Source organism: Pseudomonas sp. NPDC089408 (assembly GCF_044749445.1).
Lineage (GTDB): Bacteria > Pseudomonadota > Gammaproteobacteria > Pseudomonadales > Pseudomonadaceae > Aquipseudomonas.
Map to the genome: position 1 here is coordinate 505,650 of NZ_JBIVHY010000001.1, position 56,330 is coordinate 561,979.

The window sequence follows — 56,330 nt, forward strand, 5'->3', positions numbered from 1 at the left end:
CCCAGTTGCGAGGCGATGCGGGCACGCGGTTGAGACATGAGGAAGCTCCAGGCAAGAGGCCGGGATCGTCCTGATCACGCTGACCACCCGATTATTTTTTGACGGGAAGCGCGCCCTCTTTCGGGACGCTGGTGCCAATGGATCGGCGCCGCGGGCGAATACTTGAGTGCCGGGCCGGGGTATACGCAAACGTTTTCTATCGCCCGCGAAGAGGCCAGTACCGGCGATCAAAGGGGCGCCAGGATTTCCACATCGGGCAGATCCATCGCCGCCACTTCCTGCTCAAGAAACGCACTCAACCGCCGCAACCGCTCCCCGCCACGCCGGGTGCGCGGCCACACCAGGTAGTAATCCATGCCGCTGGGCACCGCCGTCGGCCAGGGCAGGCTCAGGCGCTTCTGCGCCACATCTTCGGCCACCATCAGCAAATCACCCATGGAAATCCCGTAACCACGCGCCGCCGCAATCATGCCCAGCTCCAGGGTGTCGAACACCTGCCCGCCCTTGAGCGACACCTTGTCGTCGAGGCCCATGCGCTCCAGCCATTCGCGCCAGTCGCGCTTGTCCACGGTGGGGTGCAGCAGCTCGATGCCGGCCAACCGGCAAACATCCCAGGGTTGTTCGTCGAGCAGGTCCGGCGCGCCGACCGGGATCAGCAGCTCCGGGAACAGCTTGCGCACCTCCCAGTCTGCCGGGAACACCCCATCGCTGAGCAACACTGCACAGTCGAACGGTTCCTGGTTGAAGTCCACATGGTCGACGTCCATCCAGGCGCTGGTCAGTTGCACCTCGTTGCCCGGCTGCAGGTGGCGAAAGCGGCTCAGGCACGCCAGCAACCAGCGCATCGTCAGCGTCGAAGGTGCCTTCATGCGCAGGATGTCATCTTCGCCGCACAAGGTTTCGCAGGCCCGCGCGAACGCGGCGAAGCCCTCTCGCACCCCCGGCAGCAACACCCGCCCCGCTTCGGTCAGCTGCAGGCTGCGCCCGCTGCGCACGAACAAGCGGCAGGCGAAGTGCTCTTCCAGGGTGCGGATATGCCGGCTGACGGCGCTTTGGGTGATCGACAGCTCTTCGCCGGCACGGGTGAAGGAGCTGAGTCGTGCAGCCGCTTCGAATGCGCGCAAGGCATACAGCGGCGGTAGCTGGCGTGGCATGAGGCACCTGCAATATGGGCGTGAAAGGCGAATCACCAAAGAGCCTATATACATGAGTTCAACTCATGCCAACTATCGCTTTTATCCTTTTGTGCAAAGCTGACCGAAGCCTCAGAATCGCCCTTCGTTCATCACCTCAGGAAGAAGGACCGCCCATGCACGTCGCGCCCACCACTGAACTCAAGGCTTTGCTGCGCCTGGCCGGGCCGCTGATTGCCTCGCAGTTGGCGCACATGCTGATGGTGCTGACCGACACCCTGATGATGGCCCGCATCAGCCCGCAGGCCCTGGCCGGTGGCGGCCTGGGGGCAGCGAGCTACTCGTTCGTGTCGATCTTCTGCCTGGGCGTGATCGCCGCAGTCGGCACCCTGGTGGCAATCCGCAAGGGCGCCAACGACATCGAAGGCGCCACGCGCCTGGCCCAGAGCGGCCTGTGGCTGGCCTGGGGCCTGGCGCTGGTTGCCGCGCTGGCGTTGTGGAACCTTGAGCCTGTCTTGCTGATGTTTGGCCAGAAACCGGAGAACGTTGCCTCGGCCACTGAGTTTCTTACCCTGCTGCCATTGGCATTGCCCAGCTACCTGACCTTCATGGCCTTGCGTGGTTTTACCAGCGCCCTTGGCCGCTCGACCCCGGTCATGGTGATCAGTGTGGTCGGCACCGTGCTCAACTACCTGTTCAACGTGGCGCTGATCGAGGGCATGTTCGGCTTGCCCAAGCTCGGCCTGATGGGCATTGGCCTGGTCACTGCGGTGGTGTCGATGGGCATGGCCATTGCCCTGGCGCTGTACATCCGCTGGCACCCGGCCTATGTCGCCTACCCGCTGCGCAAGGGCCTGTCGCGCCCGTCGCTGCCGGCCCTGCGCGAACTGTGGCGGCTGGGCTTGCCGATTGGCGGCACCTACATGGTCGAAGTGGGCCTGTTCGCCTTTGCCGCGCTGTGCATGGGCGTGCTCGGCAGCACCGAGCTGGCGGCGCACCAGATTGCCCTGCAAATCGTGTCTACGGCGTTCATGGTGCCGACGGGCCTGTCGTATGCGGTCACCATGCGCGTGGGGCTGTATTACGGCGCCGGCAACCTGCTGGCAGCACGCAGCGCCGGGCGCGTGGGTATCGGCTTTGGGGCGACGATCATGTTTGCCTTTGCGGCGCTGTTCTTGCTGTTGCCGGAAGCACTGGTGAGTCTGTTTATCGACCGTAACGACCCGGGTTTTGCAGCCATCTACCAACTGGCGGTGCAATTGCTGATGGTGGCGGCCTGGTTCGAGTTGTTCGATGGCATGCAGACCATTGCCATGGGCTCTATTCGCGGGCTGAAGGATGCCAAGACCACCTTCCTGATCGGGCTGTGCTGCTACTGGCTGGTGGGGGCGCCGAGTGCCTGGCTGTTCGCGTTCAACCTGGGCGGTGGAGCGGTCGGGATCTGGTGGGGGTTGGCGCTGGGGCTGGCGTGTGCGGCGGTGGCACTGACCTTTGGTTTTGAGTGGCGGATGAAGCGGCTGATGAGGAAAGCGGGTTTACCTGACAGGTCTGCGGTGTCTGTGTAATTGTCGGGGGCTGCTTTGCAGCCCATTCGCGGCACAAGGCCGCTCCCACAGCGGCCTGCATACGTCGATCAATGTGGGAGCGGCCTTGTGTCGCGATGGAGGGCGAAGCCCTCCCCTACGATGTCACAGGCTAACCAGCTTCGGCGCGCTGCAATTCAGCAAAAACGCCATCAACTCCCCCACCGGCAACGGCTTGCTGACCAGAAACCCCTGCACCTGGTCGCAACCAAACCCGCGCAGCAGTTGCAGTTGCTCTTCACTCTCCACCCCTTCGGCCACCACCTCGAGGTTGAGGTTGTGCGCCAGGTTGATCATGGCGTGCACCAGCTTGCGGTTTTCTTCGCGCATTTCCATTTCGGCAACAAAGCTGCGGTCGACCTTGAGCAAGGTGATCGGCAAGCTGTTGAGGTGCACGAACGAAGAAAAGCCAGTGCCAAAGTCATCCAGTGAGAAGCGCACGCCCAACCGGCCCAGCGCGTCCATGGTCTGGCGCACCAGCTCGTTGCGGCGCATTACGGCCGTTTCGGTGAGTTCGAACTCGAGCCAGCGGGCATCCACGCCGTGCTCAAGGATCAGCCGGCTCAAGGTGGCCAGCAACTGGCTGTCCTGGAACTGGCGAAAGCTCAGGTTGACCGCCATGTGCAGCGGCTCCAGGCCACGCTCGCACAGCGCCTGCATGTCCCGCAGGGCACGGGAAATCACCCAGTAGCCCAACGGCACGATCAGGCCGCTCTGCTCGGCCAGCGGCACGAACTCGCTAGGCGGCAGCAGGCCACGTTCGGCATGCCGCCAGCGCACCAGCGCCTCGAGGCCGACGATGCGCCCGTCCGCCAGGTTCAGCCGTGGCTGGTAGTGCAGCTCCAGCTCGTCACGGCGCAGGGCGCGGCGCAGTTCGCTTTCCAGGTCGGCGAGGCTGCGGGCGTTGCGGTTGATGCGCTCGTTGAACACATGGAAGGTGCAGCCCTGGCTGCCCTTGGCCTGGCGCATGGCAATGTGCGCGTGCCACATCAGTGGGTCGGCGCCGCTGTGGGCACGGGCGTGAGCCAGGCCCAGGCTGCAGCCCAACAGTAGGCTTTCGCCATCGATCCAGTAGGGTTCGGCCAGCGCCTCGACAATGCGCTCGGCAATCCACTCGGCGCGGTTGGCGTCGCGGCGGGTGTCGATCAGCAGGGCGAACTCGTCGCTGCCCAGGCGCGCCAGCTGGTCGCCCGCTTCCAGCTGGTGCTTCAGGCGTGCCACCACCTGCAGGATCAGGCGGTCGCCACTCTGGTGGCCAAGCGCGTCGTTGACGTGACGGAAGTTGTCCAGGTCCAGGTGGCCAAGGGCAACACCACGGCCTTCGTTCTCGGCCAGGCGTGCGGTAAGCAAGGCCTGAAAGCCCTGGCGGTTGGCGATGCCGGTCAGCGAGTCTTGTTCGGCCAGGCGCTGCAAGGTGGCGACCAGCACGCCGCGTTCACGCACATGGCGCAACGAGCGGCGCAGGGTGTCGGCGTTGAGCTGGTCACGTACCAGCCAGTCGCTGACGCCGCTGGGCGCCGTCTCTGGCTCGTGGTCCAGCAGCAGCATGGTCGGCAGCTCGCAACGCCCGGGCGCCGGCTGCAATGCCGCGGTCGCCAGGATCACCGCCTGGCGGTCCTGGCTGAACAGGCTGTCTACCGCCTCCCAGTTCGGCGCGGTCAACAGCACTGCGCTGCCGCCCAGTGCCTGCACGCATTCGCGTAGCAGCACGGTCCATTCCGGCTCATCGGCCAACAGCAGCAAACGCAAAGGTTCGACAGGCGTGGACAAGCGGGCTCCTTAGGGCTTCACGGTGTAACGGGAGAGGTCGGGTATGCTACTGCATTAATGAAAATGATTTTCACTTTTACACATGCAGGCGCAGTGCAGCGCCCCGACGCATTTTGTCGTGCATCCTGCGCGAAACCAGACCCGCCGGCAAATACGATTTTTCCAGTACATGGCATTAGCCTGGCTAATACACCGCCTGCACAAAAGTCTGACTCAGACGTCAGACGGTCGCGCCACAACCGCCCCATGCCTGTTAGAATGCGCGGCTATTTTCTGGCGACCCCCGGTTTCTAGCATGTCCCGACTCAATCCCCGGCAGCAGGAAGCCCGTGACTACGTCGGCGGCCCTCTTTTGGTGCTCGCCGGTGCAGGCTCGGGCAAGACCAGCGTGATCACACGCAAGATTGCCCACCTGATCCAGAACTGCGGCATCCGTGCCCAGTACATCGTGGCGATGACCTTTACCAACAAGGCCGCACGCGAGATGAAGGAGCGGGTCGCCACCTTGTTGCGCCCGGGGGAAGGCCGCGGCCTGACGGTGTGCACGTTCCACAACCTGGGCCTGAACATTATCCGCAAGGAACACGAGCGCCTGGGCTACAAGCCGGGCTTCTCGATCTTCGATGAGTCCGACATCAAGGCGTTGCTGTCGGACATCATGCAGAAGGAATACTCCGGCGACGACGGCATCGACGAGATCAAGAACATGATCGGTGCCTGGAAAAACGACCTGATCCTGCCGCCCGAAGCCCTGGAAAAGGCACGCAACCCGCGCGAACAGACCGCAGCCATCGTCTACACCCACTACCAGCGCACGCTCAAGGCGTTCAACGCGGTGGACTTCGACGACCTGATCCTGCAGCCGGTCAAGCTGTTCCAGGAGCACCCCGAGGTGCTGGAGCGCTGGCAGAACCGCGTGCGTTACCTGCTGGTGGACGAATACCAGGACACCAACGCCAGCCAGTACCTGCTGGTGAAGATGCTGATCGGCATGCGCAACCAGTTCACCGTGGTAGGCGACGACGACCAGTCGATCTACGCCTGGCGCGGTGCCCGCCCCGAGAACCTGATGCTGCTCAAGGAGGACTACCCCTCCCTGAAGATCGTCATGCTAGAGCAGAACTACCGCTCCACCAGCCGCATCCTGCGCTGCGCCAACGTGCTGATCGCCAACAACCCGCATGCTTTCGAAAAGCAGCTGTGGAGCGAGATGGGCGTGGGCGACGAGATCCGCGTAATCCGCTGCAAGAACGAGGAAGCCGAGGCCGAACGCGTGGCCATGGAAATCCTCACCTTGCACCTGCGCACCAACCGCCCGTACAGCGACTTCGCCATCCTCTACCGCGGTAACTACCAGGCCAAGCTGATCGAACTGAAGCTGCAGCACCACCAGGTGCCGTATCGCCTGTCGGGCGGCAACAGCTTCTTCGGCCGCCAGGAGGTCAAGGACCTGATGGCCTACCTGCGCTTGCTGGTGAACCCGGACGATGACAACGCCTACCTGCGGGTGATCAACGTGCCGCGCCGCGAAATCGGCTCCACCACCCTTGAAAAGCTCGGTAACTACTCCACCGAGCGCGGCATTTCGATGTACGCCGCCAGCGAAGAGCTGGGCTTGGGCGAGCACCTGGACGCGCGCTACACCGAGCGCTTGCAGCGCTTCAAGCACTGGCTGGACGGGGTGCGCCACAAGGTTGCCCTGGAAGACCCGATTGCCGCGTTGCAAGAGATGATCCGTGACATCGACTACGAGAACTGGATCCGCCAGCAGACCGCCAGCGACAAGGCGGCTGAGTTCCGCATCAGCAACGTCTGGTTCCTGGTCGAAGCGCTGAAGAACACCCTCGAGAAGGATGAAGAGGGTGAAATGACCATCGAGGACGCCATCGGCAAGCTGGTACTGCGTGACATGCTCGAGCGCCAGCAGGAAGAAGAAGAGAATGCCGAAGGTGTGCAGATGATGACCCTGCACGCCTCCAAGGGCCTGGAATTCCCTTACGTGTTCATCATGGGCATGGAAGAGGAAATCCTCCCGCACCGCTCCAGCATCGAGGCCGACACCATCGAAGAGGAACGCCGCCTGGCCTACGTGGGCATCACCCGTGCGCGCCAGACCCTGGCCTTCACCTTCGCTGCCAAGCGCAAGCAGTACGGTGAAATCATCGACTGCACGCCTAGCCGGTTCCTCGACGAACTGCCACCGGACGACCTGGCCTGGGAGGGCCTGGACGATGCGCCGGTCGAGGTGAAGGCCGCACGCGGCAACAACGCCTTGGCCGATATCCGGGCAATGCTCAAACGCTGATCAACCATTATTCTTAAACTCTGCCGCTTTTAGCGGCCACCTTTGTTACATCGAGGAATACCACAGTGGAAGCACTGCATCAGAAGATTCGCGAAGAAGGCATCGTGCTTTCCGACCAGGTTCTCAAAGTCGACGCGTTTCTCAACCACCAGATCGATCCGGCGCTGATGCAGTTGATCGGTGACGAGTTCGCCCGCCTGTTCGCCGATGCCGGCGTGACCAAGATCGTCACCATTGAAGCCTCGGGCATTGCCCCGGCGGTGATGACGGGCCTGAAGCTGGGCGTGCCGGTAATCTTCGCGCGCAAGCACCAGTCGCTGACCCTGACCGAGAACCTGCTGACTGCGACGGTATACTCCTTCACCAAGCAGACCGAGAACACCGTGGCCATCTCGCCGCGCCACCTCAACAGCAGCGACCGCGTGCTGGTGATCGACGACTTCCTGGCCAACGGCAAGGCCTCGCAGGCACTGATTTCCATCATCAAGCAAGCCGGCGCCACCGTAGCCGGCCTGGGCATTGTTATCGAGAAGTCGTTCCAGGGCGGCCGTGCCGAGCTGGACAGCCAGGGCTACCGCGTTGAGTCGCTGGCCCGGGTGAAATCGCTGGAAGGTGGTGTGGTCAGCTTTATCGAGTAAGCCTGCACCGCGCCCTGTGTAGGAGCGGGTTTACCCGCGAATGCGATGGCAGATTCAATATCGCATTCGCGGGTTAATCCGCTCCTACATCGGGCCAATGCACCCTGGGGTTTATTGAGTTGCCGCAAGCCCCGCCAGCAACAACCGCTGATACAGCTCCTCCTTTAGCCCCTGCGGCTGGTCCAGCCCCATCCGCCCCAGATGCCGCTCATACCCCTCAGGCCCCGGCGCATCCAACGCAGCCTTGCCCAGCTCCAATACCTCGCTCAGCTTGAACTTGCTCTTCAACCAGTTCAGCGCCCTCAACAAATCCCGCTCTTCAGCGGTAAAGTCCGTGCCCAGCGGATACTCCGGGAACAACCGCGCATGCCCCGCCCTGACAGCCTCCAGCCGCTGCGGCGTGTTGTCGGCAAAGCGTGTATCCAGCTGAAAATCCCTGGCCAGCTTACCAGCGCGCTTGGCCTGTTCGATCAGCCCCTGCTGGAACCGCGAATCACACACCGCCAGCAACCGCGCAATCACCTCGCTGTCGGTCTGCCCACGCAGGTCGGCAATGCCGTACTCGGTCACTACGATATCGCGCAGGTGCCGGGGGATGGTGCAGTGGCCATAAGCCCAGAAAATGTTTGACGTCACCTCCCCGCCCGCCTCGCGCCAGCTGCGCAACAGCAGGATCGAGCGCCCGCCCTCCAGCGCATGGCCTTGGGCAACGAAGTTGTACTGCCCGCCCACGCCGCTGAGCACTCGGCCGTCTTCCAGCTGGTCGGCCACCCCGGCGCCAAGCAGGGTCATGCCGAACGCGGTGTTGATAAAGCGTGCATCGCGGCGCTGGCGGCGCTTGAGTTCCTCCTCCCCATACAGTTCGTTGATGAAGCTGATACGGGTCATGACGAACTGCGCACGCTGCTCCAGCGGCATCTCGCGCAAGCGCTGATAGAACGCCTGCGGGCCAAGGAAGAAGCCACCGTGCAATAACGCACCGTGCTCATCCGCCGGGCGTCGCAACAGGCCTGCCTCGGCCAGCACCAGCAGGCCGTTGACGAACATCTCGCTGCAGCCGTACAGGCCCTGGGCGAAGGTATCTAGCCCCCCTTCCCGTGCGATCAGCGCCTGCCACGGGCCGACATCCAGCGCGTCGAGCACTGCACGGTAGCCGGCGTTATCACCCTGGCGCGCCAGCAATGCCGCGGCCACCGCATCGCCCATGGCACCAATACCGATCTGCAGCGTACCGCCGTCACGCACCAAGCTGCTGGCGTGCAGGCCGATGCAGTGGTCCTGGATGCCGACCGGCATGTTCGGCGTGGAGAACAGCCGACGCTGTTCGGCTTCATCGAGCAACAGGTCGAAAGCATCGATGGGCAGCTCGGCATCGCCTGGCATGTAGGGCAGCTCGGCATGCACCTGGCCGAGCATGAGGATCGTTTCGCCAGCAGCGCGGCGCTTGGCGATCATCGGCAACAGGTCGAGGGTGATATCGGGGTTGCAGGCCAGGCTCAGGTGGATCGGCTTTTCCGGGGTGGCGGCCACCAGCTGAGCGACCAGGTTCAGGCCCTTGGCGTTGATATCACGTGCGGCGTGGCTGTAGTTGCTGCTGACGTAACCCTGCTGAGCCGATTCGCTGTGCAGCAGGCTGCCCGGCTGCATGAAAAACTGCTCGACGCGAATGTTGGGTGGCAACGTGTCATTGCGCAGGTCGGCGAGGTAGGCGAGTTCTTCGTAGTCGGCGAAGACGCGTTCGACAAAGGGTTCGAGAAAGCGCCGTTGCAAACCATCACCCAGTGGCGGGCGGCCGAGGGACAGGGCCGTGTAGATAGTCAGTTGCCGCTCTGGTAGCTCGCGGATGCGGGCGTACAGCGCGTTGACGAAGGCGTTGGGCTTGCCCAGGCCCAACGGCAGGCCCATGTGAATGTGGGCTGGCAGGCGCGCCAGGACTTGCTCGACAGCCTGGTCGATGGAGCAGAGGTGCATCGGGGCCTCCTGAGACATCCATGGGTTCAGGGGTTGGACATGGGTTCAAGCAGGTTGGTTGCCTGGGCGGGCCTCTTCGCGGGTAAACCCGCTCCTACAACAATCCGTGTGGTGCCTGGATCTTTGTAGGAGCGGCTTTAGCCGCGAAAGGGCCGGCACTGGCCCCACAAAAACAAAGCCCGCCATCAAAGGCGGGCCTCATGCCATTCAGCTGCTGCTCACAGCCCGGACATCTTCTTGATCGCCCCTTTCAGGTCGTCATCCGAGCAGTCCGCGCAGGTGCCTTTCGGCGGCATGGCGTTGATGCCGGTAATGGCCTTGGCCAGGATGCCGTCCAGGCCGCCCTGGTGGTCCGCGCGTTCTTTCCACGCTGCGGTATCACCAACTTTCGGCGCACCGAGCAGGCCGCTGCCATGGCAGGCGTTGCAGTGTTTGGCGATGATCTCGTCCGGCGTTTTCGCCCCCCCGCCACCGGCAGCTACAGCCACTTCCATGCCTTTGCATTCCTGGCCCTGGACGCACACCTGGCCAACCGGCTCCAGGCGTTTGGCGATGTCGTCATTGGTCGCAGCGGTTGCGCTCATTGCCCAGAGGGCGAATACGGCTGCTGGTACGGCCAGCATCTTCTTGATTTGGTTCACGCGAACACCCTCATGGTGGCTAATCACGCTCGCGGCCACGGAACGGCGAGCGTTGAAAAGTATAGCGGGAACCCAGAGGCCGTGAAACGACCCTACACAGGAAAGGGGTATTGCCGAGTCAATGCACTGCGCTGGATCAAAAGTTTGAAGGCGTCGCCGCACTGATCAGCCGCGCAGGCTGGTCGAACGGGTTGCGAAAACGGTGCGGACGGGTGCTTTCGAAGTAGTAGCTGTCACCTTCTTCGAGGATGAAGATCTCGTTGCCGACCACCAACTCCAGACGCCCTTCCAGCAAGATGCCGGTTTCTTCGCCGTCGTGGGTGAGCATTTCAGCACCGGTGTCAGCACCTGGCGGGTACACCTCGGTGAGAAAGGCGATGGCACGGTTAGGGTGCGACTTGCCGACCAGCTTCATGGTCACCGCACCGTCCGAAATATCGATCAGCTCATGGGCCTTGTAGACGATTTGCGCCGGGCCTTCTGCCTCCAGCTCCACCGAAAAAAACTCGACCATGGACATGGGAATGCCGCTCAGCACCTTGCGCAGCGAGCTGATAGACGGGCTAACGCTGTTTTTCTCGATCATCGAGATAGTGCTGTTGGTCACCCCGGCTCGCTTGGCGAGTTCGCGCTGGGACAGGCCCTTGAGCTTGCGGATGGCTTGCAGTCGTTCGCCGACGTCCAAAGCTGGAGCCTCCTGAAACGGTGGAAAGGGGGGTGGATGTGAACGATATCATGGCAATGCCGTTCAGTATTTACAACACACCGCCCCTCAACCTGTCCGCTTCAGCGTGTCATTCGCCGACGTAGTCCCGTGGTACCCGCTTCAGGTTGCAGAAGATCTGGTACGGAATGGTGCCGGCATGTGCGGCCACTTCGCTGGCCAGCACCTGCTTGCCCCACAGCTCGACCGGGCTGCCGACGGAGGCTTGCGGCACGTCGGTCAGGTCGATGCACAGCATATCCATCGACACCCGGCCGATCAGCTGGGTGCGCGTGCCGGCCACCAGCACCGGGGTGCCGTTAGGCGCCTGGCGCGGGTAGCCATCGGCGTAGCCCATGGCGACCACGCCAACGCGGGTTGGCCGTGGGCTGACGAACTTGGCGCCGTAGCCCACCGGCTCGCCGGCAGGCAGCTCGCGCACGCTGATGACGCGCGATTGCAGGGTCATCACCGGTTGCAGACGCGCGGCCTCGGCCTGTGCCACTTCGAACGGCGTAGCGCCGTATAGCATCAGGCCCGGGCGTACCCAGTCGCTGGGCGCCTGTGGCCAGCCCAGTACGCCAGGCGAGTTGCGCAGGCTGCACTCGGCGGCCAGACCCTGGCGGGCGGCTTCGAACACGGCGATCTGCTGCGCGGTGGCATCGGCGTCCAGCTCGTCGGCGCGGGCGAAGTGGCTCATCAGCACGATGCGCGAAACTTTGCCGGTGGCCAGCAGGCGCTGATAGGCGTCGTGGTAATCCTTGGGGTGCAGGCCGACGCGGTGCATGCCGCTGTCGAGCTTCAGCCACACGGTGAGCGGCTTGTGTACCTGGGTCTTCTCGATGGCTTCCAGCTGCCACAGCGAGTGCACCACGCACCACAGGTCATGCTCGGCGATCAGTGCCAGTTCGCTGGCTTCAAAGAAGCCCTCCAGCAGCAGCACTGGGGCCTTGATACCGGCGGCGCGCAGCTCCAGCGCCTCTTCGATGCAGGCCACGGCAAAGCCGTCGGCTTCGTTTTCCAGGGCCAGGGCACAGCGTACGGCGCCGTGGCCGTAGGCATCAGCCTTGATCACGGCAAGGGCTTTGGCACCGGTCAGTTCACGGGCCAGACGGTAGTTGTGGCGCAGGGCCTGGAGGTCGATCAGGGCGCGGGCGGGACGCATGGCGGCTGCCTTATGGTGGTTCGGGTTGAAATCGGTGTTGGGTTCTTCGCGGCTAAAGCCGCTCCCACAGGAGATCGCACAATGCCCAGGCACATGCTATTCCTGTGGGAGCGGCTTTAGCCGCGAAAGGGCCGGTGCAGGCTATTACTGCTGGTGAGCCGGCGCAGTCTGCCCGTGCTTGGCCACTTCGGGGCTGTTGCCATAACGGGAAATGTCCAGGCCTTCGGCGCTGATTTGCGGCTTCTTGCGCGCAATCAGGTCGGCCAGCAGGCGACCGGAGCCGCACGCCATGGTCCAGCCCAAGGTACCGTGGCCGGTGTTCAGGAACAGGTTGCGGAACGCCGTGGCACCGACAATCGGGGTACCGTCCGGGGTCGCCGGGCGCAAGCCGGTCCAGAAGCTGGCCTGGCTCAGGTCACCGCCCTGAGGATAAAGGTCGTTGACGATCATCTCCAGCGTTTCGCGCCGACGTGGGTTCAGCGACAGGTCAAAACCGGCGATTTCCGCCATGCCGCCAACACGGATGCGGTTGTCGAAACGGGTGATCGCGACTTTGTAGGTCTCGTCGAGAATGGTCGAGGTCGGGGCCATGTCGCCGTTGGTGATCGGCACGGTCAGCGAGTAGCCTTTCAACGGATATACCGGGGCCTTGATGCCCAGCGGCTTGAGCATCTGCGGCGAGTAGCTGCCCAGCGCCAGCACGTAGCGGTCGGCAGTTTCCAGCTTGCCGTCGATCCACACGCCATTGATGCGGTCGCCGGCAAAGTCCAGGCGCTGGATGTCCTGGCCGAAGCGGAATTCCACACCCAGCTTCAGCGCCATGTCGGCCAGCTTGGTGGTGAACAGCTGGCAGTCGCCGGTCTGGTCGTTAGGCAGGCGCAGGGCACCGGCCAGGATGTCTTTCACGCCGGCCAGGGCCGGTTCGACGCGGGCAATGCCGTCGCGGTCGAGCAGCTCGTAAGGCACGCCGGACTGTTCGAGCACGGCAATGTCCTTGGCCGCAGCATCCACCTGGGCCTGGGTGCGGAACAGCTGGGTGGTGCCCAGGCTGCGGTTTTCGTAGTTGATGCCGGTTTCGGCGCGCAGCTCGTCAAGGCAGTCACGGCTGTACTCGGACAGGCGCACCATGCGCTCCTTGTTCACCGCATAACGGCTGGCGGTGCAGTTGCGCAGCATCTGCGCCATCCACAGGTACTGGTCGACGTCGCCGGTGAGCTTGATGGCAAGGGGGGCGTGGCGCTCCAGCAGCCACTTCACGGCCTTGAGCGGCACACCTGGGGCGGCCCAGGGCGAGGCATAGCCGGGCGAGATTTGGCCGGCGTTGGCAAAGCTGGTTTCCATGGCCACTGCCGGCTGGCGGTCGACCACCGTGACTTCGAAGCCTTGCCGGGCCAGGTAATAGGCACTGGCGGTTCCGATTACGCCGCTACCAAGTACCAGAACTCGCATCGTTATATCCCTCACACGCGGCACGCCGCAGACTTTTATTGAAATGGCATGAATGGGCGCAGTATAGGAATTCGAGACCAGTGCAATTCACTATATAAAAGCCTAGTATTGGCGAGAATTCTCGGCAAAATCGCCTTTCACGGAGGGGCATCCCCTATGAGAACCCAGCACCAGAGCAAGCGTGAACTGGACAAGATCGACCGCAATATCCTGCGTATCCTGCAGAATGACGGGCGTATTTCCTTCACCGAACTGGGCGAGAAAGTTGGGCTGTCCACCACCCCTTGCACCGAGCGGGTTCGCCGCCTGGAGCGCGAGGGCATCATCATGGGCTACAACGCCCGCCTGAACCCGCAGCACCTCAAGGGCAGCCTGCTGGTGTTCGTGGAAATCAGCCTGGACTACAAGTCGGGCGACACCTTCGAGGAGTTCCGCCGCGCGGTGCTGAAGCTGCCGCACGTGCTGGAGTGCCACCTGGTTTCCGGTGACTTCGACTACCTGGTGAAAGCACGCATTTCGGAAATGGCCTCGTACCGCAAGCTGCTCGGCGACATCCTGCTGAAGCTGCCGCATGTGCGCGAGTCGAAGAGCTACATCGTGATGGAGGAGGTAAAGGAGAGCCTCTGCCTGCCGATCCCGGACTGAGGCTAGACCAGTACCTGCCGGGTGGTGGCAATGAACTGGTGCACCAGCTGCTCGGCAGCGGGATCGATCATCGGTTCAGGGCCACGGCCACGCGGGCATGCCAACTGCGGGGTGGTGCCGAACAGGCGGCAGATCATTGGCCGCTCTTCATACACCGTGCAGCCGTTGGGGCCCAGGTGCACGCAGTCCAGGCGCTCCAGCGCGGCGTCCTGCTCGGCCTGGGTCTTGCGCGGCAGGCGGGCCATTTCTTCCGCCGAGGTGGTGACTGGGCCGCAACAGTCGTGGCAGCCGGGTACGCACTCGAAGGAAGGAATGAGTTCGCGCAGGAAGTGGATTTTGTGGCGGTTGCAGGACATGGCTGAGATGACTGTTTTATCTAGATAACGCTTGTGCTCGGTGAAAGCGGTGGACCTGGTAACTCTGACAGTTGTGGGTAAGCCTACTTGCTACACACACTGACGGGACAGCGACCCATTCCAGCTAATCGAGCCTAGCGAATGAAGAACCACATTCTACTCTTTTACAACCGAAAGAACCTTGCTGTGCTGAAAGGTACCCAGGATACGCTTCGCATCGCTCAGGCGCTGGACCTCCCCCTCGCCGAAAGGAAAGCCGCGGGTGTTGCCTTGGTCGCTCTAGATCAAAGACAAACGCCCGTAATGATCGGATCGAGTAAAACTCACCACTCTTTTGCATTTACTCCTTTTGGCCATATGCCCACTGCAATCTCAGTGAGCATTGGATTCGTCGGGGAGCGGCTGGATTTTGCCAGTGGTTGCTACCTACTCGGGGCGGGTCATCGCAGCTACAGTCCTGGATTGATGCGCTTCCATAGCCCCGACTCACAAAGCCCGTTCCTCAGAGGCGGGATCAATACTCATGCTTACTGCTCGAACGATCCGGTCAACTACTCGGACCCGTCGGGGCGATTCAGGTGGAGTGACCTCTGGAAAGGTCCGCAAAGCCTTATTCATTCAACCTTCCGGGGTAACCGTAACCAGCATCCGGCACAGCCTACGCTGCCTCCCTATTCACCAGCCGCCCCCGGAGCAGTAGTCACAGGCGACAGCCCAGCCCCACCAACGTACTTTGGTTGGGGCGAGCCACCGCCACAGTACGATCCAGATGCGCCGCTGATATCCAACGGCAATCAGACAAGGGCGTATCGCGTAACCCCAATGAATGGGGAGCAAGTTCTGGAAATGCACAATGGCAATACAAGGGTGGTCAACTCACTGGTTGAGCTTACGCAGGCAAAGGATCAAGCCAGGAACAGGTCACTCCCGAAGACTGCGTCTATGAGGGCAGGCGAAACGCTGGTACAGATGAGTAGAAACAAGCTACCCATACAAACCGACAACGGGATTCTTGCTGCGGTAGCCACAGCTCGCCAGCTTTACGACATTCGGGGCGCCGGCACCATGGATGCGCCCGACCCAACGCAATCTCTACCATTGGCGGTTGGGGTAACAAGACAAACCTGAATAGCTACTTGGTTGCCCCCCTCCAGGCCCCGAGCTTATCCTCCATGCTTTGTCGACAACCTCGGGACCTGCACAATGATCCACAGCGCGCAGCACGCCGCCTCCTACTACGCCGCCAGCAGCGCGCCACACCCCGATCACTCTTTCCTGCAAGGTGAACACAGCGCCGACGTGTGCATCGTCGGCGGAGGCTACTCAGGCCTGAACACCGCCATCGAACTGGCCGAACGTGGCTTCTCGGTGATCCTGCTGGAAGCGCGCAAGCTCGGCTGGGGCGCCAGCGGGCGCAATGGCGGGCAATTGATTCGCGGGGTAGGCCATGGCCTGGAACAGTTCCTGCCGGTGATCGGCGAGGACGGCGTGCGCAGCCTGAAGCTGATGGGCCTGGAGGCCGTGCAGATCGTGCGCGAGCGGGTCGAAAAGCACGCCATCGCCTGCGACCTGACCTGGGGCTATTGCGACCTGGCCAATAAACCCGCCGAGCTGCTGGGCTTTGCCGAAGACGCCGAAGCACTGCGCAGCCTGGGCTACCAGCACGAGTTGCGCCTGGTCGGCAAGGACGATATCCACAGCGTGGTCGGCGCCGACTGCTATGTGGGCGGGCTGGTCGACATGGGCTCGGGGCACCTGCACCCGCTCAACCTGGCCTTGGGTGAAGCGGCCGTGGCCGCGCGCCTGGGCGTTAAGCTGTTCGAGCAGTCCGAGGTTTCCCGTATCGACTATGGCCCCGAGGTGCAGGTGCATACTGCCCAGGGCCGGGTACGCGCCAAGACCCTGGTACTGTGCTGCAACGCCTACCACAACAACCTCAACCGCGAACTGGGCGGCAAGGTGCTGCCAGCCGGCAGCTACATTATCGCCACTGAACCGCTGGGTGAGGCGCGCGCCCGCAGGTTGCTGCCGCAGAACATGGCGGTGTGCGACCAGCGCGTGGCACTGGACTACTACCGCCTGTCTGCCGACAACCGCCTGCTGTTCGGCGGTGCCTGCCATTACTCGGGTCGCGACCCGAAAGACATCGCCGCCTACATGCAGCCGAAGATGCTCAAGGTGTTCCCGGAGCTGGCCGATGTACGCATTGACTACCAGTGGGGCGGCATGATCGGCATAGGCGCCAACCGCCTGCCACAGGTTGGCCGCCTGGCTGACCAGCCGAATGTGTATTACGCCCAGGCCTATTCGGGCCACGGGCTCAACGCCACCCACCTGGCTGCGCGCTTGCTGGGCGAGGCCATCAGCGGCCAGGAGAGCGGGCGTTTCGACCTGTTCGCCAAGGTGCCGCACATCACCTTCCCTGGCGGCCAGCATTTGCGCTCGCCGCTGCTGGCGTTGGGGATGCTGTGGCACAGGCTCAAAGAGCTGGTCTGAAAGCAACGCGGTCAGTGTAGGAGCGGCCTTGCGTCGCGAAAGGGGTGCGAAGCGCCCCCAGGGTTTCAGCTTCGCCGCAGGAATCGCCGGGGCCGCTTTGCGGCCCTTTCGCGACACAAGGCCGCTCCTACATAGACCGCGCAGCACTTGCCTGATTAGTCTTTCCAGAAGGGCTTACTCCCCTCGATCCGCGCCTGCTCCCAGCTCAGCCCGACATCGCGCAGCTCATCGTCAGTCAACTGCAGCAGTGCCCTGCGGGTATGCCAGCGGTGCAGCATCAGCCCCCAACGCCCAAGCCCTTGCGGCGCGTTGAATACCTTGGCCTGCTGCCCGGCTTCCAGTTCCCTGGCCAACAGTTGCAAGCGCACATCGCTCATGCCACCCATCACCGCACCCTCCCGTTCCGTCGATATCGTAGGGAAAGCATGCGCGTCGGCAGCAGCGCCAATACAGATCCAATACAGCCTTATTATTCCCATACAGAATTGGCCGTAGCCCGACTGAATGCTGTATTTTCCCCCAAACTGTACCGGTCGCTGCACCAGGCAGCGCAGGAGTATGCCGTGACGCTCTACCTGAACCTCGCCGAACTGCTCGGCGCCCGCATTGAACAGGGCTTGTACCGCCCCGGTCAGCGCCTGCCGTCGGTACGCGCCCTGAGTGTGGAGCACGGGGTCAGCCTGAGCACCGTGCAGCAGGCCTACCGCATGCTCGAAGACAGCGGCATGGTCTCGCCACGTCCCAAGTCCGGTTACTTCGTCAGCGACCACCGCCAGCTGCCGGCGCTACCCGCCGTCAGTCGCCCGGCCCAGCGGCCGGTGGACATCTCGCAGTGGGAGCAGGTGCTGGAGCTGGTGCGCAGCACCCCACGCAAGGATGTGGTGCAGCTTGGCCGCGGCATGCCCGACATCGATAGCCCTACCCTCAAGCCGCTGCTACGTAGCCTCGCCCAGTTGAGCCGGCGCCAGGACATGCCTGGCCTGTACTACGACAACATCCACGGCAACCTGGCCCTGCGCGAGCAGGTGGCGCGGCTGATGCTCGATTCCGGCTGCCGCCTGGGCCCGGCCGATCTGGTGATCACCACTGGCTGCCACGAAGCGCTGTCATGCAGCATCCGCGCGGTCTGTGCGCCAGGCGACATTGTCGCGGTCGACTCGCCCAGCTTCCATGGCGCCATGCAAACCCTCAAGGGCCTGGGCATGAAAGCGCTGGAAATCCCCACCGACCCGGTCACCGGCATCAGCCTTGAGGCGCTGGAGCTGGCCCTGGAGCAGTGGCCGATCAAGCTCATCCAGATCACCCCCAGCTGCAACAACCCACTCGGCTACATCATGCCCGAGGCGCGCAAGAAGGCCCTGCTGAGCCTGGCCCAGCGCTACGACGTGGCGATTCTGGAAGACGATGTGTACGGCGACCTGGCCTACACCTACCCGCGCCCGCGCACCCTCAAGTCGTTCGACGACGACGGCCGCGTGCTGCTCTGCAGTTCGTTCTCCAAGACGCTGGCCCCCGGCCTGCGGGTAGGCTGGGTGGCGCCCGGGCGCTACCTGGAGCGGGTACTGCACATGAAGTACATCAGCACCGGCAGCACGGCCTGCCAGCCACAACTGGCCATCGCCGACTTCATCGCCGGCGGGCACTACCAGCCCCACGTGCGGCGCATGCGCAGCCAGTACCAGCGTGGCCGCGACCTGATGAGCGACTGGGTAACCCGCTACTTCCCGGCAGGCACCCGGGTCAGCCGGCCGCAAGGCGGCTTCATGCTCTGGGTAGAATTACCCGAACATTTCGACACGCTGCGGCTGAACCGCGCTTTACTGGAGCAAGGTGTACAGGTTGCCGTAGGCAGCATCTTCTCTGCCTCGGGCAAGTTCCGTCATTGCCTGCGCATGAACTTCGCCGCGCGGCCGACGCCGCAGATCGAAGCTGCCGTGCGCAAGGTCGGTGAAGCCGCCCTTCGTCTACTGGATGAAGAAAGCGCCGACGCGTAACTTTGCGCCGCCCGCCACGGTCCAACCCCCTATAGCCCTTGCTGCACAGGACGATCCACCCTTGAGACGCCAGCGAGCCTTGCCTCTGCTGCTGGTGCTGCTGCTCGCCCTTGCCGGCTGCGCCAGTGTCAGTACGCCCCGCGAAACCAGCCAGGCGCTGCCTGCCAACGACTCGGCCTTCGGCCGCTCGGTGCAGCGCCAAGCCGCGCCCTACGGCGGCCGTTCGGGCTTTCGCCTGCTGCCTAACAGCAACGAGGCCTTTCGCGCCCGTGCCGAGCTGATTCGCAACGCCCAGGCCAGCATCGACTTGCAGTACTACATCGTCCACGACGGCCTCAGCACCCGCGCCCTGGTGCACGAACTGCTGCGCGCCGCCGACCGTGGCGTACGCGTGCGCATCCTGCTCGACGACACCACCAGCGATGGCCTGGATACCATCATGGGCACCCTCGATGCCCACCCGAACATCCAGATTCGCGTGTTCAACCCGCTGCACCTGGGCCGCAGCACCGGGGTGACGCGCGCTGTCGGTCGGCTGTTCAACCTGTCGCGCCAGCACCGGCGCATGCACAACAAGCTGTTCCTGGTGGACAACAGCATGGCCATCGTCGGCGGGCGCAACCTCGGTGATGAGTATTTCGATGCCGAGCCCAACCTCAACTTCACCGACATCGATCTGCTGGGCGTCGGGCCGGTGGCCGAGCAACTCGGGCACAGCTTCGACCAGTACTGGAACAGCGCACTCAGCCGCCCAATCACCGATTTCCTCTGGAGTGACCCGGACGCCGACGACCTGCGCGCCAGCCGCCACCGCCTGGAGGTGTCGCTGGCTGAAGCCAGAACCCAGCGCAAGGCCCTGTATGACCGCCTGATGGCCTACCAGTCGCAGCCGCGCCTGGACGTGTGGCGCAACGAGCTGATCTGGGCACACGCCCAGGCGCTGTGGGATGCACCCAGCAAGGTACTGGCCGACGACGAGCCGGACCCGCAATTGCTGCTGAGCCAGCAACTGGCGCCAGACCTGGCCAACGTGCACAGCGAGCTGATGCTGACATCGGCGTACTTTGTGCCGGGTGAACCGGGGTTGCTGTACCTGACCGGCCGCGCCGACGCTGGCGTTTCGGTGAAGCTGCTGACCAACTCGCTGGAAGCCACCGATGTACCGGCAGTGCACGGCGGCTATGCGCCCTATCGCCGGGCCTTGCTTGAGCACGGGGTGCAACTGTACGAGCTGCGCCGCCAGCCCGGCGACCCCAGCGCGGGGCGCCTGAGTTTCCGTGGCAGTTCGGATTCCAGCCTGCACACCAAGGCGATCGTGTTCGACCGGCGCAAGACCTTTATCGGTTCGTTCAACTTCGACCCGCGTTCAGTGCTGTGGAACACCGAGGTCGGGGTGCTGGTGGACAGCCCGGAGCTGGCTGAATACACCCGCGAGCTGACCCAGCAAGGTATGGCGCCGGCGTTGAGCTACCAGGTGAAGCTGGTGGGCGACAGGCTGGTGTGGGCGACCGAGGACAATGGGCAGCGGCATATGCTGACGTCTGAACCGGGCGGGATGTGGCGGCGGTTCAATGCCTGGATCAGCAAGGCGGTTGGCTTGGAGAAGATGTTGTAGCGGCAATTTTGGGGCTGCTTTGCAGCCCATCGCGACGCAAGGCCGCTCCTACAGGGGATCGCGTAACTCCTGTAGGAGCGGCCTTGCGTCGCGATGGACCGCAAAGCGGTCCCAAAATGGGTCAGGCAGACACAGCCTCGAAAGCCCCGCGCCTCTGGGTCAACACCACCAACCCGGCAGCCCCGACCGCCATCAGCAACAACAACGCATGCCCACTGATCCACTGGCTCCCCGCCCCCGCCAACAATGGCCCAAGCAGGCAACCAATACCCCACAGTTGTGCCACATGAGCATTGGCCCGCACCAGCTCATCATCGCGGTAGCGTTCGCCGATCAACACCAGTGACAAGGTGAACAAGCCACCAGCACTGGCCCCGAACAGCACCCACAACGGCCACACGGCCGGGGTATGCAGCAGCAGCGGAATTGCCAGGCTGGACACCAGCAAGGTCACCGCACAACCGGTGAACAACACACGGCGCGACATATGGTCGGCCAGCGCACCAATGGGCAGCTGCAGCACCGCATCGCCGACCACCACGGTACTGACCATGAACAGGGCGATTTCGGTGGTAAAGCCTTGCTGCAGGCAATACACCGGCAGCAAGGTCAGGATCATCGCCTCGAACGAGGCAAACAGGGCAATGGCCCAGGCGATCACCGGCAGGCGCCGGCAGAAGGCGAACAGATCGCGGAAGGTGACGCTGCAGGCTTCGGTGCTCGGTGCCCCGCCACGCCCCATCAGCACCAACGGTGCGAGCAGCAGCAGGCCAGTCGCGGCCCAGAAGCCGAAGTCGTCATCGGAACCAAGAACGCCCAGCACCAGTGGCCCGGCCAACTGGCTCAGGGCGTAGCTGCTGCCATACAGTGCCACCAGGCGGCCGCGCCATTGTTCGACCACCAGTTGGTTGATCCAGCTTTCGCCGAGGATGAACACCACGGTCAGGGACATGCCGATCATCAGCCGCAGCAGCAGCCACAAAGGGTAACTGGGCAGCAGTGCGACCAGTCCGATCGACAGCGCCCCGCCCCACAGGCAGATGCGCATGGCCGAGGGCACGCCGACCCAACCGGCCAGGCGGCTGGCCAGGCTGGCACCGGCCAGAACGCCCAGCGCCGGCATCGCCGCCATTACGCCAATGGCAAAGCTGCCGTAGCCCCAGGCCTCCAGGCGCAGGGACACCAACGGCATGCTCACGCCGAGCGCCAGGCCGACACTGAGCACCGATGCCAGCACGGCGAAGTAGGTACCCCAACGCATCCTTGACCTCTTGAATTGTTGGGGGCTGCTTTGCAGCCCGATAGCGACACAAGGCCGCTCCTACAGGAAATCGCGAATCCCTGTAGGAGCGGCCTTGTGTCGCTATCGGGCCGCAAAGCGGCCCCCTGGGATTACAGCTTGATCCAGGTCGCTTTCAGCTCGGTGTACTTCTCCAGCGCATGCAGCGACTTGTCACGGCCGTTGCCCGACTGCTTGAAGCCACCGAACGGCGCGGTCATGTCGCCGCCGTCGTACTGGTTGACCCAGACGCTGCCGGCGCGCACGGCACGGGCGGTCTTGTGGGCCTTGGAAATGTCCGAAGTCCAGATACCCGCCGCCAGGCCATACGGCGTGTCGTTGGCAATGGCCACGGCCTCTTCGGCGGTGTCGAAGGCGATTACCGACAGCACTGGGCCGAAGATTTCTTCTTGGGCAATGCGCATGGCGTTGGTCACGCCGTCGAAAATGGTCGGCTCGACGTAGGTGCCGCCAGTCTCTTCCAGCGTGCGCTTGCCACCGGCCAGCAGCTTGGCGCCGTCCTTGTGGCCAGCTTCGATGTACGACAGCACGGTGTTCATCTGCTGGGTATCGACCAGGGCACCGACAGTGGTCTGTGGGTCCAGTGGGTTGCCTGGCTTCCAGCCTTTCAGGGCCTCGACCACCATAGGCAGGAACTTGTCCTTGATCGAGCGCTCGACCAGCAGGCGCGAGCCGGCGGTGCACACTTCGCCCTGGTTGAAGGCGATGGCACTGGCAGCCGCTTCAGCGGCAGCTTGCAGGTCCGGGGCGTCGGCGAAGACGATGTTCGGGCTCTTGCCACCGGCTTCCAGCCAGATGCGTTTCATGTTCGATTCGCCGGCGTAGACCATCAGCTGCTTGGCGATCTTGGTCGAACCGGTGAACACCAGGGTGTCGACATCCATGTGCAGGGCCAGGGCCTTGCCCACGGTATGGCCATAGCCTGGCAGCACGTTCAGCACGCCAGCCGGGATGCCGGCTTCGATCGCCAGTTGGGCGATGCGAATGGCGGTCAGCGGCGACTTTTCGGACGGTTTGAGCACTACCGAGTTACCGGTGGCCAGCGCCGGGCCGAGCTTCCAGCAGGCCATCAGCAGCGGGAAGTTCCACGGAACGATGGCACCGACCACACCCACCGGCTCACGGGTAACCAGGCCAAGCTGGTCGTGCGGGGTCGGGGCGACTTCGTCGTAGACCTTGTCGATGGCTTCGGCGGTCCAGTGAATGGCCTGGGCCGCGCCTGGGATGTCGATGCTGGAGGAGTCGCCAATCGGCTTGCCCATGTCCAGGGTTTCCAGCAGCGCCAACTCTTCGACATTCTTGCGCAGCAGATCGGCGAAACGGATCAGCTTGGCCTTGCGCTTGGCCGGGGCCAGCTGCGACCACACGCCGGAGTTGAAGGTGGCACGGGCGTTTTCCACAGCGCGGTTGGCATCGGCCAGGTCGCAACTGGCAACCTTGGCCAGGAAGCGTCCGTCGACCGGGCTCAGGCACTCGAAGGTTTCACCGGATGCGGCATCGGTGTATTCGCCGTTGATGAAGGCACGGCCTTCGATCTTCAGTTGCTGGGCACGTTGTTCCCAGTCCGCACGGGTCAGGGTGGTCATACGAAACTCCTCCTCTTGTTTAGGTGCAACGCCGCACTGAGGACTCACAGGCGTTGTCAGAATTCTGGCCGGGCGACGAGCGCACACTGGCAAGCGATACCCTAAACCAGCCGGTGTAAACTATCAATATATTTGACACGGAAGGCTCAAAAGCCTACTGATGTTCATTTTATTAAACAACAACAGGAGCCGCACCATGCGCATCGACAGCATCATCGACTTCGCCCAGGTCATCACCGAGGCCGAACGCTACCGCCCTGCGGCGGAAAAAATCCTCAAGGGCGAGCCCGACCAGGCGGTCTACAACCACTATTCCAGCCCATGCGGGCAATTTGCTGCTGGCGTGTGGGAAGGTGAGGTGGGCCAATGGAAGGTGAACTACACCGAGCACGAATACTGCGAGATCGTCCAGGGCGTTTCGGTGCTGCGCGACCAGGACGGCGGGGCGAAAACCTTGCGGGCCGGCGATCGGTTTGTCATCCCGGCCGGGTTCAAGGGCACCTGGGAGGTGCTGGAGCCATGCCGCAAGATTTATGTGATGTTCGAGCAGAAATAAGCGGCGGCAGTGCCGGCCTCTTCGCGGGCTTGCCCGCGAAGAGGCCCGAGCAGGCATAAAAAAACCCGCGTCCTTTCGGATGCGGGTTTTTTTCAGGTCGCCGATCAATTACTTGATCTTGGCTTCCTTGTACACCACGTGCTTGCGAACAACCGGATCATATTTCTTGATCTCGATTTTGTCCGGGGTGGTGCGCTTGTTCTTGTCGGTGGTGTAGAAGTGGCCGGTACCGGCACTCGAAACCAGACGGATCAATTCACGCATGATGCTCTCCCTTAAACCTTGGCGCCAGCTTTACGGATGTCAACCAGAACGGCGTCGATGCCGCGCTTGTCGATGATACGCATGCCTTTGGCGGAAACGCGCAGACGCACGAAACGCTTCTCGGATTCAACCCAGAAACGGTGGTGCTGCAGGTTCGGCAGGAAACGACGACGGGTTTTGTTGTTTGCGTGGGAAATGTTGTTCCCGGTTACTGGACCCTTACCAGTAACTTGACAGACTCTCGACATGACTCAGCCCTCTAAAACCACATGCCCAACCCGGCATGGGTTGGCCGCTTAATCTCTCAGTCTTTGGCGCCTGGGCGCCGTGATTCTGGAGGTCTTATCGACCGGATCCGCTGATGCGACAGGCCGAGCCCCTAGAAAAGAGCGCTGCTTTATACCAGAAAGACTTGGCTGCAACAACAGTAGATACACATTGCCGCACGCCAGAACGCGCCGGGGCAGCATAGCGGCAGGCCCCGCCAGCCGTCGACCGCTCGTCGCCAGTTTTGTAAAAAAGGGTGTGGTCATTTACGGGCAGGCACACTAGGGTAGGCCTTTTCCAGACTGCACTGGCAGATGGGCCACTGACAGCCAAGGAGCCACCATGCGTGCCGCCGCCCTTTCCTTACTCCTCAACTCTTTGTTCGCCGCAGGCACCGTGTTCGCTGCCAGCACTGCCCAGGCCGCACCGCTGAGCGTTTGCAGCGAGGCCAGCCCCGAAGGCTTCGACGTGGTGCAGTACAACTCGCTGACCACCACCAACGCCACCGCCGACGTGCTGATGAACCGCCTGGTGGAGTTCGACGCGGCGCAGGGCAAGGTGGTACCGAGCCTGGCGGCCAGCTGGACGGTATCGGCCGACGGCCTGGTGTACGACTTCACCTTGCGCGATGGCGTGAAGTTCCACAGCACCCCGTATTTCAAGCCTGGCCGGGAACTGAATGCCGACGACGTGCTGTTCAGCTTCCAGCGCATGCTCTACCCGGCACATGCCTGGCACAAGACCGCACCCGGCGGCTACCCGCACGCGCAGTCGCTGCAACTGGGCAGCTTGATCAAGGCCATCGAGGCGCCGGCGCCGAACACCGTGCGCTTTACCCTCAGCCACCCGGACGCCACCTTCCTGGCCACCCTGAGCATGGGCTTCGCTTCGATCTACTCCGCCGAATATGCCGACAAGCTGCTCAAGGCCGGCACCCCGGAGAAGCTCAACAGCCAGCCGGTTGGCACTGGCCCGTTCGTGTTCCAGCGGTTCCAGAAAGACGCCGTGGTGCGCTACCGCGCCAACCCGGACTATTTCGCCGGCAAACCAGCGGTCGACCCGCTGATCTTCGCCATCACCACCGACGCCAACGTGCGCCTGCAGAAACTCAAGCGTGGCGAGTGCCAGGTGGCCCTGTCGCCCAAGCCGCTGGATATTGCCGAGGCGGGCAAGGACGGCAACCTCAAGGTGGCCAGCACCCCGGCATTCATGACGGCCTTTGTCGCCATCAACAGCCAGCACCCGCCGCTGGACAAGCCGGAAGTGCGCCAGGCGATCAACCTGGCCTTCGACAAGCAGGCCTACCTCAGGGCTGTGTTCGAGGATTCGGCGGTGGCCGCCAACGGCCCCTACCCGCCAAACACCTGGAGTTACGCCAAGGACCTGCCCGGCTACCCGCTGGACCTGAAGAAAGCCAAGGCCCTGTTGACCAAGGCCGGCCTGGCCGAGGGTTTCAGCACCACGATCTGGACCCGCCCTTCGGGCAGCCTGCTCAACCCCAACCCCAGCCTTGGCGCGCAGATGCTGCAGGCTGACCTGGCCAAGATTGGCGTAAAAGCGGAAATCCGCGTAATCGAATGGGGCGAGCTGATCCGCCGCGCCAAGGCTGGCGAGCATGACCTGCTGTTCATGGGCTGGGCCGGTGACAACGGCGACCCGGACAACTTCCTCAGCCCGCAGTTTTCCTGTGCGGCAGTGGAGTCGGGGACCAACTTCGCGCGCTTCTGCGACAACCGCCTGGACCAACTGATCAGCGCCGGGCGTACTACCAACGACCAGAGCGTGCGCAGCCGGCTGTACCAGCAGGCCCAGACGCTGATCCAGCAGCAGGCACTGTGGGTGCCGCTGGCACACCCGACAGCGGCGACCTTGCTGCGCCAGGAGGTCGAGGGGTACCAGGTAAGTCCGTTTGGGCGGCTGGATTTCAGTAAGGTTTCGGTGACCAAGTAAGGTCTGGAGGGGCCTGTCTTCAGGGCTGTGTTGCCTGTGAGATCGAGCGCCGCCCGCGCGGCGCTTCGCGGGGCAAGCCCGCTCCCACATCTGTTTCGGGCCAATGATTCCTGTGCCTTAGGCGCGCGCACCCTGGGTGTATGGCTGGAGAGAGATTAAGAACAGCGGTGCAGCCGATATTGAAGGGGACAAACAAGGCGAACAGCGGTGACCTCACAGGACTGATTGGCCCGAAACAGATGTGGGAGCGGGCTTGCCCCGCGAAGCGCCGCGCGGGCGGCGCTCGATCTCACAGGCGCCATACCTCTCAAGACAGGCACCTGGCAGCCCTGACCCCATTGACCTGCCTCAGGCCACAATCCACCCCTGCTCAACCATCGATAACGGCTCTCCGTCACCAACGATGATGTGATCCAGCACCCGCACATCGATCAACGCCAAACCCCGCTTCAACGACAAGGTCAGATGCACATCGTCCTGGCTCGGCTCACTGTTGCCCGAAGGATGGTTGTGGCACAGGATCAACGCCGCCGCGTTATGCAGCAGTGCCCGCCGTACGACCTCCCGCGGGTAGACGTTGGCCCGGTCGATCGTGCCCCTGAACAGGATCTCGAATGCCAACGGCCGGTGCTTGGTGTCGAGAAACAGGCAGCCGAACACCTCACTGGGCTCATGACGCAACATGGCCTTGAGATAACGCCGGACCGCCACAGGCCCTTCAAGGGGCGCTGCGCGCTCGATGCTCTCATCCAGGTAGCGCCGGCCAATTTCCAGTAGCGCTTGCAACTGCGCGTATTTCACAGCCCCTATGCCCGGCTCACGCAACACGGCCTCGCGGTCAGCCTCAAGAAACTGCCTCAGCCCACCAAAACGCACCAGCAGCCCCCGCGCAAGGTCCAGCACATTACGCCCGGCGACCCCCGAGCCCAACAACACGGCCAGCAACTCGGCATCCGACAGCACCGCCGCCCCACGCTGCAACAACTTCTCCCTCGGCCGCTCTTCCGCCGGCCACTCCCTGATATTCATCCCCGCCCCTCTGCCCTTGCTGCGGCCCATTTCGGCCCTGTGTTAATCTATTTCGCCTCGTACATGCGACGTTCTGCCGCAGGCATTTTCAAACGTCGCCGCCCGCTCTCACTGGAAAAAGGCAAGCCTATGCAGCGGCTGTATCGCAAGCGCATCGTTCTCGGCGTGGGTGGCGGCATTGCCGCCTACAAAAGCGCCGAGCTGATTCGCCGACTCCTGGAGCACGGCGCGCAGGTGCGCGTCGTCATGACCCGTGGTGGTGCCGAGTTCATCACCCCGCTGACCCTGCAGGCGCTGTCGGGCCACCCGGTGCACATGGACCTGCTCGACCCGGCCGCCGAAGCGGCCATGGGCCACATCGAACTGGCCAAGTGGGCCGACCTGGTGCTGATCGCCCCGGCCACCGCAGACCTGATGGCGCGCATGGCCCAGGGCATGGCCGATGACCTGCTGACCACCTTGGTGCTGGCCACCGACGCCACCGTGGCCGTGGCCCCGGCGATGAACCAGGCCATGTGGCGCGACCCGGCCACCCAGGCAAACCTTGAACTGCTCAAGAGCCGTGGCATCCAGGTGTTCGGCCCGGCCTCCGGCAGCCAGGCCTGCGGCGACGTCGGCCTGGGGCGCATGCTCGAAGCCACCGACCTGGCCTGGTGCGCGGCAGAAAGCTTCAAGCGCCAGGCGCTGACCGGCAAACACGTGCTGATCACTGCCGGGCCGACCCAGGAAAACATCGACCCGGTGCGGTACATCACCAATCATAGCTCCGGCAAGATGGGCTTCGCCCTGGCCGAGGCGGCCGCCGAAGCCGGGGCTCGGGTAACCCTCGTCACCGGCCCGGTGCACCTGCCTACCCCCGACCGGGTCAGCCGTATCGACGTGGTCAGCGCGCGGGATATGCTCGCGGCCTGCGAAGCGGCCATGCCATGCGACCTGTTCATCGCCTCGGCAGCGGTTGCGGACTACCGCCCGGAAGTGGTTGCCGCACAAAAACTGAAGAAGGATCCTACGACCGGCGACGGCATGCTGCTGCAGATGGTGCGCAATCCCGATATCCTTGCCACCCTTGCTGGCCGCGCCGACCGCCCGTTCAGCGTCGGCTTTGCCGCCGAGACCGAACACTTGCTCGATTACGCCACGCGCAAGCTCAAGGACAAGAACCTCGACCTGATCGTCGCCAATGATGTGGCCAACCCCAGCATCGGCTTCAACAGCGAAGAAAACGCCTTGACCGTGATCGACCGCCAGCAGCACCAGACTCTCTTCGCGCAGACCAGCAAGGGCAAGATCGCCCGGCAACTGGTCGCCTTCATCGCCGAACGGCTCAATCAGGTTCAATAAGTTCCATGCACGCTCTTCAAGCCAAGATCCTCGACCCACGCCTGGGCAGCGAATTCCCGCTGCCAACCTACGCCACCCCTGGTTCCGCCGGCCTCGACCTGCGCGCCCTGCTCAAGGAAGACACTGTCCTTGAGCCTGGCCAGACCCTGCTGATCCCTACCGGCCTGTCGATCTACATCGGCGACCCGGGCCTGGCTGCAGTGATCCTGCCGCGCTCGGGCCTGGGCCATAAGCACGGCATCGTGCTGGGCAACCTGGTCGGGCTGATCGACTCGGACTACCAGGGCGAGCTGATGGTCTCGTGCTGGAACCGCGGCAACACCCCGTTCACCATTGCTGTTGGCGAGCGCATCGCCCAGCTGGTGCTGGTCCCGGTGGTACAGGCCCACTTCGATATCGTCGAAGCATTTGATGAAAGCCAGCGTGGCGCTGGCGGCTTCGGTCACTCCGGCAGCCACTGAGCCGACAGAACGACCGTTCAGGCCAAGGATGGCGAACTCTCTGGCGAAACCACCGTCCAAGCGTTCAGTTTGCGCCTGCCCAGAAAGCCTTTGACTAATGGAGCTTCCAGAGATGAACGACATGGCCCACCTGGTCCCCGCCGAATTGCCAGACAGCATTTTCCGCGCGTATGACATCCGTGGCGTGGTCGGCAAGACCCTGCACGCCGAAACCGCCTACTGGATCGGCCGCGCCATCGGCGCGCAAAGCCTGGCCCAGGGCGAGCCGCAGGTTTCGGTAGGCCGTGACGGCCGCCTGTCGGGCCCGATGCTGGTGGAACAGCTGATCAAGGGCCTGGTCGATGCCGGTTGCCAGGTCAGCGACGTCGGCCTGGTGCCCACCCCGGCGCTGTACTACGCCGCCAACGTGCTGGCCGGTAAATCGGGTGTGATGCTGACCGGCAGCCACAACCCGTCGGACTACAACGGCTTCAAGATCGTGATTGCGGGCGACACCTTGGCCAATGAACAGATCCAGGCCCTGCTGACCCGCCTGAAAACCAATGACCTGACCCTGGCCGAAGGCCGCGTGGAAAAGGTCGAGATCCTTGACCGCTACTTCCAGCAGATCGTCGGTGACGTGAAGCTGGCGAAAAAGCTCAAGGTGGTGGTGGACTGCGGCAACGGCGCTGCTGGGGTGATTGCGCCACAGCTGATCGAGGCGCTGGGCTGTGAAGTGGTCCCGCTGTTCTGCGAGGTTGACGGCAACTTCCCCAACCACCACCCAGACCCGGGCAAGCCGGAAAACCTCGAAGACCTGATCGCCAAGGTCAAGGAAACCGGTGCAGATATCGGCCTGGCCTTCGACGGTGACGGCGACCGCGTCGGCGTGGTGACCAACACCGGCAGCATCGTCTACCCCGACCGCCTGCTGATGCTGTTTGCCCAGGACGTGCTGGCGCGCAACCCGGGCGCCGAGATCATCTTCGACGTCAAATGCACCCGCCGCCTGACCCCGCTGATCGAACAGCACGGCGGCCGCGCACTGATGTGGAAAACCGGCCACTCGCTGATCAAGAAGAAGATGAAACAGACCGGTTCGCTGCTGGCCGGCGAGATGAGCGGTCACATCTTCATCAAGGAACGCTGGTACGGTTTTGACGACGGTATCTACAGCGCTGCACGCCTGCTGGAGATCCTCAGCAAGGCCGGGCAGAGCGCCGAAAACCTGTTTGCGGCCTTCCCGAACGATATTTCCACGCCGGAAATCAATATTGATGTGACCGACGAGGGTAAATTCAGCATCATTGATGCACTGCAACGCGACGCCGACTGGGGCGAAGCCAACCTGACCACCATCGACGGTGTGCGGGTCGACTACGCCAACGGCTGGGGCCTGGTTCGCGCCTCCAACACCACCCCGGTGCTGGTGCTGCGCTTCGAGGCCGACAGCGACGCCGAGTTGCAACGTATCAAGGATGTTTTCCGTACCCAGTTGCTGCGGGTTGAGCCTGAGCTGCAACTGCCGTTCTGACCGACTATCTGTTCCTTACAGGAGCCCTGCATGACCCTCGATCGCGATGCCGCTTCCCATGTAGCCGAGGTTTTGTCCGAAGCACTGCCTTACATTCGCCGCTTTGTCGGCAAGACCCTGGTGATCAAGTACGGCGGCAACGCGATGGAGAGCGAGGAGCTCAAGACCGGCTTCGCCCGTGACATCGTGCTGATGAAGGCTGTGGGCATCAACCCGGTGGTGGTCCACGGCGGTGGCCCGCAGATCGGCGACCTGCTCAAGCGCCTGTCGATCGAAAGCCACTTCATCGACGGCATGCGCGTCACCGACTCGGCGACCATGGACGTGGTAGAGATGGTGCTGGGTGGCCAGGTCAACAAGGACATCGTCAACCTGATCAACCGCCACGGCGGCAGCGCCATCGGCCTGACCGGCAAGGACGCGGAGCTGATCCGCGCCCGCAAGCTGACCGTCAGCCGCCAAACGCCCGAGATGACTACCCCGGAAATCATCGACATCGGCCACGTTGGCGAAGTGGTGAGCGTGAACACTGACCTGTTGAACATGCTGGTGAAGGGCGACTTCATCCCGGTCATCGCGCCAATCGGCGTGGGTGCCAACGGTGAGTCGTACAACATCAACGCCGACCTGGTGGCCGGTAAGGTGGCCGAGGCGCTGAAGGCTGAGAAGCTGATGCTGCTGACCAACATCGCCGGCCTGATGGACAAGCAGGGCCAGGTCCTGACCGGCCTGACCACCGAGCAGGTCAACGAACTGATCGCCGACGGCACCATCTACGGCGGCATGCTGCCGAAGATCAAGTGCGCGCTGGATGCGGTGCAGGGCGGCGTGAACAGCTCGCACATCATCGACGGCCGCGTGCCGAATGCGGTGCTGCTGGAGATCTTCACCGACAGCGGCGTGGGTACCCTGATTACCAACCGCAAGCCACGCTGAGTGATTGGTTAGCCTGTTCGGGCTTATTCGCGGCGGTTCGACGCCTCGATAAACCCGCTCCTACAAGGCAATCGCAGCCTTCGAGCCTGGCGCTGCCCCATGTAGGAGCGGGTTCACCCGCGAAGAGGCCCGAACAGGCGACACAAAAAAAGGCGACCTTCACAAGAAGGTCGCCTTTTTCAGTTCCAGGCCAGGATCAGATCCCGTACTGCGCCCGGTAAGCCTCGACAGCCGGCAAGTGCTGCTTCAGCTGTGGGTCATCGGCCAGGAACTCCAGCACTTGGGTCAGCGAAACGATGCTGACCACCGGGATGCCGAAGTCGCGCTCCACCTCCTGGATCGCCGACAACTCGCCATTGCCACGCTCTTCGCGGTTCAGCGCGATCAGCACGCCGGCGGCCTTGGCCTGCTGGGCGTTGATGATTTGCATGACCTCACGAATGGCGGTACCGGCAGTGATCACGTCGTCGATGATCAACACCTCACCGGCCAGCGGTGCGCCAACCAGGCTGCCGCCTTCGCCGTGGTCCTTGGCTTCCTTGCGGTTGAAGCACCATGGCACGTCGAGCTGATGCTGGTCTGCCAGCGCCACGGCGGTAGTCGCCGCCAGCGGGATACCCTTGTAGGCCGGGCCGAACAGCACATCGAACGGGATCTTGCTGTCGACGATGGCGGCGGCGTAGCAACGGCCCAGTTCGGCCAGGGCGGAACCGGTGTTGAACAGGCCGGCATTGAAGAAATACGGGCTGGTACGCCCCGATTTCAGGGTGAATTCACCGAAACGCAGTACCCCGCGATCGATGGCAAAACGGATAAAGTCGCGCTGATACGGCTGCATGAATAGTCCCGGACACCACGGATTTAGCTAAATGGGTTGAGCTCGGGTATCATACACGCACGAGATTTATGGGGCCATTTATGCGGATCATCAGTGTGAACGTAAATGGCATTCAGGCTGCGGCCGAGCGTGGTTTGCTCAGCTGGCTGCAAGCCCAGAATGCCGACGTCATCTGCCTTCAGGATACCCGCGCCTCGGCCTTTGAACTCGATGACCCAGCTTTCCAGCTCGATGGCTATTTCCTTTATGCCTGCGACGCGGAGGTGCCTGCCCAAGGTGGTGTGGCCCTCTATTCGCGCATGCAGCCCAAGGCAGTCATCACCGGCCTGGGCTTCGAGACAGCCGACCGTTACGGGCGTTACCTGCAAGCAGATTTCGACAAAGTCAGTATTGCCACCCTGCTGTTGCCTTCGGGCATGAACGGGGATGAAGACTTGAACCAGAAGTTCAAGTTGATGGACGACTTTGCCAAGTACCTGGACAAGCAACGCCGCAAGCGTCGCGAATACATCTACTGCGGCTCGTTCTACGTGGCGCAACAGAAGCTCGACATCAAAAACTGGCGTGACAGCCAGCAGTCGCCGGGCTTCCTGGCGCCCGAGCGGGCCTGGATGGATGCGATCACGGGCGAGATGGGTTATGTCGATGCCCTGCGCGAAGTCAGCCGTGAAGGTGACCAGTACAGCTGGTGGCCGGACAACGAACAGGCCGAGATGCTCAACCTGGGCTACCGGTTCGACTACCAGATCCTCACCCCGGGCCTGCGCCGCTTCGTGCGCAACGCCCGCCTGCCGCGTCAGCCGCGCTTCTCGCAGCATGCGCCGCTGATTGTGGACTATGACTGGACGTTGACCATCTAACATGGCATGGGGCCGCTTTGCGGCCCTGTCGCGACACAAGGCCGCTCCTACAAGGGTTATGCATTCCCCTGTAGGAGCGGCCTTGTGTCGCGATAGGGCTGCAAAGCAGCCCCAGCTTTATTTGATCGGCCGCCAGATCATCGGGTAGCGATAAGGCTTGCCCTCATTCGCCCGCACCGCGGCAATGATGATCAGGATCAGCACTGCCACCGTCAGCATGGCGAACAGCACCAGCCCGATAAACACGAACATCAGCAAGAAGCAGATGAACCCGGCAATGGTCACGCTGATCTGAAAGTTCAGCGCCTCTTTGCCCTGGGCGTCGATGAAAGGGTCTTGTTCGCGCTTGAGGTGCCACAGCACCAGCGGGCCCAGCAGGTGCCCGAGCGGCACCACCAGGCCCAGCAGCGCGGAGAGGTGGCAGAACATCGCCCATTGCCGGATTTCGGCATTGGGCGGGGTAATCGACAGGTTCGAATCGCTCATGCCCCCGCACCTCCCTGGCTGGTTTCAGTCGGCCAGCGCGGCCTGCTGCAGTTCGAAGATTTCAGTCATGCCTTTCTGCGCCAGGGCGAGCATGGCGTTGAGTTCTTCAGGCTGGAACGGCGCGCCTTCGGCGGTGCCCTGTACCTCGATGAAGCCACCGGCACTGGTCACGACCACGTTCAGGTCGGTCTCGGCTGCGGAGTCTTCGAGATAGTCCAGGTCGAGCACGGCTTCGCCCTGGTACATGCCGACCGAAACAGCACCGATCATGTGCTTGAGCGGGTTGCCGCCCTTCAGGCCGCCGCGCTTCTTGATCACCGCCAGGGCGTCGCACAGGGCGACCATGGCACCGGTGATGGACGCGGTGCGGGTGCCGCCATCGGCCTGGATCACGTCGCAGTCGACGTACAGGGTGATGTCACCGAGCTTGCTCATGTCCAGCGCGGCGCGCAGCGAACGGCCGATAAGGCGCTGGATTTCCAGGGTGCGACCACCCTGCTTGCCGCGGCTGGCTTCGCGCTGGTTACGCTCGCCGGTGGAACGCGGCAGCATACCGTATTCGGCGGTCAGCCAGCCTTGGCCCTGGCCTTTGAGGAAGCGCGGTACACCGTTTTCCACGCTGACCGTGCAGATGACCTTGGTGTCACCGAACTCGACCAGTACCGACCCTTCGGCGTGCTTGGTGTAGTTGCGGGTGATGCGGATCGAGCGGAGCTGATCGGCGGCGCGACCACTTGGACGTTTCATCTGGGATACCTGTACTGGGACTTTGAATCTGCCGTGCATTATAGAGCCCGCAGCCCGGCGAGGACATGCCTATTGTCGCGCGCGGGGCTGCCCGTCGCCTTTTCCTACCGCTGCAGGCACCCCTCGGTAACATAGGCGGATTGGGCGCCACGGCCCCACTGCGCTACAATCCTGCGCCTTGCAGCCAAGTGGCTGCCACCGTTCATTCATCTACGCGAGGTACTCCCCATGGTGCACAGCATGACCGCTTTTGCTCGTGTCGAGCGCGCCGGCAGCCAGGGCACCCTGGTCTGGGAGCTGCGTTCGGTCAACCATCGCTACCTGGAGCCGCACCTGCGCCTGCCCGAGGCCCTGCGCGACCTTGAAGGCGGCGTGCGTGAAGGCCTGCGCCAGGGGCTGTCGCGGGGCAAGGTGGAATGCACCTTGCGCCTCAACGAAGACAGCAACGGCAAGCCGCTGAAGGTAGACCGCGAGCGCGCCGCGCAGCTGGTGGCCGCCGCCGAGGAAGTGGCCGGTCTGATCAAGCAGCCGGCGCCACTGAACCCGCTGGAGGTGCTGTCGTGGCCGGGCGTGCTGGTGGCCGACACCAGCGACCCGCAGGCGCTGAACGCCGAAGCCATGGCGCTGTTCGACGAAGCCTTGGCTGAACTCAAGGCCGGGCGCCTGCGCGAAGGCCAGGAGCTGGCCCGGTTGATCAACGAGCGCCTGGACAACATGGCCGGCGAAGTCACCACCCTGCGCGCGCTGGTGCCGCAGATGCTGGCGGCACAGCGGCAGAAGATTCTCGACCGTTTCGGCGACATGCAAGCGGAACTAGACCCGCAGCGCCTGGAGCAGGAAATGGTGCTATTGGCCCAGAAAAGCGACGTGGCCGAGGAACTCGACCGCCTCAGCACCCATGTCACCGAAGTGCGCCGGGTGCTCAAGGGTGGTGGCGCCGCCGGCCGGCGCCTGGACTTCCTGATGCAGGAACTCAACCGCGAGGCCAACACCCTGGGCTCCAAGGCCTTCGACCCACGCAGCACGCAAGCGGCGGTCAACCTGAAGGTATTGATCGAACAGATGCGTGAACAAGTACAGAACATCGAGTAAGGCCACCCCGACCATGAACCACAGCAGCGGCACCCTCTACATCGTTTCGGCCCCTTCGGGCGCCGGCAAGACCAGCCTGGTCACCGCCCTGACCAAGGACGACCAGCAAATCCGCGTCTCGGTCTCGCACACCACCCGCGCCATGCGCCCGGGCGAGCAGCACGGGGTGAACTACCACTTCGTCGTCCACGAGGAATTCAAGGCGCTGATCGCGCAGGGTGACTTCCTGGAGCATGCCGAAGTATTCGGCAACTTCTACGGCACTTCGCGCAGCGCGCTGCAAGAAGTGCTGGACCAGGGCAATGACCTGATCCTGGAAATCGACTGGCAAGGCGCCCAACAGGTGCGCAAGCTGATGCCGCAGGCACTGTCGGTGTTCATCCTGCCGCCGAGCCAGGAAGCGCTGCGCCAGCGCCTGGACGGCCGCGGGCAGGACAGTGAAGCGATCATTGCCGGGCGCATGAAGGAAGCGGTCAGCGAGATGGTGCACTACGACGAGTATGACTACGTGATCATCAATGATGATTTCGACGTGGCGCTGGAAGACTTGAAGGCAGTGTTCCGCTCCAATCGCCTGCTGCTGAAGAAACAGCAACAGCGCAACAGCGGGCTGCTGAAAGAACTGCTCTCCTGAAAGACCGCACGGGGCTGCTTTGCAGCCCTCTCGCGACACAAGGCCGCTCCTACATGAGACCGCGCAAGACTGACTGACGCGATCTTTTGTAGGAGCGGCCTTGTGTCGCGATAGGGGCGCAAAGCGCCCCCCAGCTTTATTCCTGCAACGGCAAGGTAGCCTGCTGACGCAGGGTAGCCCCCAGGAAATACGCCGGCGCGCGCATGCGCGACAGCATCATCAGCCCGATGCCCAGCACCGAGATGATCGCGGCAATCACGAACACCAGCCCCAACCCGCCCACATGCGAGCCGCTGCCGAAGTCCGGCGAGGCGCTGTCGATGGCGGTACGCGCAAAGATCACCGACAAAATCACCCCACCCACCAGCGGGCACATGCCGCGCATGATGAAGTGGCGCAGGCTGCTGAACAGGCTGTCGCGGAAATACCAGACGCAGGCAAACGCCGTCAGCGAATAGTAGAAGCAGATCATCATGCCCAGTGCAGTAATGGTGTCCGCCAGCACGTTCTCGCTCAGGGTACGCATGGTCACGTAGAACAAACCTGCGGCGATGCCGGCACAAATGGTGGCGTAGCGCGGGGTTTGCGAGCGCGGGCAGACGCTGGCGAACTTTGGCGGAACCGCGCCGTAGTAACCCATGGCCAACAGGGTGCGCGCCGGCGCCACGAAGGTCGACTGCAGCGACGCTGCGGTGCTGGCCAGTACGGCAATCGACATCAGGATTGCCAGCGGCCCCATGACCGGGCCGGCCAGGTGGGCAAACACGTTCTCCTGGATGCGCGGGTTGTTCAGGCCCAGGCCCGTTTCGCTGATACCGGCAAACTGCAGGGTGGCGATGGCAGTGAACAGATACAGGCCAAGAATCAGCATTACGGTCAAGGTGGCAGCCTTGCCCGGCACCTCTTCACTGCCGACCGACTCTTCGCTGACGGTCAGGCAGGTATCCCAACCCCAGAAGATGAAAATCGACAACGACAAGCCCGCAGCAAAGGCCGAGAACGACTCGACGCCGAACGGGTTGAACCAGGCGAAATCAAACTCCAGCGATGGCGGCGCGGCGGTTCCACCGAAGGCGGCGAAGGCAAAACCGATCAGTACCAGCAACTGCAGGGCCACCAGGCCGTACTGCACAGTCATCGTGGTGGCAATGCCGCGACAGCAGATCCACACGGCCAGGGCGATGAATACGCAACAGGTGGTGATGTTGATCAACAGGTTGTCGGCCAATGCCGCCAACTCGTGCTTACCCGTGATCTGGCCGAGGAACAGGTAGAAGAAGTCGACCGCCACGCCGGCCAGGTTGGACAGCACGATGGTGGTGGCCACCACCAGACCCCAGCCGCCAATCCAGCCGATCATCGGGCCGAAGGCACGCGCCGACCAGGTAAACGAAGTGCCACTGTCCGGCTCGGCCGAGTTCAGCTCGCGGTAACCCAGAGCCACCAGCAGCATCGGCAGGAAGCCGACGATGAACACGGCCGGCAGGTGCGCACCCACCTCGCGCACGGTCGGGCCAAGGGCGCCGGTCAGGGTGTAGACCGGGGCGATGGTGGAAATGCCCAGCACCACGCTGGCCAGCAAGCCCAAGCGGCCTTTGGCCAGCCCCTTGCTGCGCTGGGTGTTGCCCGCGTCGGCCGCCACGTCGGGTGGGCGGCCGGCTTCTGTGTAATTGCTCATGAGTATTTGCCGTAAATTTTGGAATTGTTTTCACAGGCCTTGCGTACAAGGCCCGCTTTCACTCATTGAAAGCGTGCTATCGGGAACAGGTCATCCGAGACCTCGGCTGCCGTCAGAATCACTCCTGGCGTGCGCCCTCCCGTGCTGCATAGGCAAAGCAGGCCTCGCGAAACGCCTGAAACAGGCGCAGCGAGACCGGGTTTTCGTTGAACCGCCACTCCGGGTGCCACTGCACGCCAAGCACGAAGCCCGGCGCCGCAGGCATGGACACCGCTTCGATCAGACCATCCGGGGCCCGTGCTTCGACCCGCAGGCCCGGGGCGAGGCAGTCGATGCCCTGGCTGTGCAGCGAGTTGACCTGGAACTGCGTAGCCAGGCCCAGGCGCTCGAACAACCCGCCAGGCTCGATGCCGACCGGGTGACGAGGGCCGTATTGCACCTCCAGGGGGGCGTCCTCGGGTTCGCGGTGATCAAGGTAGCCCGGCAGCTCCTGCACACGCTGGTGCAGGCTGCCGCCAAGGGCCACATTCAGTTCCTGGTAGCCACGGCAGATGCAAAACACAGGCACGCCGGCGGCAATCGCCGCCTGCAGCAGCGGCAGGGTCAGGCGATCGCGCGCCAGGTCGTGCCGGGTACCCGCTGCACTGGGGGCGCCATTGTAATGATGCGGTTCGATATTTGAAGGCGAGCCGGTAAAAACAATGCCGTGCAGCCGGGCCAGCAGCGCGGGCGTGTCACTGCCCCCGTCACGGGCCGGCAAGATCAGCGGCAGGCCGGCAAAGCCGGCCGCCTCGACATACTTGTCGCCCACCGTGTGCGAGGAGTTCTTCCCCACCTGCTGGCGGCAGGCACTGATACCGATCAAGGGGACCGCAGTTGCGCTCATGGGCTTACACCGTGTGCAGGTACCAGTTGTACTCAAGGTCGGAAATCGACACTTCGAATTCGGCCAGCTCGCTTTCCTTGCAGGCCACGAAGATATCGATGTAGTCCGGGCTGATGTATTGGTTGAGGACTTCGCTGTCGTCCAGCGCGCGCAGGGCATCGCGCAGGTTGTTCGGCAGGCTTTGCTCCAGTTGTTCGTACGAGTTGCCTTCGATCGGCGCTTCGGGCTCGACCTTGTTGGTCAAGCCGTGATGCACGCCGGCCAGGATGGCCGCCAGCATCAGGTACGGGTTGGCATCGGCGCCGGCCACGCGGTGCTCAAGGCGCACGTTATCGCTGCTGTCGGTGGGCACGCGTACCGCCACGGTGCGGTTGTCCAGGCCCCAGCTCGGCGCATTAGGCACATAGAACTGCGCGCCGAAGCGGCGGTAGGAGTTGACGTTCGGGCAGAGGAAGGCCATCGACGCCGGCATGGTCTCCAGCACGCCACCGATGGCGTGGCGCAGCGTATCGCTTTGCAGCGGATCGTCACTGGCGAAAATGTTCTTGCCGGTTTTCTTGTCCAGCAATGAGATGTGCACATGCAGGCCATTACCTGCCTGGCCCGGGTAGGGCTTGGCCATGAAAGTGGTGTCCATTTCATGGTCGTAGGCCACGTTCTTGATCAGGCGTTTGAGCAGGATCGCGTAGTCACAGGCCTTCAGCGGGTCGGCCACGTGATGCAGGTTGACCTCGAACTGCGCCGGGGCGCTTTCCTTGACGATGGCATCAGCCGGCAAGTCCTGTTCCTTGGCCGCTTCGAGCATGTCCTGAAGGCAGTCGGCGTATTCGTCGAGGTCGTCGATCAGGTACACCTGGGTCGACTGCGGGCGTTTTCCGGAAATCGGCGAACGCGGCGGTTGCGGGCGGCCGTTGAGGTTGTCCTGGTCGATCAGGTAGAACTCCAGCTCGAATGCGGCGCAGATATCCAGGCCCAGGTCGTCGAACTTGCTCACCACCTGGCGCAGCACTTCGCGCGGGTCAGCGAAGAACGGCTGGCCTTCAAGCTCGTGCATGGTCATCAGCAGCTGGGCGGTGGGGCGTTTTTGCCACGGCTCATTACAGAGCGTGCCGTCGATTGGGTAGCAGATGCGGTCGGCATCGCCGATATCCAGCCCCAGCCCGGTGCTTTCGACTGTGGAGCCGTTGATGTCCAAGGCGAACAGCGACGCCGGCAGGTTGATGCCCTTTTCGTATACCTTGTGCAGGCTGGCCCGCTCGATGCGCTTGCCACGTACCACGCCATTCATGTCCGAGATCAGCAGATCGACGTACTGCGTGTCCGGATGGGCCTGGAGGAAGTCATTCATCTCGCTGGAAGAACTGGCGCACGGGGTTACCGACGTCATGGCTGTACATCCTTTGATTTGCTGCGGCGATGTGGGGATACGGCTGGCGCCTCACGGGCGACGATGGTTGCAGCTGTTGTTCTTTTCACTTTCCCATCGTGGGGATTGGTTACCCGACCGGGCGCATTGATTCCGGGGGGCCGTTTCACTATAAAATGGCCCTGATGCAACAGACATTGGCAATTCGGCAAGCAGAGCGTGCACCAATGCAATATCAGATTACCCACGCCGACCTCTCCCTGGTCTTGGCACTGGAGCGTGGCCGCTCGCTGGCCAAGGCCGCCGAGCTGCTGAAAGTCGACGTGTCGACCGTGTTCCGTTCGATCCGCCGGCTGGAATCGGCACTCGGTACCGCGCTGTTTGTAAAAAGCCGCAAAGGCTACCTGCCGACCGACACTGCGCAGGCCTTGGCCGAGCAGGCCGAGCGCGCCGAACAGGCGCTGGAGGCGGCGCGCATCGCCATGACCAGTGGCGAGCAGGTGGTCAGCGGCACGGTGCGCCTGACGTGCACCGAGGCGGTGATGCACAGCCTGTTGCTGCCGGCGCTGGCCGAGTTCATGCCCAATTACCCGGCCCTGTCGCTGGAAATGGGCACGTCCAACACCTTCGCCAACCTCAGCCGTCGCGACGCCGACATTGCCCTGCGCCTGACCAACACACCACCGGAGCACCTGGTGGGCCGCAACCTGGGGTCTACCTCCTATGTTGTCTGCGGTCAGCCGCAGTGGCGCGAGCGCCTGGCCGAATCGCCGGCCAGCACGCCGTGGATCGCCCCTGACGACTCGATGCAAGACCACCCCACAGTGGTCTGGCGCAACCAGCAGTACCCAGGGTTGAGCCCGCGCTACCAGTGCAGCAGCATGTCGACCATCGCCCAACTGGTGACCGCCGGGCTGGGCGTGGCGGCGCTGCCGGACTACATGGTGCATGCACTGCCCGGGGTGGACGCGCTGAGCGGGCCGCTGGCCGGCTGCGACACCCAGTTATGGCTGCTGACCCGGCCGGATTGCCGGGCCCTGCGCTCGGTGCAGACATTGTTCGAAGAGCTGACCCCGCGGTTGCGCGGTGCGATGCTCTGAGGTTATCGTCAGCTTCAAGCATTGAGGGTGTCTGTTCCGGCCCTTTCGCGGCTGAAGCCGCTCCCACAGGGTGCGGTGGCAGGCTTGGGGATGAAGCGGCTCGGCAAAACAGCGCTTCCCTATTGGCTGGTGAATTTTTATACTATCGAGTCCGCCTGCCCATTATCGGGCTGCACGCCCACCGCATTTGCTACTGAGGAAGACCATGGCCCGCGTAACTGTTGAAGACTGCCTGGAACACGTGGATAACCGCTTTGAGCTGGTCATGCTCTCGACCAAGCGCGCTCGCCAGCTGGCGACCGGCGGCAAAGAGCCACGCGTAGCATGGGAAAACGACAAGCCTACCGTTGTTGCCCTGCGTGAAATCGCCGAAGGCATCGTCACCAACGAGTTCATCGCCGCCGAAGAGATCGTCACCGAGGATCCGGTGTTCGCCGCATTCGAGGACGAGAACAACGAGGCTGTCTGATTGATGCCAGGTCGACGTCGCACGGCGCAAGGCCCTCTTCCTCGGCAGGAGGTGAACCCATGCCGGGTATAGAAGCCTTGGCCGAACGGCTGTCGACCTATCTTGGCCCCGAACAGGTCAACCTGGTCCGGCGCGCCTATTTCTACGCCGAACAGGCCCACGACGGGCAGCGCCGCCGCAGCGGCGAGCCCTACGTGACCCACCCGCTGGCCGTGGCCAGCATCCTCGCCGACATGCACATGGACCATCAAAGCCTGATGGCGGCCATGCTGCACGACGTGATCGAAGACACCGGCATCGCCAAGGAAGCCCTGAGCCAGCAGTTTGGCGAGACCGTGGCCGAGCTGGTCGACGGGGTCAGCAAGCTGACCCAGATGAACTTCGAGACCAAGGCCGAGGCGCAGGCCGAGAACTTCCAGAAGATGGCCATGGCCATGGCCCGCGATATTCGCGTGATCCTGGTCAAGCTGGCCGATCGGCTGCACAACATGCGCACCCTGGAAGTGCTGTCTGGCGAAAAACGCCGACGCATCGCCAAGGAAACCCTCGAGATCTACGCCCCCATCGCCAACCGCCTGGGCATGCACACCGTGCGCGTGGAATTCGAGGACCTCGGCTTCAAGGCCATGCACCCGATGCGCTCGTCGCTGATTCACCGGGCGGTGAAAAGCGCACGCGGCAACCGTAAAGAGATCGTCGCCAAGATCGAGCACTCGCTGGCCAACTGCCTGGCTGCCGACGGTATCGAAGGCGAGGTCAGCGGCCGGCAGAAACACCTCTATGGCATCTACAAGAAGATGCGCGGCAAGCGCCGCGCCTTCAACGAGATCATGGACGTGTACGCCTTCCGCATCATCGTCGACAAGGTCGACACCTGCTACCGCGTGCTTGGCGCCGTGCACAACCTGTACAAGCCACTGCCCGGTCGATTCAAGGATTACATCGCGATCCCCAAGGCCAACGGCTACCAGTCGTTGCACACGACGTTGTTCGGCATGCACGGCGTGCCCATCGAAATCCAGATCCGCACCCGCGAAATGGAAGAGATGGCCAACAACGGCATTGCCGCGCACTGGCTGTACAAGTCCAACGACGACGAGCAGCCCAAGGGCAGCCACGCCCGGGCCCGCCAGTGGGTCAAAGGCATCCTCGAGCTTCAGCAACGCGCGGGCAACTCGCTGGAATTCATCGAGAGCGTGAAGATCGACCTGTTCCCGGACGAGGTCTACGTGTTCACGCCCAAAGGCCGGATCATGGAGCTGCCCAAAGGCTCCACGGCCGTCGACTTCGCCTATGCGGTACACACCGACGTCGGCAACAGCTGCATCGCCTGCCGCATCAACCGCCGCCTGGCACCGCTGTCCGAGCCGCTGCAGAGCGGCTCGACGGTGGAAATCGTCAGCGCCCCGGGCGCCCGGCCAAACCCGGCCTGGCTCAACTTCGTGGTCACCGGCAAGGCGCGTACGCACATCCGCCACGCGCTCAAGCAGCAGCGACGCTCCGAGTCCATCAGCCTGGGCGAACGCCTGCTGAACAAAGTGCTCACCGGCTTCGACAGCAGCCTTGAGAATATCCCCCAGGAGCGCATTCAGGCGATTCTCGCCGAGTACCGCCTGGAGCTGATCGAAGACCTGCTCGAAGACATCGGCCTGGGCAACCGCATGGCCTACGTGGTCGCACGCCGCCTGCTATCGGCCGAAGGCGAACAATTGCCGGCGCCGGAAGGCCCGCTGGCGATCCGCGGTACCGAAGGCCTGGTGCTGAGCTACGCCAAGTGCTGTACACCGATCCCGGGCGACCCGATCGTCGGCCACCTGTCGGCGGGCAAGGGCATGGTCGTGCACCTGGAAAACTGCCGCAATATCAGTGAAATCCGCCACAACCCGGAAAAATGCGTGCAGCTCTCCTGGGCCAAGGACATCACGGGCGAGTTCAATGTTGAACTGCGTGTCGAACTGGAACACCAACGCGGCCTGATCGCCCTGCTGGCCAGCAGCGTCAACGCCGCCGACGGCAACATCGAGAAGATCAGCATGGACGAACGCGACGGCCGTATCAGCGTGGTCCAACTGGTGGTCAGCGTGCACGACCGTGTGCACCTGGCACGTGTGATCAAGAAGCTGCGTACCCTGACCGGTGTGGTCCGCATCACCCGCATGCGTACGTAGTCCGCCAACCGCAAGGAGTCATCATGAGCAAGACCGTCATCAACAGCGACAAGGCCCCAGCCGCTATCGGTACCTACTCGCAAGCGATCAAGGCCGGCAACACCGTGTACATGTCGGGCCAGATCCCGCTGGACCCGAAGACCATGGAACTGGTCGAAGGCTTCGAAGCCCAGACCGTGCAGGTGTTCGAGAACCTCAAGGCCGTGGCTGAAGCCGCTGGCGGTTCGTTCAAGGACATCGTCAAGCTGAACATCTTCCTGACCGACCTGAGCCACTTCGCCAAGGTCAACGAGGTCATGGGCCGCTACTTCGAACAGCCTTACCCGGCCCGCGCCGCCATTGGCGTTGCCGCGCTGCCGAAAGGCGCCCAGGTCGAAATGGACGCCATCCTGGTCATCGAATGATGCCTCGGGTGATGGGCGCCCTGCCCGTCACCCTCCCTCCTCTGCAAGGTTTTCCCGTCATGCGTCAAGCACTGCCCCTCGCGCTGGCAGCCCTGCTACTGGGCGGCTGCGCCAGCCACAAACCCGAAGATTTCAACGGCACCTGGATCAACCAGGCCGCGATCAAGGCTGCCGTGAAAGGTGACAGCCTGCGCCAGGCCCTGAATGAACATGGCCCGGTATTCGAGTGGAAACTCGACGTCGCCAACCACCAGGCCAGTTTCAGCAATGGCTTCGAAGCTGCCGACGGGCAGTTGACCCCCCTTGAGAAACAACTGCAGGCCAGTTTTTTCGGTGGCCAGACCGAGCGGCTTGAGCTGGACGGCGACGAACTGCTGACCACTGACCAGGCTGGCACCCAGCAGACCTTCGTGCGCGTCAACGCCCCGGCCACAGCCAACGCCCCGTTGGGCAGCAGCTTCGAAAAAGCCCTGTATCAGGCTTACCTGGGTGGGGAGTGGAAAATTCTCGAAGGTCAGGGCAAAGGCGAAAAGGTGCGCTTCAGCGACACCGGCAACGTCACTGGCTTGCCAGGCCCGGACCGCTTCGCCCTGTGCCTGGCCGGCGACTGCGCGACCATGGGTGGCAGCAACGACAGCCTGTGGCTGGAGCGCAACCAGCGTGGGGCGCCATTCATTATCAAGCGCGATGGCGACACACTGGAGATTTTCCAGGCAGTGAACCGTGCGCGGTCGGATGAAATGCCGCAGCTGGCAGCGGGTACGCGTCAGTGGGTGCTGGAACGCAACTAGAGGCCCCACGCGCACCTGTAGGAGCGGCCTTGTGTCGCGATCGGGCTGCGAAGCAGCCCCAGCAATTTATGCTGAGACGCTGAAACCCTGGGGCCGCTGCGCGCCCCGTCGCGACACAAGGCCGCTCCTACAATCGACCGCGTCAGTCTGAGGGCTGGTTTTTTCCTTTCAAGATCGCCGCGTAGCCTTCCTTGTAACTCGGGTACACCGGCGCCCAGCCTAACGCCCGCGCGCGGGCGTTGCTGCAGCGCTTGCTGCCAGTACGCCGCACACGCTGCTCATCGGACCACTCGGTAACGCCCATGTACTCGCGCAGCCAGGCCACCACGTCGGCCAGTGGTGCCGGGTCGTCGTCCACGCCGATGTAGCAATTGTCCAGCACCTTGCCATCAGCATCGGCCTGCAGCAGGAACGCCAGCAGGCTGGCAGCGTCCTCGGCGTGAATGCGGTTGCCATAGAGCGGCGGCTCTACGGCCACGCGGTAACCCTGGCGCACCTGGCTCAGCAACCATTCCCTGCCTGGCCCATAAATGCCGGTCAGGCGCACCACGCTCGCCGGAATGCCACTGGCCAGTGCCAGCCGTTCAGCCTCCAGCATCACCCGCCCGGAATAACCCTGAGGCTCAGTGGCCGCGTCCTCCTCTATCCATTCGCCGTCCTGTTGCGCATACACGCTGCTGCTGGAAACGAACAGCAGGCGGCGCGGGCGCTGGCCACGTTCGGCCAACCACGCCAGCACATGGCGCAAACCGTCTACATAGGCTGCCTGGTAACCCGCCTCGTCGTGCTGGCTGGCGGCCACGCAATACACCAGGTAATCCAGCGCGCCCGTTGGCCAGGCTTGCGGAAGCGACGCTTCGGCCAGGTCTGCGGCAACCGGCTGAACACCTGCTGGTAGCTCCCCGACCGACCGGCGCAGGCCGCTCACCTGCCAGCCGCGCGCCAGCATCTGCCGGGCCAGACGACCGCCCACATCACCACAACCCACCACCATCACACAAAGGTCTGACATCACAAAACTCCCTAGACCAATTGATCAGCCGACCACGCTACACGATGGGTGGCTAGACCATAGGCGAAAAAAGCAACAAGATTACTTTTGTTAACAAGAATTACTTGCAATAATGGTCGCCAATTTGTTCTCGGCCTACCTCGAGGCCTTGGAGAACGTTTACCTTTTTTCTTCATCAGGTCCGGCCAGCATGACACGTAATCAACCTTCCGCTTCGCCAACCCCGTCGCGCGCCTGGCGCGCCATCGCCGCGCTGACACTCAGCCTGGTGCTGGCCCCGGTGGCCATGGCCGATGAGCCAACCGCCAATACCGGCACCCCGGCTGCGGCCACTGCCGCTGCTGCGCCGGGTACTGCCCCGGGCGCCCCGGCTGGCGACGTACAGGCACCGGCCGCTGCCGCCGCTGCCCCAGCCGATGCACCGGCTGCAGTCGACCCAAGCGTCGAAGCCATGGTTGAAGACACCTCGCTGGGCATGGCCCACGACCTGTCCCCATGGGGCATGTACAAGAATGCCGACATCGTCGTGAAGATCGTCATGATCGGCCTGGCCATCGCGTCCATCATTACCTGGACCATCTGGATCGCCAAAGGCTTCGAACTGATGGGCGCCAAGCGTCGCCTGCGTGGTGAAATCGCCCAGCTGAAGAAATCCACCACCCTCAAAGACGCCAGTGAAGCCGCCAACAAAGAAGGCACCCTGGCCCACACCCTGGTCCACGACGCCCTCGAAGAGATGCGCCTGTCGGCCAACGCCCGCGAAAAAGAAGGCATCAAGGAGCGCGTAAGCTTCCGCCTGGAACGCCTGGTACACGCCAGCGGCCGCACCATGAGCAGCGGCACCGGCGTACTCGCCACCATCGGTTCCACTGCGCCGTTCGTCGGTCTGTTCGGTACCGTATGGGGCATCATGAACAGCTTCATCGGCATCGCCAAGACCCAGACCACCAACCTGGCGGTGGTCGCACCAGGCATCGCCGAAGCCCTGCTGGCCACCGCCCTGGGCCTGGTCGCAGCAATCCCGGCCGTGGTCATCTACAACGTCTTCGCTCGCTCCATCGCTGGCTACAAGGCTCAGGTGTCCGACGCCTCCGCCCAGGTACTGCTGCTGGTCAGCCGTGATCTGGACCATCAGGGCAGCGAGCGCGCCGCCCCGCACATGGTGAAAGTGGGGTAAACCATGGGCCTGCATCTCAACGAAGGTGGCGACGACCTCGCCGAAAACCACGAAATCAACGTTACCCCGTTTATCGACGTGATGCTGGTGCTGCTGATCATCTTCATGGTCGCAGCCCCCCTGGCCACGGTCGACATCAAGGTCGACCTGCCGGCCTCGACCGCCAAGCCGGCGCCGAGGCCCGAGAAGCCGGTGTTCGTCAGCGTCAAGGCCGACCAGAAGCTGTACGTCGGCGACGATCAGGTTGCTGCACCCGACCAGCTTGGCCCGATGCTCGACGCCAAGACCAAGGGTGACAAGGAAACCACCATCTTCTTCCAGGCCGATAAAGGCGTGGATTACGGTGACCTGATGGAAGTGATGAACAACATGCGCGCGGCCGGCTACCTGAAGGTCGGTCTGGTAGGTCTCGAGACGGCAGCCAAGAAATGACAAAACCGCGCTCAAACATGGCGCGCTACGGTGGCAGCCTGGCGATCGTGCTGGGTGTGCACGTGGTCGCCGTGCTGCTGACGCTCAACTGGTCGGTGCCCCAGGCCATCGAGCTGCCGCCGGCAGCCATGATGGTCGAACTGGCACCGCTGCCGGAGCCTGCGCCACCACCACCTCCAAAGGCGGCGCCGCAGCCACCGGCACCGGTCGAGGAACCGCCGCTGCCGAAGCTGGTGGAAGCACCCAAACCGAAAATCGCCATTCCCAAGCCGCCCAAGCCGAAGGCCAAGCCACAGCCGCCGAAGCCCGAGAAAAAGCCTGAGCCGCCGAAGGAAGCACCGCCGACCGAGCAGACGGTAGACGCACCGCCAAGCAACACGCCACCGCAGAAATCTGCGGCACCGGCACCGAGCATTGCGTCCAACAGCAACGCCCTGCCGACCTGGCAGAGTGACCTGCTGCGTCACCTGGCCAAGTACAAGCGGTACCCGGAAGACGCGCGCCGTCGCGGTCTGCAGGGCATCAACCGCCTGCGCTTCGTGGTCGATGCCGAGGGCAAGGTAGTGTCGTACTCGATGGCCGGTGGTTCGGGCAGTGCTGCCCTGGACCGGGCGACCCTGGAAATGATCCGCCGGGCCGGCACAGTACCCAAGCCGCCACCCGAGTTGTTGAACAATGGCACGATCGAAGTCGTGGCACCGTTCGTCTACTCACTGGACCGCCGCTGACACTTTTGCTTCTGTCACAAATCGGCAACTCTGATAACGTGCGTCTATCGATTGCAGCCGCTATGCTGGGGCCGCAACTTCATGGACGCACGTTATGACCCTCACAGAATTACGCTACATCGTCACACTCGCCCAGGAACAGCACTTCGGCCATGCCGCCGAGCGCTGCCATGTGAGCCAGCCGACCCTGTCGGTCGGTGTGAAGAAGCTCGAGGATGAGCTAGGCGTTCTGATCTTCGAACGCAGCAAGAGCGCGGTACGCCTGACCCCGGTCGGCGAAAGCATCGTTGCTCAGGCACAGAAGGTACTGGAGCAGGCCCAAGGCATTCGCGAGCTGGCCCAGGCCGGCAAGAACCAGCTGACTGCCCCGCTCAAGGTTGGCGCCATCTACACCGTCGGCCCCTACCTGTTCCCGCACCTGATCCCGCAGCTGCACCGCGTGGCGCCGCAGATGCCGCTGTACATCGAAGAAAACTTCACTCACGTGCTGCGCGAAAAACTGCGCAACGGCGAGCTGGATGCAGTGATCATCGCCCTGCCGTTCAATGAAGCCGACGTGCTGACCCTGCCGCTGTACGACGAACCGTTCTGCGCCCTGATGCCGGCCGACCACCCGTGGACGGCTAAAAAAACCATCGACACCGCCATGCTCAACGACAAGAGCCTGTTGCTACTCGGTGAAGGCCACTGTTTCCGAGACCAGGTACTGGAAGCCTGCCCGACCCTGAACAAGGGCGGTGAAGGTTCCCGGCACACCACGGTCGAGTCCAGTTCGCTGGAAACCATCCGCCACATGGTGGCCTCGGGCCTTGGCGTGTCGATCCTGCCGCTGTCGGCCGTGCACAGCCATCACTATGCGCCGGGGGTCATCGAAGTGCGCCCGCTGACCGCACCGGCGCCGTTCCGTACCGTGGCCATTGCCTGGCGTGCCAGCTTCCCGCGGCCGAAGGCCATCGAGATCCTCGCCGACTCGATCCGCCTGTGCTCGGTCGCCAAAACCCCTGCGGAACAGCCGGCCTGAGTCATGACTGAGCTGTCGAACGTCCCGGTCACCGTGCTCAAGGGTGTTGGCGAGGCCATGGCCGAGAAACTCGCCAAGGTCGGCCTGGAGAACCTGCAGGACGTGCTGTTTCACTTGCCCCTGCGCTATCAGGACCGCACGCGCGTGGTACCCATCGGCCAGCTGCGCCCGGGGCAGGATGCCGTGATCGAGGGTGTGGTCAGCGGCGCCGACGTGACCATGGGCAAGCGCCGCAGCCTGGTGGTGCGCCTGGGTGACGGCAGTGGTGTGTTGAGCCTGCGCTTCTATCACTTCAGCAACGCGCAGAAGGAAGGCCTCAAGCGGGGCACCCACCTGCGCTGCTACGGCGAGGCGCGCCCCGGCGCTTCGGGCCTGGAAATCTACCACCCGGAATACCGCGCCCTGAATGGCGACGAACCGCCGCCACCGGTCGATCAGACCCTGACGCCGATCTACCCGTCTACCGAAGGCCTTACCCAGCAACGCCTGCGCCAGCTATGCCAGCAGAGCCTGGCCATGCTTGGCCCGCGCAGCCTGCCCGACTGGCTGCCCGACGAACTGGCCCGCGACTACCAGTTGGCACCGCTGGACGATGCCATCCGCTACCTGCACAACCCGCCAGCCGACGCCGACGTCGACGAGCTGGCCTTGGGGCACCACTGGGCTCAGCACCGCCTGGCTTTCGAAGAGCTGCTGACCCACCAGCTTTCGCAACAGCGCCTGCGCGAAAGCCTGCGCAGCCTGCGTGCTCCCGTGTTGCCCAAGGCTACCCGCCTGCAGGCGCAATACCTGGCCAACCTGGGCTTCCCGCCGACCGGTGCACAGCAGCGGGTAGCCAATGAAATTGCCTACGACCTCAGCCAGCACGAGCCGATGATGCGCCTGGTGCAAGGCGACGTGGGCGCGGGCAAGACCGTGGTCGCGGCGCTGGCCGCCCTGCAAGCCCTGGAGGCCGGCTATCAGGTGGCGTTAATGGCACCTACCGAGATCCTCGCCGAACAGCACTACATCACCTTCAAGCGCTGGCTGGAGCCGTTGGGCATCGAAGTGGCCTGGTTGGCCGGCAAGCTCAAGGGCAAGGCCCGGGCAGCGTCCCTGGAGCAGATCGCCAACGGGGCGCCGATGGTGGTCGGCACCCACGCACTGTTCCAGGAAGAGGTGAAGTTCAAGCACCTGGCCCTGGCGATCATCGACGAGCAGCACCGTTTTGGCGTGCAGCAGCGACTGGCCCTGCGCAAGAAGGGCGTGGCTGGCGAGTTGTGCCCGCACCAGTTGATCATGACCGCCACACCGATCCCGCGTACCCTGGCCATGAGCGCTTATGCCGACCTGGACACCTCGGTGCTCGACGAGCTGCCACCTGGGCGTACGCCGGTGAACACCGTGCTGGTCGCCGACAGCCGCCGCTTCGAAGTGGTCGAGCGAGTACGCGCCGCCTGTGCCGAAGGGCGCCAGGCCTATTGGGTATGCACCCTGATTGAAGAGTCAGAAGAGCTCACCTGCCAGGCCGCCGAAAGCACCTACGAGGAACTTGGCAGCGCCTTGGGCGAATTGCGGGTGGGGCTGATTCACGGGCGCATGAAACCGGCGGAAAAAGCCGAAATCATGGCGCAGTTCAAGGCCGGTGAATTGCAGCTGTTGGTCGCTACCACGGTGATCGAAGTCGGCGTGGATGTGCCTAATTCCAGCCTGATGATCATCGAGAACCCCGAGCGCCTGGGCCTGGCCCAGCTGCACCAGCTGCGCGGCCGGGTTGGCCGGGGCAGCGCCGTCAGCCATTGCGTGTTGCTGTACCACCCGCCGCTGTCGCAAATCGGTCGCGAGCGCCTGGGGATCATGCGTGAAACCAATGACGGCTTCATCATTGCCGAAAAAGACCTGGAGCTGCGTGGTCCGGGCGAGATGCTCGGCACCCGCCAGACCGGCCTGCTGCAGTTCAAGGTCGCCGACCTGATGCGCGACGCCGACCTGCTGCCGGCCGTGCGTGACGCTGCCCAAGCGCTGATCGCCCGCTGGCCGGAACACGTCAGCCCGTTGCTGGACCGCTGGCTGCGTCATGGCCAGCAATATGGCCAAGTGTGACGCCAGTCCCATAATGGATCCAGATTTGCGCCGAGGCTGGTTATACTTCGCGTTTAAAAGAATCAGTGGATACGGACCATGACTGAAGTTGCCCTGGACACCGCAACCCCACACACACCTTCCGTTATCAGGCTGCTGCTTGAAAAGCTCGGCGTAGCCTACCGCGAGGTGCTCGAAGATTCGCGCCTGCAGGCCGCCTCACGGGTTCAGGCTGTGCTGCTCGACGACGAGGTCGGCGCCCTGATGGTGCTGTTCCCGCAGAGCCAGTTGCTGGACCTGAACCGCCTGACCGAGGTGACCGGGCGCAAGCTTACGGCCGTGTCGGTGCCGCGCCTGAAGCAGATGCTCGACAAGCACCAGCTCAAGGCCCTGCCGGGGATCCCGGCGCTGACCAGCTCGCCGTGCCAGTACGAGAAACGCCTGCTCGACGTCGACCCCGTTTATATCCAGTCGGGTGAAGCCGGCCTGCTGCTGGAAATCGAACGTGCACACTTCAAGCGCATGCTGGCCAAGGCCAGCGAAAGCAGTTTCGGCCAGGAAGTCGAGGCGATCAGCCCCAACCTCGACCGCCCCGATGACGACACCCGGGAAATCACCAATGCCGTGCGGGCCTTCACTGCCCGGCGCATCCAGAAGCGTCTGGAAGAAACCATCGAAATCCCGCCGCTGGCCGACACTGCGCAAAAAATCATCAAGCTGCGGGTAGACCCCAATGCCAGCATCGATGACATCACTGGCGTGGTCGAAACCGACCCGGCGCTGGCCGCGCAAGTGGTGAGCTGGGCGGCGTCGCCTTACTATGCCTCACCGGGCAAGATCCGCTCGGTGGAGGATGCCATCGTGCGCGTGCTGGGCTTCGACCTGGTGATCAACCTTGCCCTGGGCCTGGCCCTGGGCAAATCCATGAGCCTGCCAAAAGACCAACCGCAGCAGGCCACGCCGTACTGGCAGCAATCGATCTATACCGCCGCCATCATCGAAGGCCTGACCCGTGCCATGCCGCGGGCAGAACGCCCCGAAGCTGGCCTGACCTACCTGGCCGGGCTGCTGCACAACTTTGGCTACCTGTTGCTGGCGCACGTATTCCCGCCGCACTTTTCGTTGATCTGTCGCCACCTGGAGGTCAACCCGCACCTGAGCCACACCTACGTGGAACAGCACCTGCTGGGCATCAGCCGTGAGCAGATTGGCGCCTGGCTGATGAAGTTGTGGGACATGCCGGAAGAGCTGTCGACCGCGCTGCGCTTCCAGCACGACCCGGCCTACGACGGCGAGAATGCGGCGTTCCCCAACCTGGTGTGCCTGGCTACCCGGCTGCTGCGCTCGCGGGGGATCGGTTCAGGGCCGCTGGAGGAAATTCCTGATGAGCTGCTTGAGCGGTTGGGGATTACCCGGGACAAGGCCGAGGAGGCGGTGAACAAGGTGCTGGAGGCCGAGAGCCTGTTGCGCGATCTGGCTTTGCAGTTCCACGCACCGCATTAAGGGCCATTGGGGCCGCTTTGCGGCCCTATCGCGACGCAAGGCCGCTCCTACAGGGACCGCACAAACCCTGAATGGGACGCGGTCCCTGTAGGAGCGGCCTTGTGTCGCGATGGGCTGCAAAGCAGCCCCAGCAATTTCAGTCCTACTTCTTCGGTTTCAGGTATTTCATCAACCCCTGGAACCACATCACCAACGCCGGATTGCCCTTGATCTGGATGTTCTTGTCCTGAATCCCCTGCATGAACGCCAACTGCTTGTTGCCCGCCTGCATCGTGGCAAAGCCGTAGGCCGCATCCTTGAAGGCGATGGCGAAGGCCGGCTCTGGGTGCGCGCCGCCCTTGCTGCTGATGCGCTCGTTGTTGACGGTGAAGTGCCGGGCAACCTTGCCGTCCAGGGTCTGCATCTGGAACACCAGGTCCTTGCCCTTGAGCTGCTGCTGAAATGCCGGGTTGTTACAGCTGGCCCTGGCCATCAACAGCCCCATGGCCCAGAGAAGAAAGCGGAACTTCATCAACGCGCCTCGAATAAAAAGTGACTAAGACGCGCAGTCTATCCTTTTCCAGAACTATTTATGCAAGTTCGAAACATTTTGCCTGCAGAAAGCACAACGGGCGCCCTGGGGCGCCCGCTTGGCTGACACTGGGGTTGTCAGGAAGCGATCACTTGCCTTTCTTGGCTGGCTTGGCCGGGACATTGACGCTGTCGCGCAGGTTCTTGCCTGGCTTGAAGGCCACGGTGTTGCTTGCCTTGATCTTCACCGGCTCGCCGGTTTGCGGGTTCTTGCCGGTACGCGCGCCGCGATGACGTTTTTCGAAGGTGCCGAAGCCGACCAGGGTCACGGTGTCCTTGTCCAGGGCACCGGTGATGCTGTCGAGAATCGCGTTCAAAACCTGATTGGCCTTTTCCTTGGTCAGATCGGCCTTATCGGCGATGACGGCGGCGAGTTCTGGTTTGCGCATAGTGAAGCCTCTTTGACGGAATTCTTGTTGTTATGCCGTGCTGCCTTTGGGAGCAGCGCTCAAGGCACCGCAGGCTCTAATCTGCGGCAGACGGGAGTGAGAATGGCACGTGCTCCGGGGCCGCGCCAGTATCTGGACGGCCATTGTGCAGGCAACAACAGGATAAATCCGACAGAACGCCCGCTATTTACGCCATAACCGCTGGCAACTGGCGATTTAGCGCCAGTTTCTCCATCACCGCCGCCCCGGTCAGGGCGTAACCCAGCAGCTTGCCGTCGGCATCCAGGCACAGCACCGTGAGGTCATTGCCCTGCCCCTCTACCTGCCAACTGCCTTCGCGGCCCTGCGGTGGCGGCGAAACCACCAGCGGGCACGCCGGGGTTTTCACGGTGATCGGCATCGGCCCGTAAGCCACCGCCGTCGGCTTGCCGGCCAGGGTTTGCGCCAAGGCACGGGCACAGCTCATCAGCGGCATCACATAGAGCAGGTTGATGCCATCGACTTCGGCACAATCGCCGAGGGCGAAGATGTTGGCGTGGGAGGTGCGCAATTCTCGGTCGACGCTGACGCCGCGGTTGGTCTGCAGGCCGGCAGCGGCGGCCAGGTCGGTGCGCGGGCGCAGGCCAATGGCGGAAACCACCAGGTCACAGGCAATCACGCTGCCATCCGACAGGTGCGCTTCCAGACCTTGGTCCACCTGCTGCAGGCGGGTCAGCACCGGCCCAAGGTGAAAGCGTACGCCCAGGCCTTGCAGCCCGGCCTGCACCGCGCTAGCGGCAGCCGGGTGTAGCAGGGTCGGCATGACCTGCTCACACGGCGCCACTACGTCGACCTGGAAGCCGCCCAGGCTCATGTCGTTGGCGAATTCGCAGCCGATCAGGCCGGCGCCGAGGATCAGCACACGCTGCTTGCCGGCAGCCGCGGCGCGGAAGCGTGCGTAGTCTTCCAGGTCGTTGATCGGGAACACCAGGTGGCTGCCGTCACCTTCGACCGGCACCTGCACGGTTTGCGCGCCCAAGGCCAGCACCAGGTCGCGGTATTCCACCGCCTCTTCGCCGATCCACAGGCGCTTGTGGCCTGGGTCGATGCCGCTGATGCGGGTATGGGTACGGATCTCGGCATTCAGTTGCTCGGCCATGGCGCCCGGCTCGGCCATGCACAGGCCGTCGGCGTCTTTCTGCTTGGCATAACCCATGGAGAGCATGGGCTTGGAGTAGGAACGACCGTCATCGGCAGTGATCAGCAGCAGCGGCGTCTGCGCATCGAGCTTGCGAAATTCACGGGCCAGGTTATAGCCCGCAAGGCCGGTACCGATGATTACCACAGGGGACGTCATGTCGTGCTTGCCTCGCTTAGCCGATGGAGATCATTTCAAAGTCGCTTTTGCCGACGCCGCAGTCGGGGCACAACCAGTCTTCCGGTACATCTTCCCAACGGGTGCCGGGGGCGATGCCGTCGTCGGGCCAGCCTTGGGCTTCGTCGTAGATCAGGCCACAGACAATACATTGCCACTTTTTCATCAGGTCGTTTTCCTCGGCTCGGGCTTGGGCTTTGTGTTGTTGCTTAGGGCCTCTTCGCGGCTAAAGCCGCTCCTACAGGGATCACGGCAGGCTCAAGAACAGCAGAGACCTGTAGGAGCGGGTTTACCCGCGAAGAACCCAGCGCGCAATTCATGGGGGGCTTTGTAGCGGCCCTGCCAGCAGTATGCAAGCAGTCGGGGCAATCATGCTAAGCTCGCCGCCTCTCTGGTTGTAACAAGCAGACCGTCGTGTCGTACGAATCCCCGCAAGCAGCCGCTGTAGCGTGGCTGCCGTATTCACAGCTGGCCACCGACATCGACCAGCCTACCCTTGACTGGCTGTTCGACGAAGGCTCGCTGACCCGCCGCCTGATCCGCCTGTCCAACGATCACTTCTCCGTCACCCCGCTGTTCGAGGGCTGGCAAGCGCTGCGCGATGACGAGTGCCAGGCGCTGGGCATCGCTGCCGGCGCCGAAGGCTGGGTGCGCGAGGTGTACCTGCGTGGCCATGGCCAGCCTTGGGTGTTCGCCCGCAGCGTGGCCAGCCGCAGCGCCCTGGAACGTGGCGGGCTGGACCTGGAATCTCTGGGCAGCCGCTCACTGGGCGAGTTGCTGTTCTGCGACCAGGCGTTCACCCGTCACCCGCTGGAAGTGTGCAGTTATCCACAGGCCTGGCTGCCTTCTGAAGCTGCCCATGCGGCACTGTGGGGCCGCCGTTCGCGCTTCGAGCGC

The 56,330-nt window shown here is 63.2% G+C and carries 53 protein-coding genes and 2 pseudogenes (2 of these 55 cut by a window edge); 29 read left to right on the forward strand and 26 right to left on the reverse strand.

Annotated elements, in window-relative coordinates:
* A pseudogene (locus tag ACIP02_RS02215) lies at window positions 1-38 on the reverse strand (Cache 3/Cache 2 fusion domain-containing protein) (its annotated part extends 1,006 nt beyond the left edge of the window); the annotation flags it as partial.
* 189 nt (window positions 39-227) lie between these two features.
* The gene (locus ACIP02_RS02220; RefSeq protein WP_400612795.1) at window positions 228-1,154 is read right to left on the reverse strand and encodes a LysR substrate-binding domain-containing protein; all 927 of its coding nucleotides are present in this window, start codon (window positions 1,152-1,154) and stop codon (window positions 228-230) included.
* Between the two features lie 155 nt (window positions 1,155-1,309).
* Here ACIP02_RS02220 and ACIP02_RS02225 point away from each other — a divergent pair, with 155 nt between their 5' ends.
* Window positions 1,310-2,698, forward strand: a complete 1,389-nt coding sequence (locus tag ACIP02_RS02225) for a NorM family multidrug efflux MATE transporter (protein WP_400612797.1) — start codon at window positions 1,310-1,312, stop codon at window positions 2,696-2,698.
* 123 nt (window positions 2,699-2,821) lie between these two features.
* Here the strand turns inward: ACIP02_RS02225 and ACIP02_RS02230 are convergent, their stop codons facing one another.
* On the reverse strand, window positions 2,822-4,486 hold the full coding sequence (locus ACIP02_RS02230) for a putative bifunctional diguanylate cyclase/phosphodiesterase (protein ID WP_400612799.1): 1,665 nt from the start codon (window positions 4,484-4,486) through the stop codon (window positions 2,822-2,824).
* A gap of 295 nt (window positions 4,487-4,781) precedes the next feature.
* Here ACIP02_RS02230 and rep point away from each other — a divergent pair, with 295 nt between their 5' ends.
* Window positions 4,782-6,791 carry a DNA helicase Rep gene (gene rep / locus ACIP02_RS02235; RefSeq protein WP_400612801.1) on the forward strand — a complete coding sequence of 670 codons (2,010 nt, stop codon included), beginning with the start codon at window positions 4,782-4,784 and terminating at the stop codon, window positions 6,789-6,791.
* Window positions 6,792-6,856: 65 nt separating this feature from the next.
* Window positions 6,857-7,429, forward strand: a complete 573-nt coding sequence (locus tag ACIP02_RS02240; protein WP_400612804.1) for a xanthine phosphoribosyltransferase — start codon at window positions 6,857-6,859, stop codon at window positions 7,427-7,429.
* Window positions 7,430-7,540: 111 nt separating this feature from the next.
* Here ACIP02_RS02240 and ACIP02_RS02245 read toward each other — a convergent pair whose 3' ends face one another.
* From ACIP02_RS02245 to dadA, 5 genes are all read right to left on the reverse strand, one after another.
* Window positions 7,541-9,400, reverse strand: coding sequence for an acetyl-CoA hydrolase/transferase C-terminal domain-containing protein (locus tag ACIP02_RS02245; RefSeq protein ID WP_400612806.1), 1,860 nt, complete (start codon window positions 9,398-9,400; stop codon window positions 7,541-7,543).
* 218 nt (window positions 9,401-9,618) lie between these two features.
* Entirely contained in the window at window positions 9,619-10,023 is a 405-nt protein-coding gene (locus ACIP02_RS02250) for a c-type cytochrome (RefSeq protein ID WP_400613255.1), read from the reverse strand.
* Window positions 10,024-10,177: 154 nt separating this feature from the next.
* Complete coding sequence (locus ACIP02_RS02255; RefSeq protein WP_400612808.1) at window positions 10,178-10,726, reverse strand: cupin domain-containing protein; 549 nt, start codon at window positions 10,724-10,726, stop codon at window positions 10,178-10,180.
* A gap of 109 nt (window positions 10,727-10,835) precedes the next feature.
* Window positions 10,836-11,909 carry an alanine racemase gene (gene alr, locus ACIP02_RS02260; RefSeq protein ID WP_400612810.1) on the reverse strand — a complete coding sequence of 358 codons (1,074 nt, stop codon included), beginning with the start codon at window positions 11,907-11,909 and terminating at the stop codon, window positions 10,836-10,838.
* 144 nt (window positions 11,910-12,053) lie between these two features.
* The gene (dadA, locus tag ACIP02_RS02265; protein ID WP_201199421.1) at window positions 12,054-13,358 is read right to left on the reverse strand and encodes a D-amino acid dehydrogenase; all 1,305 of its coding nucleotides are present in this window, start codon (window positions 13,356-13,358) and stop codon (window positions 12,054-12,056) included.
* 156 nt (window positions 13,359-13,514) lie between these two features.
* Here dadA and dadR point away from each other — a divergent pair, with 156 nt between their 5' ends.
* Window positions 13,515-14,003 (forward strand): transcriptional regulator DadR, encoded by a 489-nt coding sequence (gene dadR, locus ACIP02_RS02270; protein ID WP_003258963.1) that lies wholly within the window; start codon window positions 13,515-13,517, stop codon window positions 14,001-14,003.
* A gap of 2 nt (window positions 14,004-14,005) precedes the next feature.
* Here dadR and ACIP02_RS02275 read toward each other — a convergent pair whose 3' ends face one another.
* A complete protein-coding gene (locus tag ACIP02_RS02275; protein WP_400612814.1) occupies window positions 14,006-14,359 on the reverse strand; it encodes a YkgJ family cysteine cluster protein in 354 nt (117 codons plus the stop codon).
* Between the two features lie 141 nt (window positions 14,360-14,500).
* Between ACIP02_RS02275 and ACIP02_RS02280 the strand changes: the two genes are divergently transcribed.
* Window positions 14,501-15,487 carry an RHS repeat-associated core domain-containing protein gene (locus ACIP02_RS02280; protein ID WP_400612817.1) on the forward strand — a complete coding sequence of 329 codons (987 nt, stop codon included), beginning with the start codon at window positions 14,501-14,503 and terminating at the stop codon, window positions 15,485-15,487.
* 75 nt (window positions 15,488-15,562) lie between these two features.
* Complete coding sequence (locus ACIP02_RS02285; protein WP_400612819.1) at window positions 15,563-16,855, forward strand: NAD(P)/FAD-dependent oxidoreductase; 1,293 nt, start codon at window positions 15,563-15,565, stop codon at window positions 16,853-16,855.
* A 155-nt stretch (window positions 16,856-17,010) separates the two neighbouring features.
* Here ACIP02_RS02285 and ACIP02_RS02290 read toward each other — a convergent pair whose 3' ends face one another.
* Entirely contained in the window at window positions 17,011-17,241 is a 231-nt protein-coding gene (locus ACIP02_RS02290; RefSeq protein ID WP_400612822.1) for a DUF1127 domain-containing protein, read from the reverse strand.
* 177 nt (window positions 17,242-17,418) lie between these two features.
* Between ACIP02_RS02290 and ACIP02_RS02295 the strand changes: the two genes are divergently transcribed.
* Entirely contained in the window at window positions 17,419-18,849 is a 1,431-nt protein-coding gene (locus tag ACIP02_RS02295) for a PLP-dependent aminotransferase family protein (RefSeq protein ID WP_400612824.1), read from the forward strand.
* Window positions 18,850-18,910: 61 nt separating this feature from the next.
* Entirely contained in the window at window positions 18,911-20,464 is a 1,554-nt protein-coding gene (locus ACIP02_RS02300) for a phospholipase D family protein (protein ID WP_400612826.1), read from the forward strand.
* 121 nt (window positions 20,465-20,585) lie between these two features.
* Here the strand turns inward: ACIP02_RS02300 and ACIP02_RS02305 are convergent, their stop codons facing one another.
* Complete coding sequence (locus ACIP02_RS02305) at window positions 20,586-21,725, reverse strand: MFS transporter (RefSeq protein ID WP_400612828.1); 1,140 nt, start codon at window positions 21,723-21,725, stop codon at window positions 20,586-20,588.
* Between the two features lie 131 nt (window positions 21,726-21,856).
* Window positions 21,857-23,350 (reverse strand): aldehyde dehydrogenase, encoded by a 1,494-nt coding sequence (locus ACIP02_RS02310; RefSeq protein WP_003253510.1) that lies wholly within the window; start codon window positions 23,348-23,350, stop codon window positions 21,857-21,859.
* Window positions 23,351-23,546: 196 nt separating this feature from the next.
* Here ACIP02_RS02310 and ACIP02_RS02315 point away from each other — a divergent pair, with 196 nt between their 5' ends.
* The gene (locus tag ACIP02_RS02315) at window positions 23,547-23,906 is read left to right on the forward strand and encodes a cupin domain-containing protein (RefSeq protein WP_400612830.1); all 360 of its coding nucleotides are present in this window, start codon (window positions 23,547-23,549) and stop codon (window positions 23,904-23,906) included.
* 108 nt (window positions 23,907-24,014) lie between these two features.
* Here ACIP02_RS02315 and rpmG read toward each other — a convergent pair whose 3' ends face one another.
* The gene (gene rpmG, locus ACIP02_RS02320; RefSeq protein ID WP_003253507.1) at window positions 24,015-24,170 is read right to left on the reverse strand and encodes a 50S ribosomal protein L33; all 156 of its coding nucleotides are present in this window, start codon (window positions 24,168-24,170) and stop codon (window positions 24,015-24,017) included.
* Window positions 24,171-24,181: 11 nt separating this feature from the next.
* Window positions 24,182-24,418 carry a 50S ribosomal protein L28 gene (gene rpmB / locus ACIP02_RS02325; protein WP_003253504.1) on the reverse strand — a complete coding sequence of 79 codons (237 nt, stop codon included), beginning with the start codon at window positions 24,416-24,418 and terminating at the stop codon, window positions 24,182-24,184.
* A 361-nt stretch (window positions 24,419-24,779) separates the two neighbouring features.
* Here rpmB and ACIP02_RS02330 point away from each other — a divergent pair, with 361 nt between their 5' ends.
* On the forward strand, window positions 24,780-26,387 hold the full coding sequence (locus ACIP02_RS02330; protein ID WP_400612833.1) for an ABC transporter substrate-binding protein: 1,608 nt from the start codon (window positions 24,780-24,782) through the stop codon (window positions 26,385-26,387).
* Window positions 26,388-26,735: 348 nt separating this feature from the next.
* On the opposite strand, the gene radC is transcribed toward ACIP02_RS02330, so the two are convergent.
* Complete coding sequence (radC, locus tag ACIP02_RS02335; protein WP_400612835.1) at window positions 26,736-27,416, reverse strand: DNA repair protein RadC; 681 nt, start codon at window positions 27,414-27,416, stop codon at window positions 26,736-26,738.
* A 129-nt stretch (window positions 27,417-27,545) separates the two neighbouring features.
* Here radC and coaBC point away from each other — a divergent pair, with 129 nt between their 5' ends.
* From coaBC to argB, 4 genes and pseudogenes are all read left to right on the forward strand, one after another.
* Complete coding sequence (coaBC, locus tag ACIP02_RS02340; protein ID WP_201199449.1) at window positions 27,546-28,757, forward strand: bifunctional phosphopantothenoylcysteine decarboxylase/phosphopantothenate--cysteine ligase CoaBC; 1,212 nt, start codon at window positions 27,546-27,548, stop codon at window positions 28,755-28,757.
* Window positions 28,758-28,762: 5 nt separating this feature from the next.
* A complete protein-coding gene (gene dut, locus ACIP02_RS02345; RefSeq protein ID WP_016712700.1) occupies window positions 28,763-29,218 on the forward strand; it encodes a dUTP diphosphatase in 456 nt (151 codons plus the stop codon).
* A gap of 145 nt (window positions 29,219-29,363) precedes the next feature.
* Window positions 29,364-30,731: pseudogene (locus tag ACIP02_RS02350) on the forward strand (phosphomannomutase/phosphoglucomutase); the annotation flags it as partial.
* Between the two features lie 30 nt (window positions 30,732-30,761).
* Entirely contained in the window at window positions 30,762-31,667 is a 906-nt protein-coding gene (gene argB, locus ACIP02_RS02355; RefSeq protein ID WP_004575216.1) for an acetylglutamate kinase, read from the forward strand.
* A 196-nt stretch (window positions 31,668-31,863) separates the two neighbouring features.
* Here argB and pyrE read toward each other — a convergent pair whose 3' ends face one another.
* Window positions 31,864-32,505, reverse strand: a complete 642-nt coding sequence (pyrE, locus tag ACIP02_RS02360; protein ID WP_014861506.1) for an orotate phosphoribosyltransferase — start codon at window positions 32,503-32,505, stop codon at window positions 31,864-31,866.
* An 80-nt stretch (window positions 32,506-32,585) separates the two neighbouring features.
* On the opposite strand from pyrE, the gene ACIP02_RS02365 reads away from it, so the two are divergent.
* Window positions 32,586-33,365, forward strand: coding sequence for an exodeoxyribonuclease III (locus ACIP02_RS02365; protein ID WP_172229251.1), 780 nt, complete (start codon window positions 32,586-32,588; stop codon window positions 33,363-33,365).
* Window positions 33,366-33,482: 117 nt separating this feature from the next.
* Here the strand turns inward: ACIP02_RS02365 and ACIP02_RS02370 are convergent, their stop codons facing one another.
* Together ACIP02_RS02370 and rph are read right to left on the reverse strand one after the other, a co-directional pair.
* Window positions 33,483-33,851, reverse strand: coding sequence for a DUF4870 domain-containing protein (locus tag ACIP02_RS02370; protein ID WP_201199455.1), 369 nt, complete (start codon window positions 33,849-33,851; stop codon window positions 33,483-33,485).
* Between the two features lie 24 nt (window positions 33,852-33,875).
* The gene (gene rph, locus ACIP02_RS02375; RefSeq protein WP_201199463.1) at window positions 33,876-34,598 is read right to left on the reverse strand and encodes a ribonuclease PH; all 723 of its coding nucleotides are present in this window, start codon (window positions 34,596-34,598) and stop codon (window positions 33,876-33,878) included.
* Between the two features lie 228 nt (window positions 34,599-34,826).
* Between rph and ACIP02_RS02380 the strand changes: the two genes are divergently transcribed.
* Complete coding sequence (locus ACIP02_RS02380) at window positions 34,827-35,690, forward strand: YicC/YloC family endoribonuclease (RefSeq protein WP_201199464.1); 864 nt, start codon at window positions 34,827-34,829, stop codon at window positions 35,688-35,690.
* Window positions 35,691-35,703: 13 nt separating this feature from the next.
* Window positions 35,704-36,324: a guanylate kinase gene (gene gmk, locus ACIP02_RS02385; RefSeq protein WP_400612841.1), complete on the forward strand. Its 621-nt coding sequence runs from the start codon at window positions 35,704-35,706 to the stop codon at window positions 36,322-36,324.
* Between the two features lie 136 nt (window positions 36,325-36,460).
* Here gmk and ACIP02_RS02390 read toward each other — a convergent pair whose 3' ends face one another.
* The 3 genes from ACIP02_RS02390 to ACIP02_RS02400 form a co-directional block, all read right to left on the reverse strand.
* Window positions 36,461-38,002 (reverse strand): APC family permease, encoded by a 1,542-nt coding sequence (locus ACIP02_RS02390; RefSeq protein ID WP_400612843.1) that lies wholly within the window; start codon window positions 38,000-38,002, stop codon window positions 36,461-36,463.
* A gap of 118 nt (window positions 38,003-38,120) precedes the next feature.
* On the reverse strand, window positions 38,121-38,888 hold the full coding sequence (locus ACIP02_RS02395; RefSeq protein ID WP_400612846.1) for a gamma-glutamyl-gamma-aminobutyrate hydrolase family protein: 768 nt from the start codon (window positions 38,886-38,888) through the stop codon (window positions 38,121-38,123).
* A 4-nt stretch (window positions 38,889-38,892) separates the two neighbouring features.
* On the reverse strand, window positions 38,893-40,275 hold the full coding sequence (locus tag ACIP02_RS02400; RefSeq protein ID WP_400612848.1) for a glutamine synthetase family protein: 1,383 nt from the start codon (window positions 40,273-40,275) through the stop codon (window positions 38,893-38,895).
* A 206-nt stretch (window positions 40,276-40,481) separates the two neighbouring features.
* On the opposite strand from ACIP02_RS02400, the gene ACIP02_RS02405 reads away from it, so the two are divergent.
* From ACIP02_RS02405 to ACIP02_RS02425, 5 genes are all read left to right on the forward strand, one after another.
* Window positions 40,482-41,354 (forward strand): LysR family transcriptional regulator, encoded by an 873-nt coding sequence (locus ACIP02_RS02405; protein ID WP_400612851.1) that lies wholly within the window; start codon window positions 40,482-40,484, stop codon window positions 41,352-41,354.
* Between the two features lie 205 nt (window positions 41,355-41,559).
* Window positions 41,560-41,823 carry a DNA-directed RNA polymerase subunit omega gene (gene rpoZ, locus ACIP02_RS02410; RefSeq protein ID WP_003253383.1) on the forward strand — a complete coding sequence of 88 codons (264 nt, stop codon included), beginning with the start codon at window positions 41,560-41,562 and terminating at the stop codon, window positions 41,821-41,823.
* 59 nt (window positions 41,824-41,882) lie between these two features.
* The gene (gene spoT, locus ACIP02_RS02415; RefSeq protein ID WP_400612854.1) at window positions 41,883-43,991 is read left to right on the forward strand and encodes a bifunctional GTP diphosphokinase/guanosine-3',5'-bis pyrophosphate 3'-pyrophosphohydrolase; all 2,109 of its coding nucleotides are present in this window, start codon (window positions 41,883-41,885) and stop codon (window positions 43,989-43,991) included.
* Between the two features lie 23 nt (window positions 43,992-44,014).
* Window positions 44,015-44,395 carry a RidA family protein gene (locus ACIP02_RS02420; RefSeq protein ID WP_009684531.1) on the forward strand — a complete coding sequence of 127 codons (381 nt, stop codon included), beginning with the start codon at window positions 44,015-44,017 and terminating at the stop codon, window positions 44,393-44,395.
* A 59-nt stretch (window positions 44,396-44,454) separates the two neighbouring features.
* A complete protein-coding gene (locus ACIP02_RS02425; protein WP_400612856.1) occupies window positions 44,455-45,186 on the forward strand; it encodes a hypothetical protein in 732 nt (243 codons plus the stop codon).
* Window positions 45,187-45,328: 142 nt separating this feature from the next.
* On the opposite strand, the gene ACIP02_RS02430 is transcribed toward ACIP02_RS02425, so the two are convergent.
* A complete protein-coding gene (locus tag ACIP02_RS02430) occupies window positions 45,329-46,198 on the reverse strand; it encodes an SDR family oxidoreductase (RefSeq protein WP_400612858.1) in 870 nt (289 codons plus the stop codon).
* A 190-nt stretch (window positions 46,199-46,388) separates the two neighbouring features.
* On the opposite strand from ACIP02_RS02430, the gene exbB reads away from it, so the two are divergent.
* The 6 genes from exbB to ACIP02_RS02460 all read left to right on the forward strand — a co-directional run bounded on the left by exbB (window position 46,389) and on the right by ACIP02_RS02460 (window position 53,120).
* A complete protein-coding gene (exbB, locus tag ACIP02_RS02435; RefSeq protein WP_400612861.1) occupies window positions 46,389-47,375 on the forward strand; it encodes a tonB-system energizer ExbB in 987 nt (328 codons plus the stop codon).
* A 3-nt stretch (window positions 47,376-47,378) separates the two neighbouring features.
* Entirely contained in the window at window positions 47,379-47,807 is a 429-nt protein-coding gene (gene exbD / locus ACIP02_RS02440; RefSeq protein ID WP_003253367.1) for a TonB system transport protein ExbD, read from the forward strand.
* A complete protein-coding gene (locus ACIP02_RS02445; RefSeq protein WP_400612863.1) occupies window positions 47,804-48,535 on the forward strand; it encodes an energy transducer TonB in 732 nt (243 codons plus the stop codon). The genes exbD and ACIP02_RS02445 overlap by 4 nt, the downstream gene beginning before the upstream one ends.
* A 94-nt stretch (window positions 48,536-48,629) precedes the next feature.
* Window positions 48,630-49,556: a hydrogen peroxide-inducible genes activator gene (locus ACIP02_RS02450; RefSeq protein WP_085621510.1), complete on the forward strand. Its 927-nt coding sequence runs from the start codon at window positions 48,630-48,632 to the stop codon at window positions 49,554-49,556.
* Window positions 49,557-49,559: 3 nt separating this feature from the next.
* Entirely contained in the window at window positions 49,560-51,638 is a 2,079-nt protein-coding gene (gene recG, locus ACIP02_RS02455; protein ID WP_400612866.1) for an ATP-dependent DNA helicase RecG, read from the forward strand.
* Between the two features lie 78 nt (window positions 51,639-51,716).
* Window positions 51,717-53,120, forward strand: a complete 1,404-nt coding sequence (locus tag ACIP02_RS02460) for an HDOD domain-containing protein (protein WP_400612868.1) — start codon at window positions 51,717-51,719, stop codon at window positions 53,118-53,120.
* Window positions 53,121-53,262: 142 nt separating this feature from the next.
* On the opposite strand, the gene ACIP02_RS02465 is transcribed toward ACIP02_RS02460, so the two are convergent.
* From ACIP02_RS02465 to ACIP02_RS02480, 4 genes are all read right to left on the reverse strand, one after another.
* Window positions 53,263-53,631, reverse strand: a complete 369-nt coding sequence (locus ACIP02_RS02465; protein WP_400612871.1) for an SCP2 sterol-binding domain-containing protein — start codon at window positions 53,629-53,631, stop codon at window positions 53,263-53,265.
* Between the two features lie 148 nt (window positions 53,632-53,779).
* Window positions 53,780-54,079, reverse strand: a complete 300-nt coding sequence (locus ACIP02_RS02470) for an HU family DNA-binding protein (RefSeq protein ID WP_201199496.1) — start codon at window positions 54,077-54,079, stop codon at window positions 53,780-53,782.
* A 187-nt stretch (window positions 54,080-54,266) separates the two neighbouring features.
* The gene (locus ACIP02_RS02475) at window positions 54,267-55,415 is read right to left on the reverse strand and encodes an NAD(P)/FAD-dependent oxidoreductase (RefSeq protein ID WP_400612873.1); all 1,149 of its coding nucleotides are present in this window, start codon (window positions 55,413-55,415) and stop codon (window positions 54,267-54,269) included.
* A gap of 16 nt (window positions 55,416-55,431) precedes the next feature.
* The gene (locus ACIP02_RS02480; RefSeq protein WP_201199498.1) at window positions 55,432-55,599 is read right to left on the reverse strand and encodes a rubredoxin; all 168 of its coding nucleotides are present in this window, start codon (window positions 55,597-55,599) and stop codon (window positions 55,432-55,434) included.
* Between the two features lie 248 nt (window positions 55,600-55,847).
* Between ACIP02_RS02480 and ACIP02_RS02485 the strand changes: the two genes are divergently transcribed.
* Window positions 55,848-56,330 carry the 5' portion of a chorismate--pyruvate lyase family protein gene (locus ACIP02_RS02485; RefSeq protein ID WP_400612876.1) on the forward strand. The gene runs 75 nt beyond the window's last position, so the window shows 483 of its 558 coding nt (coding positions 1-483); its start codon is at window positions 55,848-55,850; its stop codon lies beyond the right edge, outside the window.

Coding starts and splice junctions, on each gene's coding strand:
- ACIP02_RS02220 (WP_400612795.1), bottom strand. CDS start 1,154: ATGCCACGCCAGCTACCGCCGCTGTATGCCTTGCGCGCATTCGAAGCG.
- ACIP02_RS02280 (WP_400612817.1), top strand. CDS start 14,501: ATGAAGAACCACATTCTACTCTTTTACAACCGAAAGAACCTTGCTGTG.
- ACIP02_RS02420 (WP_009684531.1), top strand. CDS start 44,015: ATGAGCAAGACCGTCATCAACAGCGACAAGGCCCCAGCCGCTATCGGT.
- ACIP02_RS02225 (WP_400612797.1), top strand. CDS start 1,310: ATGCACGTCGCGCCCACCACTGAACTCAAGGCTTTGCTGCGCCTGGCC.
- ACIP02_RS02475 (WP_400612873.1), bottom strand. CDS start 55,415: ATGACGTCCCCTGTGGTAATCATCGGTACCGGCCTTGCGGGCTATAAC.
- ACIP02_RS02330 (WP_400612833.1), top strand. CDS start 24,780: ATGCGTGCCGCCGCCCTTTCCTTACTCCTCAACTCTTTGTTCGCCGCA.
- exbB (WP_400612861.1), top strand. CDS start 46,389: ATGACACGTAATCAACCTTCCGCTTCGCCAACCCCGTCGCGCGCCTGG.
- spoT (WP_400612854.1), top strand. CDS start 41,883: ATGCCGGGTATAGAAGCCTTGGCCGAACGGCTGTCGACCTATCTTGGC.
- ACIP02_RS02445 (WP_400612863.1), top strand. CDS start 47,804: ATGACAAAACCGCGCTCAAACATGGCGCGCTACGGTGGCAGCCTGGCG.
- ACIP02_RS02285 (WP_400612819.1), top strand. CDS start 15,563: ATGATCCACAGCGCGCAGCACGCCGCCTCCTACTACGCCGCCAGCAGC.
- ACIP02_RS02365 (WP_172229251.1), top strand. CDS start 32,586: ATGCGGATCATCAGTGTGAACGTAAATGGCATTCAGGCTGCGGCCGAG.
- argB (WP_004575216.1), top strand. CDS start 30,762: ATGACCCTCGATCGCGATGCCGCTTCCCATGTAGCCGAGGTTTTGTCC.
- rpmG (WP_003253507.1), bottom strand. CDS start 24,170: ATGCGTGAATTGATCCGTCTGGTTTCGAGTGCCGGTACCGGCCACTTC.
- ACIP02_RS02370 (WP_201199455.1), bottom strand. CDS start 33,851: ATGAGCGATTCGAACCTGTCGATTACCCCGCCCAATGCCGAAATCCGG.
- alr (WP_400612810.1), bottom strand. CDS start 11,909: ATGCGTCCCGCCCGCGCCCTGATCGACCTCCAGGCCCTGCGCCACAAC.
- dut (WP_016712700.1), top strand. CDS start 28,763: ATGCACGCTCTTCAAGCCAAGATCCTCGACCCACGCCTGGGCAGCGAA.
- rpoZ (WP_003253383.1), top strand. CDS start 41,560: ATGGCCCGCGTAACTGTTGAAGACTGCCTGGAACACGTGGATAACCGC.
- coaBC (WP_201199449.1), top strand. CDS start 27,546: ATGCAGCGGCTGTATCGCAAGCGCATCGTTCTCGGCGTGGGTGGCGGC.
- dadA (WP_201199421.1), bottom strand. CDS start 13,358: ATGCGAGTTCTGGTACTTGGTAGCGGCGTAATCGGAACCGCCAGTGCC.
- ACIP02_RS02380 (WP_201199464.1), top strand. CDS start 34,827: ATGGTGCACAGCATGACCGCTTTTGCTCGTGTCGAGCGCGCCGGCAGC.
- rph (WP_201199463.1), bottom strand. CDS start 34,598: ATGAAACGTCCAAGTGGTCGCGCCGCCGATCAGCTCCGCTCGATCCGC.
- ACIP02_RS02395 (WP_400612846.1), bottom strand. CDS start 38,888: ATGAGCGCAACTGCGGTCCCCTTGATCGGTATCAGTGCCTGCCGCCAG.
- ACIP02_RS02315 (WP_400612830.1), top strand. CDS start 23,547: ATGCGCATCGACAGCATCATCGACTTCGCCCAGGTCATCACCGAGGCC.
- rpmB (WP_003253504.1), bottom strand. CDS start 24,418: ATGTCGAGAGTCTGTCAAGTTACTGGTAAGGGTCCAGTAACCGGGAAC.
- recG (WP_400612866.1), top strand. CDS start 49,560: ATGACTGAGCTGTCGAACGTCCCGGTCACCGTGCTCAAGGGTGTTGGC.
- ACIP02_RS02245 (WP_400612806.1), bottom strand. CDS start 9,400: ATGCACCTCTGCTCCATCGACCAGGCTGTCGAGCAAGTCCTGGCGCGC.
- ACIP02_RS02405 (WP_400612851.1), top strand. CDS start 40,482: ATGCAATATCAGATTACCCACGCCGACCTCTCCCTGGTCTTGGCACTG.
- ACIP02_RS02390 (WP_400612843.1), bottom strand. CDS start 38,002: ATGAGCAATTACACAGAAGCCGGCCGCCCACCCGACGTGGCGGCCGAC.
- ACIP02_RS02250 (WP_400613255.1), bottom strand. CDS start 10,023: ATGCTGGCCGTACCAGCAGCCGTATTCGCCCTCTGGGCAATGAGCGCA.
- ACIP02_RS02275 (WP_400612814.1), bottom strand. CDS start 14,359: ATGTCCTGCAACCGCCACAAAATCCACTTCCTGCGCGAACTCATTCCT.
- ACIP02_RS02450 (WP_085621510.1), top strand. CDS start 48,630: ATGACCCTCACAGAATTACGCTACATCGTCACACTCGCCCAGGAACAG.
- ACIP02_RS02310 (WP_003253510.1), bottom strand. CDS start 23,350: ATGACCACCCTGACCCGTGCGGACTGGGAACAACGTGCCCAGCAACTG.
- dadR (WP_003258963.1), top strand. CDS start 13,515: ATGAGAACCCAGCACCAGAGCAAGCGTGAACTGGACAAGATCGACCGC.
- pyrE (WP_014861506.1), bottom strand. CDS start 32,505: ATGCAGCCGTATCAGCGCGACTTTATCCGTTTTGCCATCGATCGCGGG.
- ACIP02_RS02425 (WP_400612856.1), top strand. CDS start 44,455: ATGCGTCAAGCACTGCCCCTCGCGCTGGCAGCCCTGCTACTGGGCGGC.
- radC (WP_400612835.1), bottom strand. CDS start 27,416: ATGAATATCAGGGAGTGGCCGGCGGAAGAGCGGCCGAGGGAGAAGTTG.
- ACIP02_RS02400 (WP_400612848.1), bottom strand. CDS start 40,275: ATGACGTCGGTAACCCCGTGCGCCAGTTCTTCCAGCGAGATGAATGAC.
- exbD (WP_003253367.1), top strand. CDS start 47,379: ATGGGCCTGCATCTCAACGAAGGTGGCGACGACCTCGCCGAAAACCAC.
- ACIP02_RS02470 (WP_201199496.1), bottom strand. CDS start 54,079: ATGCGCAAACCAGAACTCGCCGCCGTCATCGCCGATAAGGCCGATCTG.
- ACIP02_RS02305 (WP_400612828.1), bottom strand. CDS start 21,725: ATGCGTTGGGGTACCTACTTCGCCGTGCTGGCATCGGTGCTCAGTGTC.
- gmk (WP_400612841.1), top strand. CDS start 35,704: ATGAACCACAGCAGCGGCACCCTCTACATCGTTTCGGCCCCTTCGGGC.
- ACIP02_RS02480 (WP_201199498.1), bottom strand. CDS start 55,599: ATGAAAAAGTGGCAATGTATTGTCTGTGGCCTGATCTACGACGAAGCC.
- ACIP02_RS02465 (WP_400612871.1), bottom strand. CDS start 53,631: ATGAAGTTCCGCTTTCTTCTCTGGGCCATGGGGCTGTTGATGGCCAGG.
- ACIP02_RS02290 (WP_400612822.1), bottom strand. CDS start 17,241: ATGGGTGGCATGAGCGATGTGCGCTTGCAACTGTTGGCCAGGGAACTG.
- ACIP02_RS02430 (WP_400612858.1), bottom strand. CDS start 46,198: ATGTCAGACCTTTGTGTGATGGTGGTGGGTTGTGGTGATGTGGGCGGT.
- rep (WP_400612801.1), top strand. CDS start 4,782: ATGTCCCGACTCAATCCCCGGCAGCAGGAAGCCCGTGACTACGTCGGC.
- ACIP02_RS02460 (WP_400612868.1), top strand. CDS start 51,717: ATGACTGAAGTTGCCCTGGACACCGCAACCCCACACACACCTTCCGTT.